Source organism: Caldibacillus sp. 210928-DFI.2.18 (genome assembly GCF_020554505.1).
Taxonomy (GTDB): Bacteria; Bacillota; Bacilli; order Bacillales; family Caldibacillaceae; genus Caldifermentibacillus; species Caldifermentibacillus hisashii.
Genome location: NZ_JAJCHL010000009.1, coordinates 1 through 57,671 on the forward strand (window position 1 = coordinate 1; position 57,671 = coordinate 57,671).

Genomic DNA, 57,671 nt, shown 5'->3' on the forward strand with positions numbered 1-57,671 from the left:
TCTTAAAATTTCCAACTACGTCGAATTCGCTTCTTTGCTGGAAATTTATACTTTCCTATTAGCTAAAAAAAGAACCTTGACGTTTGCCAAGATTCTTTCTTATACATATACAATTTTTCAAGTTTTAGGCTCTGGAAACATAAGACCCGTCTGTCGTATTGATAATTAATCGATCACCAACATTAATAAAGAACGGGACTTGAACGACAAGGCCGGTTTCAAGTGTTGCCGGTTTTGAACCTCCCGAAGCCGTATCCCCTTTAATTCCGGGTTCGGTTTCCGTCACGACCAATTCTACTGTATTTGGTAATTCGACTCCAAGTGTTTCCCCTTGAAACATAATAATTTGAACTTCCATATTTTCCTTCAAAAAGTTCAATTCATATTCAATTTGTTTTGCCGGAAGCTCCACTTGTTCATAGTTTTCGGTATCCATAAATACATGGGAATCGCCACTTGCATATAAATATTGCATTCTCCGGTTATCAATCTGTGCTTTTTCCACTTTTTCCCCGGCGCGGAATGTTTTCTCCTGAATAGCACCTGTGCGCAAGTTACGTAATTTGGAACGGACAAAAGCAGCACCTTTTCCCGGTTTTACATGTTGGAAATCAAGAACGCGCCAAATTTCTCCGTCAACCTCAATGGTGAGTCCTGTTCTAAAATCGTTTACTGAAATCATTCACTTTCCTCCTGCTCATTACAAAATAATTAGTTCTTTTGTTGAATGGGTTAGGGCTTCATTCCCGTGTTCGGTAATAACTAAGTCATCCTCAATTCTTACACCGCCCAATCCCGGTACATATATCCCCGGTTCACATGTAACGACCATGCCCGGTTTAAGTAAGACTTCCGAATTTTTTGAAAGGGTTGGTCCCTCGTGGATTTCCAAGCCGATACCATGTCCGGTAGAATGACCAAAATCATCTCCGTGACCGTGTTCTGTTATGTAGTCTCTCGTGATTGCATCTGCCTCTTTTCCGGTCATTCCAGGTCGAATTTCTTCCATTCCTTTTAATTGTGCTTGGAGGACAATATCGTATATTTTTTTCAATTGTTCGCCAGGATCTCCAACGGCAACCGTCCTGGTTATATCTGATACATAACCATCATAATAGGCACCATAGTCAAGTGTTACCATATCGCCCTTTTCAATTACTTTATTGGATGCAACCCCGTGTGGAAGAGCAGAATTCAGACCGGAGGCGACGATCGTATCGAATGAAGATGAAGTTGCCCCACATTTTCTCATGAAAAATTCTAGTTCATTGGATACGTCCAATTCTGTGATCCCGGGGCGGATAAACTCAAGAATATGCTTAAAAGCGGCGTCAGCAATATCACAAGCCACCTTAATTATCTTAATCTCTTCTTCCGTCTTAATCAACCGTAATTTTTCAATGACACCACTTACCGGTACCAATGTTCCTTTAAACTCTGACACATACGCTTGGTATAATGCATAAGTGACATCATCTTCTTCAAAGCCAAGTTTGTTTATACCTTTTTCATTACATATCCGAACCACTTCTTTCGGTATTGACCCGCTATGTTGTATGATATCATATCCGACCGCTTGCCTTTTTGCTTGTTCAATATAGCGGAAATCTGTGATAAAATAAGCATCCTCTTCCGTAATCAAGACAACACCTGTCGTTCCGGTAAAATTCGCAATATAACGGCGATTATACGGACTCGTTATCAGCAAAGCTTGAATACCGAGCTGACCAAATTCGTTACGAATACGTTCCAATTTCTTCATCCATTTTCTCTCCCTATTTAGCATTAACATACTATATTTTACCATAATATACTTCTTTACTGGGAAAAGAATCGCTCAGATTCTCCCCATTTTTTACTAAGATCATTTATGTAGAATGATTTTTCCTTTTTTCCTCGACTTTTTCATTATATTCATAAGAAATCGAATATCCGACAAAAACACCGAATAATACATATAAACACAGCATTGTAATGATCGTATTTCTATCTAATTCAGTAATCGGATCTAAGTTTGGAAACAGCGGATTTAATAGGAAAAAGACAATAGCAAACAATACAATTCCATATCCGAAACTAACCCAGATGTTTTGAAATTTTTTCAATGTGAAATAATAAAGTAATGCCGCAACAATCCCTAAAACCCCGATTAACAATAAAGAGATAACCGTACCAATCCAACTTGTTTTCCAATCTCCAACTGCCCACGGTTCCAATATGGTATTCGGACGAATCTTCGTAAAGTGGAAATAATAGGCTAATAATCCGACTGCACTCCAAAATACACCGCCAAAAAAACCGGTAATGACTGAAGTTGTTTTGAGTGAGATCGGTTTTGCGTGTTGGTTTTGTTCCAATTTTGCTTTCTCCATTGTAGCACCTCCATTCATAGTATGTCCTAAGCAATTCTGTTTTTTCATAAATTAATGCCAATAATATAGAGGTTTTACCTAATTTCTTGTAGAATATAAGTAGAATAAGATAATTTCATTTTATTGCGGTGAAATGATTGGAATCCACCGTATCATGTTTGAGAAAATATAAGAAAAATATTGTATTTGGAGCATGGGTTTTTCGTTAAGGAATTTTTTAGGTGTTAACCATATAATAAATTTTGGTCATTATGTTTAAATCATATGAATTTTGCTTAAAATGCTCTTAGGAGGTGGCCCTAATGAAAGCAAATTTGGCGAAGGTTTTAACAAGTTTCATTCTTGTTCTCGGTATTTTCGGTCTGGTGGTTACGCTAATTACCCAACCGTTCCGACTGGTTCGTTTCTTATTAATCAGTGCAATTATAATCGGGATTTTCTTTCTCGTCATGAGAAATTTCGGCCTACCAAATCAATCCATGAGAAAAGAACAAAGGGCATTTATTAAAGCAGCACGACAATCGAAAAAAAGGATAAAGCGGGGGCAGAAAAAAGTCGATTCAAAAAAGAAACAGGCAGTTCGGAAAAGATATACATCAAGTACCCATTTAACGGTTATTGAAGGAAAAAAAGGGAAGAAGAAAAATCGGGCTATTCATTAAATATCCTTGATTAGATATTTAATATGCCCAATTTTTCAAAAATTTTAGTGTCTTTTCTTTGCCAATTTTTATTAAATCTTCTTTTCCTTCATTCGTTATCCCAAACTCGGTCGTTAACATCCCTTCTGTCGGAATAAAAATGATGTTTTTCTCGTGTTTCCGCGATATATATCGTGTATCATGAGCATCCTTCATTGTCGAAAATAATGCTTCAAACATTTGCAATGCATTTTTTATTTCCCTCGGTGGTTGCTCGTTTATGTTTGGACTTAATTTAATACCGAGAACGGGGCGCTCTTTCATAACATTTTCACGATCAAATAACCACATAGGAAAGTTGCTGAGAACACCGCCATCAACAATAACAATTTTACGATGATTGATTTTTAATCGTACCGGTTCAAAAAAATAAGGTAAACTGCAACTCATCCTGACGGCTTTTGCAATCGGGAAATTTTCAAACGGAATATTGTATTTGTGCAGTTCGTTGGGGAGAATAAAGATCCTGCCATTTGACAAATCCGATGCAATGATTTGCAATACGCCAGGTGGCAGGTCACCAAATGTACGAACGCCTTTTTTTTGTAAAGTTTGATCAAGCCAATTTTCCAACGCTTGTCCTTTGTACATTCCTAATCTCCAGTAAATTGGTAACCATTTAAATAGCTTATAAGGTAAAATACTTTTCGGCTCATCCAGTATTGTGCGTAATTCGAGATTGCCTAATTCATTATTCAACTCCTCACTGGTAAATCCCGCTGCAATAAATGCAGCAATAATTGCTCCGGCACTTGTACCGGCTACTCTTTTAAATTGGAAACCGTGCTCTTCTAAAGCCTGGTAAGCGCCAATATAGGCTAACCCCTTTATACCTCCTCCTGAAAACACCCCGTCAATATACAAAGGAAACCGCCTCCGTTGATTTTTTTCTAATTTTAAGAGATGATCCGTCCGCACGAGGCCACTGAAAAATGCAAAAAAATCCGTACGATTACTTACTTATCATTTTTGTGAAAAATCCTGCTATATATTGTAAAAGTGAGCTAAATTGAATTGTTTTTTTAACGTCCCATTCTGTACGGTAAGACGAAAAGGATCGTTTTCTTATGATTTTTATATATTTTAAGAGAACAAACGGCTCGGACACCCCGCGCTTTTCTTAATTACTTTATGTTTAATCAAAGGACAACGAAATTAGTACAGCAGGCAAGCTGTTTTTTTTCGGGATCATTCACATTTTTCTCACCTTTCTAGGGAATCTTTTGCTCGTAATAAAAAATAGCACGGTGAATTCTATTGAATCACCATGCTATTTTTTATGTTATTTACACTTATTTATTTACTTTTAAAAGGGTATTACAGACCGCATTTTAATTGGGCACCGCAGTTATCACAAGTATTGCAGCCGCCGATTTCTTTCACTTTCCCTTTACGGCAAACCGGGCATGTGTCGCCGATTTCCGAGCCGATTGTGACATCCGTTGAACGGAGATCTTGAATGGTTTCAACAAGAACAACTTTTGTCGGATGATGATGGTGTGCATCTTCTTTATGGCTATTTTCTTCTGCCTTTAAAGTTAATACTTGTGTATCACGGCTTCCGTCAACATACACTGTACCACCTTTGGCACCGCCTTTATATAGACGCTCATATACTTTTTGAACTTGTTCAACGCTATAGCCTTGTGGTGCATTTACCGTTTTACTGATAGACGAGTCTACCCAACGTTGGATCACACATTGAACATCTGCATGGGCTTCCGGTGCTAAATCCATTGCCGTTACAAACCAATGTGGCAAGTTGTCTGGAGAAACTTCCGGATGTTTATCCAAATATTCTTGAACAATCTCTGCCTTCACTTCCATGAATTTACCGAGTCGTCCGCTGCGGTAATAAGTAAAGGAGAAGTAAGGCTCAAGGCCTGTGGAAACTCCAACCATTGTCCCAGTAGATCCAGTTGGAGCAACAGTTAGCAAGTGGGAGTTACGAATTCCGCTTTCTAAAATGGATTCTCTAATATCTTCAGGCATTTTTTTCATAAAACCTGTTTCAATAAAGGCTTTCCGCAGACGGTTTGTTTCTTCTTCCGTTTCACCGACAAGGAACGGGAAGCTCCCTTTTTCTTTCGCTAACTCAATGGAAGCCCTGTAAGCTGTTGTCGCAATTGTTTCAAAAACTTTATCGACAAGTTCATTTCCTTCTTGGGATCCATATTCTTTTTCACAGTAAATTAGTAAGTCGGCTAGACCCATTACACCAAGTCCTACTCGGCGTTCACCAAGTGCTTGTTTTTTGTTTTCTTCCAAAAAGTAAGGAGTCGCATTGATAACATTATCTTGCATTCTTACACCGGTTCTGACCGTTTGTTTTAATTTTTCAAAGTCAACTTGTTTTGTTTCTTTATTGACCATGTTTGCTAAATTTACTGCAGCTAAATTACAAACAGAATATGGTGCGAGAGGCTGTTCGCCGCACGGATTGGTCGCTACAACCTTTTGCCCGTAAGCTTTGGCGTTTGTCATGTCATTGGCGTTATCAATGAAGAAAATGCCCGGTTCTGCCGAATAGGTTGCACAAATATTAATTAAGTTCCATAGTTCTTTTGCTTTGATCTTCCGATACGTACGGACACGATAGCCCATCTTTTCCCATTCGCGAACATCGCCGACTTCATGCCATTTTTCGTTGTATTCTTTCATTTCTTCCGGATTGTATTTTTCAACATCCGGGAAGCGTAATTCATATTCACCGTCATTTTCAACAGCTTTCATAAACTCTTTTGTTAAACAAACGGAAATATTCGCCCCGGTTAAAAATTCCGGATTATTCACATCATAGGTTCCGCCGTCACGTAATTTTTCTTCGGCTTCCTTAATCACTTCTTCTGTAAAACCACCAAAACCCGGAATATTTTTATAACGGACAATTCCTTCATACATGATCCGTTCATTTTCTTTTAACGGAATAAATTTCAATTTTTCTTTAGCAAGCTTTTTAATTTGCTCGTCTTCGGTATTTTCAATTAAGAATCGTAAAATTCTTGGGTTTTGCATTTTGGAAATAATAAATTCAATAATATCCGGATGCCAATCACTAAGCATAATCATTTGTGCTAATTATGTTACGTTGATTCGCTACATCAACTCTCTATGTCACCATAGAGTTCAGACCATATCTTGTATCTAATAGATACCCTCGCGCTTCGGAATCGCTTGATCCCTACTCTACTCGATTCAGCAAAAATTGCTGTCTTTCGATGGTCGTTGAACCTTCTCCATGTTACGGAGCTTGGCTGCTGATTGTCTTTTTTCACTTCTGATTTTTAAACCTTCACGTTTACTGTTTCCAGTTACGTTGTGGTTCAGAAGCTACATGAGATGATATAATTTGATGAACATAACCAAGGTTATTGTTAATTTCATCTTCCCAAAAGCGAAGAATTGTATAACCGTTATTTTTTGCTATGCGGTTTTTTTCTTTATCAATTTCTATTCTTTTAATTTGCCAACCCTTTGGTTTAGGATAAAATTTAGGATTCACATGCCAATAATCTCCATCGCACTCAATTAAAATATTGTAATCAATTAGCAAAAAATCAAATTGGTGTTTTTGGAGTATAAAGGAATACTTATATTTCAGGTTCATTTCTTGTAATAATTCTTCCACTTTGCTTTCAATAGATGTTTTTCTAAAAACACCATTTTCAAATTGAATCAAAGCAGCCTTCCTAATTTTTTCAATCGTTTCTTCTGTATAAATCCCTGTCTTACCACTATTCCATGAAGGAGTTTTGTTTTTTCTTCTAGTAGCGGCTGTTTTAGATATTATCTTTTCAAATCGTTCTCTCTTTTCCTTTTCGGACATGTTTGCATGCCATTCTGTAACCTTTTTAGATTTTAGATTAAGACTGCATTCTTTGCTGCATGTTTTAACTCTTAAATCTTCATTTGAAAACAAATTATTACATACGAGACATTTCCTATTACGATTTTTTTTAGTATACCTACATGAATAATTACTGCAATATTTCATTGGCTTCCATCTATTTTTATTATGATTTGTATCTATTTCTACTAAATTTCCGCAACCTTCTCTTTGGCAAATTAAATTTTCTTTTTTGTAAAAAAAATTTTTTAGATATGTTGGCAAATCTATTTGGTGTAAGGTCACTAGATGTTTGGTAAATTGACCAGCTTTATTGTTGTTCATTTCTATGCCGCATATTATACATTTTTGCTTTTCCCTTGGACTATAAGTTCTCATACTAATCACCTCAATAAAGAGTTCCCAGCAATTCACGAGGTTTTTTTATAGACGAGGCACACGTTATGCTATTTTACCACGTCTCGACCCACCTTGCTCTACTAAGTGAGTCAATTTCGCTATGTCATCTAACCATGAAACCGAACCGCTTGATTTACCGTTTACACCTCTTGCCAACGTGTTTCGTGGTCTTAAAGTTGAACCGTTTGTACCGACTCCACCACCGCGACTCATGATTTCCATTACTTTCTTACGGTGCTCAGAAATTCCTTCCCGTGAGTCCTGAACAAAAGGCATCACGTAACAATTAAAATAGGTTACTTCCTTACCTGAACCTGCCCCGTAAAGCACGCGACCTGCCGGGATAAAGTTCAATTGGACAAGTTCTTGATAGAATTTTTCTGTCCACTCCTGAATTTTTTCTTCAGACTCTTCTACTTCTGCAAGGCCAGTTGCATTCCGTTTGGCAATTTGCTCATAGAAAATTTCTAATGGTTTTTCAATGACATCAAGGGAGCGAACGATTATCCCTGACTCTCTTTCTTCTTGTTGCTCAAGGACACCGCGATATTCTTCTTCCACAAGGACGGATGCTTTCTTTAATTCCCAATCAATATTGACTATGTAACCTAATCCTCTCGCCGGGAATTTCGGATCCTCTTTTACCGTCAATACAACAAAATCGCCTTCAGATAAAGTCAGTTTTTCCGTGTCTTTAAATGAATAACGGTCAATCATAACGAGCCTGGATACACCTTTAAAAGTGATCTTCATATCCTCGGTTATCGGATGAACTTGTGGAAAAAGTCGAATCGCATCATTCAACTTTTTAATATTCAGTTTTGGTGTTTCTTTAAATGCAACAGCCATACATCCATCTCCTTTATATCTAAATCATATCTGCTGATAAATTTAGTTATTGTTTATATCTTTACATTAACATAGAACACCTACAAATTCAATATATAGTGGTATAAAAATTTTCTAACAACTATATATTGTGTTTGTAAGCATAAATATCTATTTTTGTCAATACCTCCTTTTAAAAAAAGTGACTAATTGCCTACTTTGTCGATATTTTTTATGTTTCAACAAAAGTACATTCTATCAAAGGAGAATGGAAAAATAAATACTCTTTTGTTGAATGAGGGGTCAATTATTAAAACCGGGGATGCTGCTTTAAAGATTTTTTTTGAAAACATACATGGTACGTAGATGATCACTCTTTTTGTTTAACCTTTCATTTTTACTTTGCGTTCACGGCAATTCATTTATATAATATAAATTAGTGCACAAAGTTTGAGTAAGTGAAAGGGGAACCATCATGAGTTATAGTAATATTATTTTGATCATTATTTTATTTGCACTACTCAGCTATTCGCTATTCAATTATTTTCAGCGGAAAAGAATTATAAAAGTCTTAACCCAAGAAGAGTTTATCAAAGGATATCGAAAAGCCCAATTAATTGATGTACGTGAAGCCAATGAATTTGAATCCGGTCACATTTTAGGTGCAAGAAATATCCCGTTAACACAATTGAAAATGCGGATGAAAGAAATCCGTCCAGATAAACCAGTCTATTTATATTGCCAAAGGTCGAGCCGCAGTGGCAGGGCTGCTCAAATGCTTTACAAAAAAGGTTATAAACAACTCTATCAATTAAAAGGCGGATTTAAGAAGTGGACAGGCAGGATTAAGGTTGGAAAATAGACACATGCAATCGGACAAGTTTTTTGTCTGGTTTTTTTCGTAATGATATTCCATAGTCAAGTTGGTAGATCAATATAGCCATTCATTCCATACTAGAAAGTTATACATGAACGAAAAATAGTCCTGATACATGTTTAAAACAGAAAGTGTATCAGGACGGTTATCATGTTATCAATTGAAGACTACGACAAAATCACCCTTAAACCTTTACATATCATAAAGCCACAGCATTGATGTCGCAGAATTCAATGATCTACAATTTTTTAATCTTTATTCTTTCACATATTTTAAAATCGGTTTTCTTGCCGCTTTTGTTTCGTCAAGCCTTCCTACAACCGTTGTATGCGGAGCCTCTTGGACAATTTCCGGATTTTCTTCCGCTTCCTTGGCGATTTGAATCATTGTCTCGATAAAGGCGTCCAACGTTTCCTTCGATTCCGTTTCAGTCGGTTCAATCATCATACTCTCTTCCACATTCAACGGGAAATAGATGGTCGGGGGGTGAAAACCGAAATCAAGTAACCTCTTCGCAATATCGAGTGTACGAACACCTAATTTTTTCTGCCGTCTGCCGCTAATGACAAATTCATGCTTGCAATGGCGATCATACGGTAAATCATAATACGGGGCTAACGACCGCATCATATAATTCGCATTGATCACTGCATTTTCCGTCACTTGCCTTAATCCATCCGGGCCCATCGTTCGAATATATGTGTAAGCCCGGACATTAATTCCGAAATTGCCGTAAAATGGTTTTATCCGGCCGATAGATTGCGGACGGTCATAATCAAAGCAAAATTCATTATTCTTCTTCACCAGTACCGGTTTCGGTAAAAACGGAATTAACTCTTTTTTCACACCGACAGGACCACTCCCCGGGCCACCGCCGCCATGAGGACCGGTAAATGTTTTATGAAGATTCAAATGCACGACATCGAAGCCCATATCTCCGGGACGTGCTTTCCCCATGATTGCATTTAAATTTGCCCCATCATAGTACAATTTCCCGCCGACTGCATGGACAATCTCTGCCATTTCCTCAATATTTTCTTCAAACAGACCCAGTGTATTCGGGTTTGTCAACATGAGCGCCGCCGTATCCGAACCAACAACACGCTTCAAATCGTCGATATCGACAAGACCAAACTCATTGGACTTAACTGTAATTGTTTCAAATCCGGCGACTGTGGCCGAAGCCGGATTCGTTCCGTGAGCAGAATCCGGGATAATTACTTTTGTTTTATGAAAATCACCGTTTGCCTCATGGTATGCACGAATGAGCATTAACCCTGTCCATTCGCCATGAGCTCCTGCAGCCGGTTGTAATGTCACTTCATCCATACCGGTTATTTCTTTCAAATGTCCCATTAAATCATACATAAGTTCAAGAGCGCCTTGGACTGAACTTTCATCTTGAAGCGGATGTATATGAGCAAATCCGGGAAGTCTTGCCACATCCTCATTGATTTTTGGATTATACTTCATCGTACATGAACCAAGCGGATAAAAACCGGAATCGACCCCGTGGTTTCTTTTTGAAAGAGCGGTATAATGACGGATAATGTCAAGTTCCGAAACCTCAGGAAGTTCAGGTTCTTCCGTTCGAATATAATCTTCCGGCAGCAAACGATCAATATCCGTTTCTGGAACATCTATTTCCGGTAATGAATAACCAATTCTTCCCGGCTTACTAATTTCAAAAATTAACGGAAAATTGTCCTTAACCATGATGATACGCCCTCACTTTCTCAACGAATGTGTCAATTTCCTCTTTCGTGCGAATTTCGGTAACACAAACAAGCATCTGACCGGCATATTTAGGATCCACTTTTCCTAAATCATACCCGCCAATTACTCCGCTTTGTAATAAATAAGACGTGAGCCCTTCTACCGGTTTATCAAGTTTAACAACAAATTCATTGAAGGACGGACCATCATAGACAATCTCAAAACCATTTTGTTTAAACACATTTTTAGCATAATTTGCTTTTTGTATATTACCTATTGCCATTTCCCGAATACCCTTTTTTCCCAGTGCCGTCATCGTCACACTTGCAGCCAATGCGTTTAACGCTTGGTTAGAACAAATATTGGAGGTCGCCTTTTCTCTACGGATATGTTGCTCCCGTGCCTGCAGTGTTAAAACAAAGCCGCGGTTGCCATTTTCATCGGTTGTTTGCCCGACTAATCGGCCGGGGATTTTCCGCATGAACTTTTTCGATACAGCAAAGAATCCACAATGAGGACCACCAAAAGTCTGGGGTATCCCAAAAGGTTGGGCATCACCGGTTACGATATCGGCTCCAAATTTTCCGGGCGGTGTCAAAATTCCGAGAGCAACCGGATTTGCGGAGACAATAAATAATGAATGATTTCCATGCACAACCGGTTCAATTTCACGTAAGCTCTCGATGCGGCCAAAAAAGTTTGGATATTGCACAAGAACACATGCGACATCATCGGTTAACTGATTTTTTAATGACTCTATATCGGTAACTCCATTGTTTAACGGTACTTCCTCTACTTGTAATTTTTGCCCTTTTGCATAGGTTTTTACTACCTCTTTATATTCCGGGTGGATCGCTTCCGATATGAGAATCGTTCTCCTTTTTGTTTGTCCGGTTGCAAGCATGGCCGCTTCCGCCAGAGCCGTACCGCCATCATACATGGAAGAATTGGCCACATCCATGCCGGTCAATTCACAAATCATTGTTTGAAACTCAAAAATTGCCTGAAGCTCACCTTGGGAAATTTCCGGTTGATACGGCGTATAAGCAGTGTAAAATTCTGAGCGTGAAATGACATGATCGACGATGGACGGAATATAATGATCATATACACCCGCTCCCAAAAAACTTGTGAAATTTTTTACATTTACATTTTTGGCAGCCAAATCAGATAATTCTTTATAAAGTGCTGGTTCGGATTTTGCTTCTTTTAAACGTAAGCGACCCTGATACCGTACGTTTTCCGGTATATCTGAAAAAAGCTCGTCTACCGTTTCTACCCCAATTTTTGCAAGCATGTCCGCTTTATCTTGTTCTGTCATCGGTAAATATCGAAAAGCCATGAAAAATCCCCCTCTCTTATGCTTCAATCATGATTGACCAATCTTTTTTTTTTTATAAAAAGGTGTCGGAATCACTTTCCCTAATATTTGTTTATTACGTATTTCCACAAATAGCTCCGTATCTATATCCGCTTTATTGCTTTTGACAAGGGCAAGACCGATATTTTTCTTTAGTGTGGGAGATTGTGTACCGGTTGTAATTACCCCAATTTCTTCTCCATCTTGAAAGACTTTATAGCCGGTTCTCGGAATCCCTCTGTCAATCATTTCTATCCCGATTAATTTCCTAGTGGCACCATTTTCTATTTGTTTTTTTAGTACTGCCTTCCCGATAAAATCTTCTTTCTTCTCCGTCTTTACGGCAAACGTTAATCCCGCTTCAACCGGTGAAATGGTGGAAGATAACTCTTGCCCGTACAATGGCAGGCAAGCTTCAAAACGCAATGTGTCCCTGGCTCCCAGGCCGCATGGTAAAACTCCTTCATTTTTTCCGGCTGCCAAAATCTCCTGCCATAACCGCCGGGCATCGGACGGGTGACAATAAATCTCAAAACCATCCTCTCCCGTATATCCGGTTCTGGATACGAGTGCTGTTGCCCCGTTTATTTTTATGTATTGTTTAAACCCAAAAACAGGAATAGTGGAAAGATCGTCATTGCTAAGTTTCTGCAGCACATTTTCAGCTAAAGGACCTTGTAAAGCCAACTGTGCATAATTGGCAGAAACATTTGTCACGTTTACTCGTCCCGTTCTGTGCGTCGATAACCATTGAAAATCTTTTTCCGTATTTGCTGCATTTACAACTAATAGATAAGAGTCATCATGAAACTGATAAACTAATAAATCATCTACTGTTCCCCCGGCTTCATTGCATAAGAACGTATACTGGGCTTTACCCGGTTTCAATTTAGCAAGATCATTCGTCAGCATCGTTTGTAAAAAGGAAAACGCATCCGGTCCTTTGACTTCAATCTCACCCATATGTGAAACATCGAACAGTCCTGCACGCATCCGGACCGCCTCATGTTCGGCTTTAATACTCGAAAACTGCACAGGTAAAGCCCAACCGCCAAAGTCAATCAACTTTGCCCCCATTTGTCGGTACATATCATACAGTGGTGTCCGCTTCAGCTCTTCCATCCAGCTCCCTCCTTTTGTTGTACATGGATTGACATCCCAAATTTTTCATAATTTTCGCCAACAGGGATATACTACACTTACAATCCGTTACTAAATTTCTTTAACAAAATTCCAACTTCATCGTATCATTGTTTTTTACATTTTTCCACCATTTCATCGTCGGAAAAGGAGTGTTTTTATGGATGTTGAAGTACATTTTGACTCTACATGGCAAGAAGGATTTTTCATGAAACTCAAAGACGATGGACCATGGGCGAATTGGCACTTATATAACTTGGCATTAGAAGCTGAGAAGCATTTACTGATTCCCGACTTTTACGGTTTGATGGCCCCTAAATTTTTACCGGAGTTAAAACCGTTACCTCACCAAATTGAGGCTGCCAGTCAAGTCATCGAGCAAATGAACGGAAAAGCAATCTTGGCAGACGAGGTTGGTCTCGGAAAAACAATTGAAGCCGGGTTAATTTTAAAAGAATATATGATTCGCGGTTTGGCTAAAAAAATCTTAATTCTTGTACCTGCTTCCCTTGTCTCGCAATGGGTATTCGAATTAAACAGCAAATTCCATATTCCCGCAATCGCTTATCGAAAAAATTACAGTTGGGAAACGGTGGACGTCATGGTCTCCTCCCTTGATACGGCCAAAAAAAGTCCTCATCGAGAAAAGATATTAGAACAAAACTATGATTTTGTCATTATCGACGAAGCCCATAAACTGAAAAACCATAAAACAAAAAACTATGAGTTTGTCCAAGGTTTAAAAAAGAAGTTTTGTTTACTTTTGACCGCCACCCCGATCCAAAATAAAATCGAGGAAATCTTTAATCTTGTTTCATTATTGAAGCCCGGACATTTAGGAACATATGATGACTTTTTAGAAACCTATAAAAATAACAAAGATAAATATAGCGACGAACAATTGAAAAAATTGATTAATAAAGTAATGATTCGAAACAGGAGACAAGATACAAAAATCGAGTGGACAAAACGGCATGTCAAAACGATATTAATCGATTTTACAGAAGAAGAACGGGAATTATATGATCATATCACAAGTCAACGAAATCAATTTGACAGTCTGTTGGCCAATGCCTTTTCCATTTTGACTCTCCAACGGGAAGCATGCAGCAGTAAAGAAGCTGTTTTTACCACGGTAAAAAATATGATAGAAAAAAACGAGGACCCCGTCGCTTCTTTCAAACAATTTATTCAGTCAATAATGGAAAAAATCCAGAAAATCCAAGTGAATTCAAAAGCAGAAAAAGCGTTGGAGTTAATTCATTCTATTAACGACAAAGTGATTATCTTCACTGAATATCGGGCAACACAACTATATCTTCAGTGGTTTTTAAAACAGCACGGGATCTCATCCGTTCCGTTTCGCGGCGGTTTTAAGCGGGGGAAAAAAGACTGGATGAAGGAATTGTTTCAAAACCATGCGCAAGTATTTATTGCAACGGAAGCCGGTGGAGAAGGAATCAATCTTCAGTTTTGCAACCATATCATTAATTTTGATTTACCTTGGAATCCGATGCGCCTTGAACAGAGAATTGGACGGGTACACAGACTCGGGCAGGAAAAGGATGTCATGGTTTATAATTTTGCTACAAAGGGAACCGTTGAAGAACATATTTTGAAATTGTTATATGAGAAGATTCATCTGTTTGAACGCGTCATTGGTGAATTGGATGAAATTTTGACCAAGCTTGATTTCGGTCGCCTAGAGGATCACCTGGTTGATATTTTTGGTCAGTCGGAATCAGAAGGAGAGATGAAAATTAAAATGGACAATTTAACCGCCATGATCGAGTTTGCCGAGAAGTTTAAGGAGGATGAATATCATGAAGCAGCAGGAAATTCATTCTTATCTTAAACAATTTTTCTCGACAACCAATTGTCAAATCGAATCGCTCGATCATACCCACTTAACCGTTCAATTGACGGTTGATATGGATAAATTACTGATGAATCGCCCTTTTTATTGGCATTATATTGAAAAAACAGGAGGAACACCGAATCCGCAAAAACTTACTTTTATAACCGACTTTCACAGAGCAAAAGATTTGAAAGGAGAACTCATTCATTTCGGTTCACCTCGTTTGCATCAAATCTTTCATGTTTCGAAACAAATGGGCAGTTATATTCGTTTATTTGAAAATAGACCGGGAACTGAAAAAAATCATACCGCATTGGTACCTTGGTTTTGTTTAAATTTGAAAATCAGTTATCTTTGTGATCGGAGGAAAGATATGTTGCGTTCGATCGGAATGAATTTAATAAATGGGACGCTGCTGGAAGGCTTTCATGATGAACTGGTTGAGAAGGAAATTTCCTTGGCTACAAAAATTCCGGACTTTGCTTTTACCTTCACCCCAATGTTTAAACCGGAAAGCGGAATAAGGCGAATCAGACAATATATTGAAAAGGACATAATGAAAGATGATCATTCTTGGGCAACCAGTGCGAGGAAACGCTGGCAAGCAGATGAATCGTTATTAGATTCCTTTTACGTTGACATAGAGGAAAAGCCGGAAAGGTATTATATTGAAAAAGAAGCATTAAAAAATCAGTATGAACCGAAAATTGAAATTTCGATCATCAATGGCGGATTATTTTATTTAACTAAGTCATGCTTGCTGGCTTAATAAGAAAAGTGCAGTAAACCCGTTTAACGAAGCTTGCTAGTTGCGAGCCCCTTGAAACTAGACAATAAACTTTCATTAGCAGGAAGTTTCTTCATCATGTATAAAAAGAGAAAGGCTTCATGAAATGGGGGCTAAAAAAGCAATCCCACATTCATGAAGCCTTTTCATAAATGTCTTTTAAGCCTCAGGAAACCCGTCAAATATGAGGGTCATCAATGTAAAAAAGCCAAAAACAAGAACAGTTGCCACAGAAAAAAACAATCCTAAATAATTTTTGCTTTTAAACGAGGAAAAAACAGCAAAAATAGCAAGTAATGTAACCAAACCTGTAATAATTACTGTACCCATATAAATCCTCCTGTTTGGAAATATTTAATTGATCAGCCGATTGATATGCATATAAAGATTACCTGAGCAGTTAATGGCCTGTACCTGGAACAAAATGGAAGGTGGTATAGTATGTAAAACCGACAAAAAATATGGTTAAATACGCACCAAATATATACATATACATCCTTTCAGATAATCGCAAATACCCCAATAACAGGAAAAAACCGGTTTGTGCTAAAAATAATAATGCCAAAACATTCATGCCCCCGACATAAAACATGACCGTGAAAATGCCGGTCCAAAATGATAATACCCGATACATACGATCCATCCAGATCCCTCCCCTTGTGTTTCAATTTATTTTATCATGGAATGACATGAAAAATAAAACTTCTATCGAGATATTGATAGAAGTTTCAATTTATTTCTATTATAATAATAGTAATTACGGTTGTAAACACTTTCAGCATTAATTTGGAATATTTATCCGATATGCACAAGCATCGCAACCTTCGAACATATTTTGTGTAGCCACAAGTTCGAAGTCATCAAATAAAGATTCAAGAAGTCCCTTGATAAACGCAATATGCATATTACATGTCGTTGATTTATGTTCTTTTGCTATTTCACGGAATGGGCAATTAAACACTTGTAAATGAAGTTTTTTCTGGCCCTCTTGAATATATAAATCCGGATAAAAACCTAACATCGTACATGTGGATTTAAATATTTCCACCTTTTGGTCAAACGTTAACTGATCACTGGTTAATCCATATTTCGTAATTTGGTTTTCCATTAACTCGTAACCAAAACGTCTGCCGGTTTCATAAAGGGCCGGTTCAGCAATTTCTCCAAGTTGGACCATTGATTCAATGGCAATTTTTGCAAGTAAGTGATAATCTCGGAAAGGGAAATTCAGTTCAATCACATCATCGGATAATTGATAAATCCGGCTTGGTCTGCCGCCTTTTCCTGTTTTTCTGTTTTCAGATTTCAGCATGTTTACATCTTCTAATTTGGACAAGTGTAATCTTGCTACGTTCGGATGGATACTAAATTTGTCAGCAATTTCTTGAACGGTTACATTTTTATGATTTTTCGTGATGTACTCATAAATTGAATACCTTGTGGGGTCCGATAAAACATTTGTAATTTTCAATGTTTGTTGCAAAGTTATCACCTCTTAGGGCTTTTTTATCATTATAATATAGAAAACGTAGCAATATTAGTCTATAGGGAGGATTGTCGGAAAATGTTCAAAAATTCACATATAAATATTAATAAATATGTAAAACAAAAAAATTTTTTATAAAAAAGAAGGAATTTTGTTTTTTATGTCGAATTACATTTACTGAAAAAGAAAGGAAGGTGATTTAAACTTTGCCGAACTCGATTGAAACACGGGCAAGGGAAATTTTGGAGCACGCCCTTTCTTTACATGCAACAGATATTCATATCATCCCCAAATCAAAACATGCATCCGTTCTATTTCGATTGTCTCATAAACTCATCCCCATAATGACAATCGAACTGGAGGAAACGGAAAGATTAATTTCATATATGAAGTTTCAGGCAGCAATGGATATCGGCGAAAAAAGAAAACCCCAGAACGGTTCTTTTCAAATAGATATCGGGGGGCTATCTGTCGGACTTCGATTATCCACTTTGCCTTCCATATTCGCTGAAAGTTTGGTCATCCGAATATTACCACAAGAATCATACATCCCATTTCAACAATTATCCTTATTCCCAAAATCACTGAGACTACTGTTAGCCATGTTAAAGTTTTCCCACGGTTTAATCATATTTACAGGACCAACCGGATCGGGCAAAACAACAACTTTATATTCTCTTCTCCAACATTCGACAAAATCTCTTGGCAGGAATGTCATCACCTTGGAAGATCCTGTTGAAAAAAATAGTGAAGATTTACTTCAAGTTCAAGTAAATGAAAAAGCCGGCATTACGTATAATACCGGTTTAAAAGCGATTTTAAGACATGATCCCGATATTATTATGGTCGGCGAAATTCGTGATAGTGAGACAGCACATATTGCCATTCGAGCAGCATTAACCGGTCATTTAGTATTGACAACGATGCATACGAAAGATTCAAAAGGTGCATTGTACCGGTTGATCGAATTTGGTGTTAATTGGCATGAAATTGAACAAACTTTGGTGGCAGTGACGGCCCAAAGATTAGTCGAATTAATTTGTCCTTACTGTTTAGAAGAAGAATGTCCCGTCTATTGCAACCAGAATAAAAATAAGCGTACTGCCGTTTATGAAATTTTGTACGGTCGTGCATTAAAGGAAGCACTGTTGGAAATGAAGGGTGAAGCATTTTCGGCGCGCTATCCGACTTTGGGCCAATTGATTGCAAAAGGTATTGCTCTCGGATTTATCAAGAAAAGTGAGTATGAAAGATGGGTGCATGATATTGAGACAAAGCCGCTGGAAAATTGAAGAACAAATTTTGCTGTTAAAAAGACTTGGCATGTTATTGGACGAAGGATATTCCATTAGCGATGCGATCGGCTTTATTCAAATACAGTTAAAAAAGGATAAACAAAATGAACTGTTGGAAAGCATAGAAAAACTGAAAAATGGTGAAAAGTTTTTTAAAGTTTTGGAGCAATTACAATTCCATTCCACTGCTGTTAGTTTCGTGTTTTATGGAGAACAAAACGGGAATCTGTCAAAGTCATTACAAACAGCGGGTTTGATCCTTTCAGAGCGGGAAAGGCGGAAAAAGAAAATTCAAACTTTATTGACTTACCCTATTTTCCTGCTCATTTTAACAGGAGGGATGTTTTTTGTAATCAGTTGGCAGCTGTTGCCGCAATTTATCCAATTATATCACTCTTTTCAAGCAGAGCCGAATGTTTTGTTAAAGTCTTTGTTTTGGATTCGTGAACATCCGTTAATGATAGGTACCGTTTTATTATTGTTGTTCTCTATCATGATAATTGCCCAATATAGTTATCGTATGCGGAAAACAAGCTTTGAAATTCAGACTGCATTTGGAAAGTTCCCGATCTTAGGGAATTTGGTTCAGCTGTGGAACACCTATTATATCGCTTATCATACAAGTCAATTATTGCAATCGGGTTTGTCCTTGTTTCAATCTTTACATTTTATCAAGGACGACCCGAAAAAGCCTTATTTAAAAGAAGCGATTGAAAAAATTAATGATGGATTACTCAACGGAGATAGTTTTTCAGCGGCGGTGCAAAAGATCCCGTTTTGGAAGAAAGAGTTGGTTACAGTAATCCAACATGGTCAATTAATCAGCAAGCTGGAAGTGGAGTTGGAAGCCTACAGTCAATATTGTTTAGAGGCCTTTTTTGAAAAGTTGGAGAAAATTATTAAAATCATTCAGCCGCTTATCTTTGGGTTTATCGCTATTTGGATTATCTTGATGTATTTTTCAATCATGTTACCGTCATTCCAACTAATCAATTATATTTAAAAATTTTGGATGAAGGAGAGATTTTCATGTTGAAAAAAGAATCTGCATTTACGTTAATCGAGATGATGATCGTTCTGTTCGTCATCACTATTTTACTGCTTATAACCATTCCAAACGTGACAAAACACCAGAAAAATATCAGCAATAAAGGCTGTGAAGGATTAGAAAATATGGTTCAGGCAGAAATCCAAGCCTATCAAATAGATCATAATAAATTACCTGCTTCTATTGATGACTTGAAAAACGGTTATTTAAAAGAAGAACCGGTATGTCCGGATGGAAGGAAGATTGTTATCTCTAATGGTGACGCAGTTATCAAAGAGTGAAGGGAAGATCAATCGGATAAAGACATCGTTGCTAAACAGGCAATCGAATCAGGCAGGCTTTACACTTATTGAAGTATTATTAATCCTTTTCATCATCGTCACTATGCTAATGAGTCTGCCCCCCTTATTTCACAGTGTTCAAAATACCATTAATGAAAAATATTTTTTGCAGCAGTACGAAGAGGATTTGTTTTACGCACAAAGTCTGGCATTGAGCAGAAGAAGGGCTGTCTACTATCAATATGATAGCAATAAAAAGATTTATAAAATTACTGACCACCGGGGAAATGTTTATCTCCAAAGACAAGTACCGGATGATGTTGTCATTTCCCACGGGCATCTGGCAAATTTTCGTTTTGTCGGGGACGGAAATATTAACCGGTTTGGTAATATTTGGGTTCAAGTGAACGGGAAGAAATATCAAATCTTTATCAGTATCGGGAGTGGCCGTTTTGAAATTTTTGAAGAAAGTTCTTGATAAACAAAATGAGGGATCAATCTATCTTGAGATCTTACTTGCCTTTTTCGTTTGGCTTGTAATCTTATCAACGGTTATTCCCTCCTTTTTACACTTAACTTTAGCGAGGAAGGAAATCCTTATTGAACATATGGGCAATCAAATTTTATCGAGACAGGTTCAAAAAGTGATTTATGACCAACCGATTGAACCATTAATCCAACAGGAGGGGTACCCGGCCTATTACACAGTTGTTCAAGAAAACATGGAGGGGATGAAAGAAATTTGTGTTTATTATAAAAGCATGGAAAACGAGGAGAAACATGTATGCCGAACAATCAATAATCAATGAAAAAGGTTATACTTTGGTAGAAATGTTGCTTAGTTTGGCCATATTTTCTTTAATTATTGTCTATTTGACGAATATGGTCCCGTTGTTACGTTATCATACTTATTCAAGTGAGATAGCGGATCAAATGCAATGGGAAATGTTTATGAATCAAGCCAAACGGGAAATTCGGCAAAGTGATGAAATCTTTTTGACCGCAAGCTACAATAGAATTTTATTTTGGAAAGATGGAACCAATACGCTATATGAACGGTATGGAAATCGAATTAGGAGGCGAGTCGACGGGATGGGGCACCAATTAATCTTATTTCGTATCAGGAGATTTGATTATGAGCAAATACCACATGGGATTAAATTCATCGTTACACACGAAAACGGTAAAATTTATGAAGAAGAAATTTATTTGCCGCGGGAAATTCCGATCACTAATAATAAATAAAAATGGTTTCATCCTCCCTTTTACCTTGTTTTTGTTTTTTCTTTTTTCTACGATATTGCTTCACTCGACGACAAAATATGTTGTTGAAAAACAAGTTTTTGATAATTTTCATATCACTTATGAGTTGGAAACATTATTGTTAATGGCCTATCAAGATGTCGAAAAGGCATATGAGAGCGAGAATTTTTCCAATTCCGGCAAATTGGAATACGATGTCGGCTATGTTTTGTATCGGGTAAAAGAAGAAAAGGAAAACGGGCTATTGGTTTCCTTCGAATGTTACATGGATGATGAAGGAGAATTATTTATGGATTTGATGTTAGATAAAAAAACGGAGGAAGTTGCCCCGGAACCAGAACCGGCTGAGCAAGACCAAGACACGGAATTACGTGAAGATGGGAACCTTAATGATCCAAAATGAATCAATCCACCGGACAATGGGTTTTTTGCATCCCTGTTTATAGACTTCATTATTTGGATAACCTAATAGTAAAAGAGAAATGGACAAGGATGAGGGTGGAATGAAATCAGATGACTATATTCGTTTTTTGACCAAAACGGTTGTCACCCATTTTGAAACACCGAAAGAGGAAAGAAATAAACGGAAACTAGAAAAAAAGATGCAAAAGGAACCGTTCGTCTATAAATGGTTCGGAATCTTCCCTTATATGGTGAAAATCGGATTCAAAAAGATTAAAAAACGGTAAAGAAAACTCGGACCTGGGTCCGAGTTTTCTTTATTCAAATTCAATAACGGAAGCCATTTTTTTCTCATTTATAAAAATAATATGTTCATATAAGTTTCCTGTTAAACAGCTTTTTCCTTTTGGTGAACATAGCAGTGGTGCACTTTCAACAGACTTAAGAATGACTTCTTCTTTGCCACTCTTAATATTCCGTTTGACCAGCCGGAATCCGTCATTATAAAGATCCGCCTCCCCGCTTTTCTTCGGTTCAATAATAAAAAAATTCTTACCGGCCAAATCATAGGTTGGGATAACCCACCCGGAAAAATCGGTTAAATGCGGGATTTCAAAAGAATACAGTGGTTGAAGCTCATGATCATAAAAAAGAAATATCGCTTTCGATGGATCTTTATCACTCGGGGCAATGGCCAATAGGAAATTTTTCCACCCATCAATATAGTAAAATTTTTCTTCGTTTTTTACATGTTTTTCATTGCCATTTTCATAAATGGTTAGGGGCGCGGTAATCATCGGTTCATCATTGCCCCAATCCAAATATAGAAATCTTGATTGCTTAAGCCAGACCGCAAACGGTTGGGAAAGGTTCATCTCTTGAAGGGAACGCTTTTCTATGTCGATTAAATAGGAACGAAATGACCAATCTTCATAAAAAGCACTGACAAGTATTTTCGTTTCATCATACCCATTCCACTCATAATGAACTTCTTTTGACTCAATTTCTTCTTGAAACACGATTTGTTGACTGGGAAGCCGGATGACAGTCAGAAGTGCTTTATAGGCCGTTGAGGCTGAATGAATCAGAAGATATTCTCTGGACGGGCTCAATTGTGCAGAAACAATCGGTTCATCACTAACATAGACTTCTTTTTTAACTCCGGATAGTAAGTCATATGCCGAAACAATTGACCGGCTATTTTTTCTCTCGACAAATAACAGTGTTTCGTCTGTCTCCCAATCAATGATAAATTGAAAATCCGCTTCCTTCACTTTTAATGGGACAATTGATTGTGAATTTAGTCCCTTGCCATTTACTGTTTGATTTGCGGCCGATTTTTCAGAATCAAGTTTGGACAGTGATGGTTTATTTAATTCTTCTGTTTCACAGCCGGAAAGTAACAGGACAAAAAAGATAAGAACAGACAGCCATTTCCCCATCAGATTTCACCTTCTCAATAAATAATGCGCACGTTTTTCAGGATATTGCCCCCACTATTGAAGTTTCCCTTTATAAGACGTATGAAAAAGCGAAATGTTTCATTTTTATTAAAATTTTTTTAAAAAAAGATGACAAAAAAAGGGGAATGCGGCAACAGTACTATTGTTCAACTGTTTAATGTCACTAAAAATACATTCAACATTTCTTCGTATATTTGCGGAAACTGTGAAACCGGCAGAGGATTAACACCTAACCCAAGTTCGAACGTAAAACCCGGCTTTTGATAAGCATGGACAAACCAATCTCGAAAACCTGCATGGCTGTCAATATAACGAACGGATTTATAACCGCTTACTTTTTCATATTCTCTTGCCAATCGCTCTGATTCGACAGGTTCTACACCTTCATATCCCCAGTAAAATTCCCTGCCCTGGGTATGGAAAGCTAAAACACGTGAAAATTGTTTTTTTTCAACAAGCCGAGCCATAGCCACCGCTTCCGGTTCGGAAAGTGGAATTTCACCCGGATAGTCCCTTGGCGCCGGACTTTTCGGTTCTTTACGTTCTTTTTCTATTTCCCAATTGGCCGGAAATTGATTATTCAAATCAACCCCCCGAATATTCGCCTTCCACCCGGAAAAATCAGGGGAACCGGAATTTAATGCAAGAATTTCTTCTTTTTTTTCAGCCGGCGGACCTTGAAGAACAAGATTCACGCCATCCGGATTTACCATCGGGACAATTGACAACGTATTTTTATGATAAAGCGGCAGTGCATGTATACCATTAAGCATGTTTTCATTTGTTAATGCAAGGAAAAATGTATTCACCAATTTCATTAACACAGGGGTCGTAATCCATTCATTGGCATGAAAAGAAGCGTTTACATGAATATTTCGTTTTCCTCTTCCTATTTCCAACTCATAAATGGGATTTCCAAGTACACTTTCACCGATGGTATTTACCTTGAGAAACGGATATAGACAAAGCAATGTTTCAATATCACGTTGTAAATGGGTAAAATCATAGGTTTGAATATCATTGATGACAGGTTCGGTCACTCTTTTTGGCAATTTTACCGATTGTCCTAAAGCAAGATGATCGGGATAAACACCGGGATTTAATAATAAGAGCGCCTCGACAGGCATTTTACTCATTTTTGCCAATTGAAAAAACGTGTCACCAGGTTGGATTATATATGTCTCTTCAATAAATCCCGGTATTTCTACTTCCATCCCAACATCTAAAAAATTGGATGCAATATGCCGGTTGGAATCTTCAATTAATTGAATTGGAATATGAAACAACCGGCTATATAACCAAAATGAATCACCATGCCGCACACGTACTCTCATTCATATCCCCCTTTGTTCCAACACTTTATTGTCATCTTCATTGTATGAAATGTTTATCCCTTTGTGTGTCAAACAAGAGAGGAATAGCATAAACAGTTAACTGTTTTGCTTGACCAAATAACCGGCTCCAATAATCCCGGCATCATTACCTAATTCAGCAAGCAAAATCTTTGTATCGGTACCGGTTGGTGGAAAAGCAAATTTCCGGTAATAAGTATTAACCGGTTCCAATAACTTGTTTCCGGCCTTTGAAACACCGCCACCGATAATAATTGCCTCGGGATTCAAAATCGCACTTAACGTACTCAAGGCATAACCTAAATAATAACCGACACGATCGACTATCTCCCCGGCAATCTCATCTTCATGAACAGCATCAAAAATATCTTTGGAAGTTAGTTTCCCTTTTTCTTTTAAGACAGTAGTTAAAATCGTTTCTTTTTCCAAGCTTTCAATTCTTTGCATGGCTAAATTGACAACACCGGTAGCTGAGGCAACGGTTTCTAAACAGCCGGTTTTTCCACAATTACATTGAAAACCATGTTCAAGTTGTACTGTCATATGGCCAATTTCTCCCCCGCCACCGGTCGTGCCGCCAACAATATGACCGTCAATAATGACACCGCCACCGACACCGGTACCAAGAGTAATAGCGACAATATCCTTTAATCCTTTACCTGCTCCCAGCCAGAGCTCGCCCAATGCAGCACAATTCGCATCATTTTCGACATATGCCGGTAACGAGAAGGTCTTTTCCAGTTCAGCCTTTAAAGGATAATTTTCCCAACCAATATTAACTGCCCGGGTTATTCGCCCGTCCTTCAATACCGGTCCGGGAGCACCCATTCCGATACCAAAAAATTGGTCCGGTTTGATGTTTAACTCATTGATTTTCTTATTAAAAGAATAATAGATTTCTTCAACAATGAACTTACCATTTTCCGCTTTGTTTGTCGGTATTTCCCATTTTTCCAATATTTTTCCATCTGTTTTCAAGATTGCAACCTTTGATGAAGTTCCGCCTAAATCAATGCTGAAAATAAATTCCTTTTCCAATACAATCACCTTTTCTTTTTCTTATCTATTTCTTTTTGTATTTCTTGTCGTAACAATAATAATGCCATTTGGTAATCTTTTATATCAATTAATTGCGAGCGAAACAATTCTGTCACTTCCGATTCCATCAATTGTAAATCAGCTAACCGATCGCCGACATATATAATTGTACCAAACTGTTTCAATAATTGTTGAATATCATAAATTGTTTTCAACTCTTCTACCACCTTTTAATCAAAACAAGTTCTCCCCTCTCATTATAAACAAAAAATGATCATAAAAAAACTGCTTCTTCAGCAGCTTTTTTAACAATTGGTTACGGAAATTACCGATCCGGGTCTTTCGGATCCAAAAACTTTGGGCGTGTCCTCTTCAACGGGATTGGCGCCCGAATGATGATGTCCATCATCCCCTTGAAGTCAAAAGGAATAAATGGCCATAAATAAGGGACATTATAGGATTTCATGGTAACCAACAAAAGCACCCATAAGAAGGTCCCAATAACAAAACCAATTTCATGGAGGATGGCAGTCAAGGTTAATAAAATAAGACGGAAAATTCGGTTGGCCAGACTCATTTCATAGCTAGGTGTTGCAAACATCCCAATCGCAGCAATAGATAAATAAAGAATCACTTCATTGGAAAACAGACCAACTTCAACGGCAACTTGGCCGATCATTAGTGCGGCGACTAAACCGAGTGCAGTTGCCAATGAACTCGGGGTATGGATCGCGGCCATCCTTAACATATCGATCCCAACTTCGATTAATAAAAATTGAAGAAATAACGGAATTTGACCGTCTTCATTTGGACCGATAAAAGAAAGTCGTTCCGGTAATAGTTCCGGTTGAACAGCCAATAAGTACCAAAGCGGTAATAAAAATATCGAGGCCCAGACAGCCAAAAACCTGACAAGTCGTAAGTAAGCACCGACCACCGGCTTATTTCGGTATTCCTCCGCATGTTGCAGATGGTGCCAAAAGGTTGTCGGTGCAATGATGACGCTGGGAGAACCGTCGACAATAATGCAGACATGCCCTTCATATAAATGAGCGGCAGCGGTATCCGGCCTTTCGGTATAACGGACGGTGGGATACGGATTCCAATGATTACCGGATATAAATTCTTCTACTGTTTTTTCGGCCATTGGAATCCCGTCTGTATCAATTTTTTCAAGAGACTTTTTAATATCTATTACAAGTTCTTCATCTGCTATATCTTCCAAATAGCAAACAACAACATCGGTTTTCGAGCGGCGACCGACTTGCATATATTCCATCCGCAGCGTCCGGTCACGAATCCGCCTTCTCGTTAAAGCTGTATTAAATACTAATGTTTCAACATAACCGTCTCTGGAACCGCGGACAACACGTTCAATATCCGGTTCTTCCGGGCTCCTTGCCGGATATGTTCTTGCATCGATTAAAATTGCCTTATCGATACCATCCACAATTAATGCAGTAGGTCCGGCCAACACCATGTCAGCAACTTTTTGCAAATCATCGGTTGTTTCAATTTCAACATAAGGTATATAGCTTCGAAGTAATTTTTCTAATGGATGGTCAGAAATTTCTTCCGCCTTTAGTCCGCTAAGCAGCTTCATTATTTGCACAAAAACATCATCTTTAATAAAACCATCAATGAAAAAGACTGCCATATCCCGCTCAGCATAAAGTAAGTCAAGTTGAATGACATCAAAGCTCTTTCCAATTCCTAAAATCTGCCTTAAATTGTTTATATTCTCATGGATGTTTTTCGAAACAGAAATTTTTTCATTATTCGTTTCCATGTTTTTTTACACCTGCCTAATTTTGGCTAACAGGATGGAGATCTCCTATCGGTACACATGTAAAAATATCTAAAGATTATTCAGAAATACCAGTTTTATGACACCCTATTTTTCACTTAAGTGTCCAAGAGGTGTTTTATCAAAAATATTTCGTTCTTTCGACATTATATCCTACCTTAATGTTTGGACAATCGTTTTTTTTCGCCTAATTACCATAATAGACAAAGATATATCCCTTCATACTTCTTTGTTCATCATTTTTACGGTAATAAACTTATTCAAACTCCCGCATCTTGAAATAAATACCAGATCATACATAGATGGACAAGAACATACACTGGTAAAGGAACGAATGATCAATTAATCCATTTAATGAATGGCGGGGAGTAATAGATGAAAACGACAAAAACTTTTCTAATCATATGTTCAGCTCTGATTACCATAACCGCATCTCTGTATTTTTTTCACTTTAAAAATAATCAATCGGTTGAGAGCATCACTTATTTTCCTCTGGATACAGAAGCACAATTCCTTGATGCAAAAACAAAAATAATGAATATCAAAACCGATCAAAATCGTTATCAGTTTTCTGTAAAGTCCTATTCTCGATTGGATCGTCCAACTTATTTACGGCAGGATGTAACTTTCATTTTTGCGGGCGGAATTCTTATCGGTAAACTGGGGAAATGGGAGGAGAGTACAGACAGTTTGGAATTAAGTGGAATTTTTACCGAAAAAGATAATCAAATTGTTAGAGCCATTAGTTTTCACCATGCCGAATTGCATGCAAAAGAAACCATTACAAGCAGTCAAAGCATGTCCGATGATTTTCTCTATATCATCCCAAATGCCCTCCCATCCCTTGTTTCTTTCCAAACGCCGAGTAATGAAGAAGAAACAGGATGGAAGGAAGTCCTGGATAAAGAAGAAAATCAAATCATTTCAACAAATTTAAAAGAAGCAGTAAGACAGCTTGATATTGATTTGGCTGAGTTTCATATAATTCCCTTACCTTTATTAGCCAATTATCAAAAACAGCCGCTCCCTTCCTTTTCCAGACAAAAATCAGATGAAATTATCGGTCAACTTTGGGAAGGGCTATATAAGAACTATTATTTGGGAATAAGAAAACAAAACGGTCAACTCATTTCACCAATCGGCAGTACCGTTCCTATTGTTTTACTATCAAAAGCAAAACAATACCTTTACGTCATTTTTCAAACAGCAGACAACGAATTTATCTCACTAAAACAACAAATCAATAACTAGATGTTTGGAAACTGATATCCATAGTAAAGGGCAATGGCTGTAATGACAACGGTTAGCAATAAATAATACATTCTATAGCGTTTTTTCGTATCCGGAAGTCCGAGAATGCCTGCTGCCAGAAACCCGCCAATCATTCCACCCATATGCCCGGAAATATCGATAGAAGGGACGGCAAAACCGATAACAACATTCACACCAATCAAGGCGAGAATATTGGGCCCGATCGTCCGGAAAAAAGTGTGTTTATGCTCGATTCCGAAATAAAGAAGAGCTCCAAATAAGCCGAAAATGGCCCCACTGGCACCGGCTGATAAATGTGAACTAAAAATAAAACTCGCCAGCGTTCCGAAAAAGCCGGAAAAAAGATAAATTATTAAAAATCGGAGCCGACCAAAAATGCTTTCAACAGCCGTTCCCAAATAATAAAGACTGAGTCCGTTCATAAACAAATGGAGAAATCCAATATGTAAAAACATCGGTGTAAAGAAACGCCACCATTCACCATCTAAAATGGCCGGATTATATTTTGCGCCGAAATAAAGTAACACGTACGGGTTGGTACTCCCTCCGTTCATTTCTAATAAAATAAACACGAAAGTAATAGCAACTAATAGAAAATAAGTAAAAAACGGTTTGGTCCGGTTAAACAACTGTTTTTCACGTTTTTCGGCAGCTATGGTTTCTTGAGCAATCAGACTTTTTAAAGCATCCACTTCATAATCAGAATAATCTTCTTTTATTTGACCGAACGGATTTTGCCCGATAATTTTTGTCACGAATTGAACGGAGTCTTGCAAATGACTTTCATCAAATAAAATGGAATACATTTTCGTTTTTACATTTTCGATTTGAACGGGACGATTGACGTACGGTTCATATGAATCCACCGGTGGGAGACTGGTGAAATAAATATTCAACACTTGAAATTTATTGCGAAAATACATTTTACGAATCTTATCCGCTTGCAAAATCGTTTGCTTCATATCGGAACGCAGCCAATTGCTCCAGTCAATATCTTTCCGTTTCACCCGAATCAACGGAAATTGTTTATGAACGATGTTTTCCAACCAAACTTCCTGTTGATCCTCAGCCAAATGCATAATTCGATATCCATCTACAATCATGGAATGAATAAATTTCCAGTATAAATAATCGGTATGGTAACTCAAACGATTCCCTGCTTTCCTATTCCAATTTCTTACTACCATTGTAATGGAGTAAACGAAAAAATTGCAACAAAGAAAAGCGCAGGTGACTATTCATCTTTGTTCAAACGGGACTTAATCCGTCGCGCTCAGAAATTGACAACAAAAATACGAAGGGCGCCCGCTTAATGATCGGAGAATGGCAATAAAAAAAGACAGACCAATCAAAGCCTGTCCAAAATTCTTTATTGAGCAGATGTTGTCCGAAAAGATGAACGGATAAATAAGTTTCGAATACTCGGGATCCGCATGGAAGTAGCCACCGCCCATTTTCTAATCCGTTCGTTGGCTAAAACCCAATTCATGATGTGGTAACGATATTGAAAAGCCTTGACAATCGCATAGCCTACAAACATTAACTTCAACAAACGTGATAACATTGATTTCAACCTCCTGAAAATAGTTTTTGGCAAATTTCGTTTTTTATCCAAAAATTATCTTGGAGGCCGCCGACTCATTCTTCAAACCCAAACATATCTTCATCAGTCAATATTTTTTTTACTTGATAATCATATTCCTCAACCGGTAACCAATCGACCAGTTGTTCCCGGAACGATAAAACGATGGATTCCCCGGTAAAATTCGGTAAAAAACGATCATAATACCCGCCGCCATAACCTAATCGAAAGCCGTTTTTTGTAAAAGCTAACCCCGGGATAAATAATAAATCTATTTCAGCAGGATCTGTTTTTTCTGCTTTTTTGGGCAATGGTTCATATAATCCGAAATAACCCTTCTCTACTTCAGAAAAGTTGTGAATTGTATAAAATTCCAAAGCCCTGCTCGAAGGAATACATTTTGGCACCGCCACTAATTTTTCTTCGGACCAGGCTCTCTCGATGATTGGGTGTGTATTGACTTCAGGAAACCTGGAAATTGTAATGCCTATCATTTTTGCCTTATTCCATTCTTCTGTTTTAAACAATTTTTCCGCGATCAAACTTGACTTTTCATGATAATCTTCTTTTGTAAGCAATAACAGTTTGGCCTTCATTTTTTCCCTGAATTCTTTTTTCGATATCATCAGACCCCTCCTATTGTGCGAAAGAAAACTAAAGCGATTGCCGTCGAGTTTGGCAACCTTGCTGGAATTTAAACTGTACCGTATAAAAACCCATGCGATTGACGCCGAATTTACCTTCCTTCTGGTATTTAAACTTTTGCGTATGAAGAAAAACAGCAGGAGAAATCCTGCTGTTTACTTTGTTTCACGATGTACTGTAGTTTTTTTATCACGAGGACAATATTTCTTTAATTCTAAACGATCGGGATTATTACGTTTATTTTTTGTGGTTATATAATTACGTTCACCGCACTCAGTACATGCCAATGTAATGTTTACGCGCATATTATTCCCTCCAGTCCATTCACAAATTACGACCTTACTATAATATCATTTAATTCATGAAAAAGCTAGTCTCGATTTTAGCTGTTCATCCCGACTTAACAATTCTTTTTCAGAAAAGGTTTTTGAGGCAAGCGTCCATGTATAGGCTATGGTCGTCTCATAAGGAACAAGCAGTTGTTCGAGGGTGTATAAGCCAACAACATTCCCGGTTCCAATCGGATTAAATGGAATCACTCCGTCGCAAATTTTTTCAATGTATTGATTCTTTTTTAAAACACCATATTGACTCATCGAGGTACCGTTAATCATACCCGAGGCCAAAAACAATCCATCTTCATTCGTTAAAAATAAAACATCCTTTTTCGGTGAGACAAAAACGTAATTGTTTTTCAGCTCATTTAAATTGCTTTCGACAAATACTTTTATCGGTACTCTTTGATCTGTTAAATTGCTAATAGAAAGCTTTGCCAAGAGAAAATCATCTTTCGTATGCAAATAGCGGCAATTAATATGAAAGCTGCCATCCATTAACCAATTTTCTCCTGCCGTTATTTTCTTCATTTTTCCATTCCAATAAAGATAATGATTAAATTTTAACTGATAATTCATTTTCATTAAATAATCTTCCGTATGCAAAATATTCATCGTTCCCACTCCCATTCTATATGTTATCTTCCTCTATTTTTACCAATTACTTTTTCAAAATTATTATTATATTCATCGTAACACCAAATCATTATTCGAACAATAAACGCAATTTGTCATATTTTGTTATTTCACCCATGTTTTTTCGCCATATTTTTTGTAAAATTGACAGGCTTTGATATGATATATGTAAAAATATGAAAAATTTCTCAGTTATTATTTATCTATGTTGTTCCTTGTCAAATTATGATAAACTTTACGGTGGGAGTGATGATATGGATATTTTAATATTCGTACTAATGGCTATCGCGATTATTTTGATCGTTGTTTCATTTTTTCTTCCCGATCGTACGAAAGAATTGAGCAATGAGGTTGAGCAATTGTCGATCCAGATGTACCAGGAAAATTTTCAAATCAAAAAACGATTGAAAGTTTTAGAAGAAGAATTATTAATTCCTGGTGACATGGACAAAAATCCGTCTCAAGCCAAAAATCCGAATCCAATCATTGTCGGACAAGTTCGTCTTTTACATGAGCAAGGATTGACTGTGGAACAAATTGCGAAACAGTCTGCACTAAGTGAGGATGAAGTGAAGCAAATTTTAGAAACGATTAAGGTGGTCAAGCAATGAATAGACTGAACGTTCGCTTTTTTAGTATTGGAATGTTGGTTGCTTCGATCATTATTTTCCTGTACGGGTTCTTTTTTGAAAATGATACGGCTAAATCGGAACCAACAGCCGAAAAAGAAGGATATACTCTAGTCGAAAAGGACAGATTGGATTTATTTAAAGAGAAAATTGCCGGTCTTGAAGCGGAAAATGCAGAGTTGAAAAAAACGATCGAGGAAAGCAAAAATGCACCAACGAATACAGCAGAACAAGAAAAAGAACAAGTATTTATGTTCGAAATTAGAGAGGGCATGAGTTTGGAAGATATTGCCAGAGGTCTTGCGGGAATTCATATTATTACCGATCAAAATGATTTTATTAACTTCATGGTCCAAAACGGATATGAAAAAAGAGTTCAACCGGGACAATATGAATTTAAGCAAGGAATATCAAACCAAGAAATTGCTGATATGATTACAAAATGATAAAAAGGAACTGTCCTTGGAGTGAATTCTCCTGACAGTTCCTTAATTTTTATGGATTTGTCTCAGTTGTTCCTTGCTCTGTCGTTTCACCTGTTGCTTGATTCTGAGCGGGTTGTTTCGCCCGGTCAGCCTTTATACTGAAATATTTTTCCAACACTTCTTGAGCAATTACTAGGTTCACACTACCAACAGGTGATTTATCTCCAGTATAAAGATTCGGTAAAACAACGGAAATTGCCACTTCCGGGTTATCATACGGCGCATAGCCGACAAAGGTTAGATTTTCAGTTTGGACGGTACTCCCCGTTTTTTCATCTTTAAACCAACTTTGTGCCGTACCGGTTTTTCCGGCTACAACTGTTGGAACATTTTTAAAATAATTCCTAGCTGTACCGCGAGAACCATTGACTACCCGCCAAAAGCCTTCTTGCACCCGTTTAATCCAAGCATCTTGCATATCTACCCGATTGAGGACAACTGGATTCACTTCTTCAATAATTGGGCCAAGTTCATTACTATCTTCATTCGGTTCCCGGATTTCTTTAACCAGTTGCGGTTTCATCCGATAACCGTCATTGGCAATCGTCGACACATATTGAGCCAATTGTAACGGTGTATACGTATCATACTGTCCAAAGCCAAAATATAATAATTGACCCGGATATTCAGGTGCACGTTGAATCCCGACAACTTCATTATCGAAACCGATTCCGGTCTTCGTACCGAGGCCGAACTGGGCAAAATAACTGCGCATCACATTAATTTTATCTAAATCGATATTTAATGTTCCCATATATTTATAGGTTCCGCCGGCTACTTTAAGTGCAACTTTCGCCATATAAATATTCGATGACCGTTCCAGAGCAGTTAAATCATCAATTAAACCCATTCGAGAAACAGAAGAAATCGATGTACCGTTTTTAAAGACCATTTTTTCATCGGTTTCCATATTGCCAGGTTTGATAACCCCTGCCTGATACCCCATCAGGACGGTTGCACCTTTGATAACCGAACCAGGTTCAAACGAATACGTAAATGTACCATTGGCATAATCCTCAAATTCTCTCGTCTTTCGATTGTATTGTTTTCCAGCTAGCGATAATATTTCCCCCGTTTTCGGATTCATGACAACAACAAATGCTTTATTAAAGTAATTCGTACGCGGATATTGGACAATTTTTGCCATATGCTCTTGAAGGATCCTTTCCACTTCCGCTTGTAATTCCATATCAACGGTCAAAACAACGTCTTTACCGCTTTTCCCGTCAGATACCGATTCGGTATTTATGATTTTTCCGGATTTATCCGTTTCGGTTTTAACAACCGCTTTTGATCCTTGCAAAATATCTTCCAAAGATTGTTCGATGTAACTGTAGCCGACACGATCATTTAAACTGTACCCTTTCGACTGATAAAAATCGACTTTGTCTTCAGGCAATCCTTGTTTTACACTGCCAAGCATTCCTCTAAATACATCGCCAAACTGATATGCCCGTTCCCAGTCCGTCGTTACATCCACGCCCGGCAGATTCGCTAAGTTTTCACTAACCGCTGCATATTCTTCATCGGTGACATTTATATTTTTTACAATCGTTGGGGTCAAAGCGGTAGCCGAATAAATTTTTCGATAAATCGCTGCTACATTCATATCGACCGATTGTAATTGTTCTTCGGTAATTCGCTCCAATTTTAATTGATACAGCTCTTTGTCCTTTAAGTTTTTCTCTTCAGAACGGGTTACAAGTTTCTTTCCATTTTTATTTTCAAGAAGCCAAATATCTTTTTTATCCCGTTCCGTTACTTTTTTCATATCATCCTCTGGCATCTGAATAAATTTGGCCAGCTTTTTCGCAATTTCATACAATTCATCCGGTTGCGGATTTTTAGGCGGCGTGTACGTAATTGCTTTTTGCGGAACATTGTAAACAACTTTTTTATAAGTTGAATCATATAATTCGCCGCGGGGAACTGAATGATTTACAGATATTTCTTCTGTTTTTCGAACTTCATTTTTATATTCCTCACCTTCAACAATTTGGACAACCCCTAATCTTAAAATTAAGATAGAAAACATGACGAAAACAGTAAAAAACAATATATTCATCCGTAAAGGTATATGACTTTTTTTCTTATTGTTTTTTTGATTATTTTTCACAAGTACACCAACCTCTTTCCCTTCATCCACATATAAGGAAGAAAATATCCATACTTTCTATTTTATTTGATTTTGCTTCATATTTCTAGGAAAAGGTTAAGGAAAAGAAAGGGAAAGATGATGAAAGGAAAAAGGGACCTCCTAAGAAAAGATCCCTTTTAATTGAATATGACGAACAAAGAAATAAATAAACAAATAGCCTGAACCAAGGACAATCAATAATAAAGGTAGGATGGTTTTAACCGGAAAATACAGAATCGAAAATAAAAAGATGATAATTGAGCACGCTCGGCCGGCATTGAGAAACAGCTCTTTTACAACAATATATTCAATTCTCATTTCTCTCGCTTGCCACCCCTGCCCGATTACATCATAGGAGGTGGATATAAACGGGACAAGAACGACGGGATAGGCAAAGGCGATTAATGCAGAATAGACAAGGAAAATGGGATAAGAGACATGGAAAATGATGAGGAACACTGAAGTAAATAACAATATCCCGCCAAGTAAAATCGCCCTTTTCCTGTATTGTTTTTTAATAAAGCGACTGGCTAAATAATAAGTAATAAAAGATACAATGGAATTAACGAAAGCATAGGTACCTAATGCCATTTCACTGCCGGTGGCTATGTAAACATATATATTGATAACAAACGCAAAGATCCCTTCTCTAATCCCTTGAAAAAATGTTGCATTTGTCACCATTTTCCAATTTGGATTCCTTCTTCGCTCTTTAATAATGGCAGAGAAAAAATAATTTCCTGTTGCAGGTCTTTTTTTCATAAAAAAACTTAAAATCGTTGCCAAAGCGAATAAGCCGAGGGATGCGGAAAAAATAATTGTATATCCGTAAAATTGTTTGAATTGGGAAATAATAAAGCCGGCAACTAATGGACCGATCATCCCGCCAAGCGAATTTAATACACCTAAAAATCCGTTAAAAAAATCCCTCGTATCCGGTTCGGTAATTTCAAATGTTAATACGTTATAAGCGAGCCAGTAAAATCCGTATCCGATACCAAGTAATGTCCCGAGTAATAGTAAATAACGACTTGCCTCCGAACCAGTCAATAATACTGAAATAAAAAAAATGGCCAAAAAGATCACACCGAGACGAAGAACAATAATGCGATCGACTTTTTTCGCCATTCGTCCGGCAAATATGAAAGTAACCGGTTGGATAATGGCAACGGTCAAATTGTATAATCCTATTTGAAAGAAATCACCCGTTTGTTTCCATAAATAGACATTAACAAACGTATTAGATAAAGCGATACTTAAGGAATAAAGACCGCCAATCAGTAAAAGCAACAGCAAATCTTTTGTGATATGTACATCACCCAGCCATTTTTTTTGACTTTTTTGCTTCATTACATACTCCCCTTTAATTGTATTCTTTGTAGAAGATGGGGAGATATACAAAAAACCAGTAGATACGACTCTACTGGTTTTTTCCATTTAACATTATTTTGCTGCTTGATAACGTTTTGCCACTTCATCCCAGTTAACTACGTTCCAGAAAGCTGCGATATAATCGGGACGACGGTTTTGATATTTTAAGTAATAAGCATGTTCCCAAACATCTAAACCAAGAATCGGTGTCTTTCCTTCGCTTAATGGCGTGTCTTGGTTCGGTGTGCTGGTGATTTCCAACTCACCATTGTTTACGACAAGCCAAGCCCAGCCTGAACCGAAACGACCTGTTGCAGCTTTAGTAAATTCATCTTTAAACGCAGAGAAACTTCCAAATTTAGCGTTGATGGCATCCAGAAGTGCACCTGAAGGCTCGCCGCCACCATTTGGTGAAAGAAGTTGCCAGAATAAAGAGTGGTTATAATGTCCGCCACCGTTATTACGGACAGCAGTGCGAATGTTTTCCGGAACAGCATCTAAGTTAGAAACTAATTCTTCAACCGTTTTATTTTCAAATTCTGTTCCTGCCACTGCATTATTTAAATTTGTAACATACGTATTATGATGTTTCGTATGGTGAATATTCATTGTTTCTTTGTCAATATGCGGTTCTAATGCATCATACGCATAAGGTAATTGTGGTAATTCAAATGCCATTGTTTATTCCTCCTTTGATATAGAAAAATTATGTAATTAAGCTATCATTTGGGAATGAGAGCTTGTATGTTTAGATTAGCAAAACTCGATTCCAGTTTCAAATAAAATGCCTAAAAATTTTTAGAAATGGCTATTGACAAGAAGAATTGCTAATTATTAGACAAGAATCAAGAAATATCCAACCATAGTAACCATAATTACCGATTTAACAATCGTACTTCCAACAAAACCGATAACGGAACCAAAACCAATTTTTAATGCTTCACGGAAAGATGCTCGATTGACTAGGATTTCAGCAAGGAAGGCACCTATGAACGGCCCGATAATAATGCCCAGAAACGGAATGAGAAAAGGACCGAGAATTAAACCAATGGTACTCCCCCACATTCCTACCTTTGTTCCACCATATTTTTTAACTCCGAAGATATTTGCCAAATGATCAGCGGCAAAAATCAACAGCATAAACAATAGCTGTACCGCCCAAAAAGTGAAGTTCAATGGTTCAAATGAGTAAAACAAACCATACAAAATATAGGCAAGTACCAGAAAAACTACACTTGGAATCACCGGATAAATCAAGCCGGCAAAAGCAATGATAATTGAAACAATAATAAGCAACCAAAATAAGATATCCATATATTTCCCCTCCTTAACAGTTTTGGAATCGATCACCATATTTATAATGGTATTATATCCCATGTTTTTATATCCTTCGTTTTTTCACGCCTTTTTTAAAAACAAGAACCCCTATACAAATTTAATCATGAAAAGGCATCTGAATAAAAGTGCAAAAGAAATTACTGCAGGATTTTTTATTGCACTAATATTTCATTTTGATTACAAAGAGATTACACAAAGGGTTGTTATGAACAAAATTATTCATCTCGACCCATTTATGGGATAATATAGTAATAATGAATACAGTGAACAGGAGGAAGAGAAAACAGATGGATATATTTAAGCAATTTATTAAGAGTATATATTCCCCAAAAGATATCTCGACTTTTCGCAATCAAGGGATGGGCAAAACCTTTCTTTATATATTTTTTCTTTCCGTTTTGTCTGTTCTACCTTTATTTATCAATTTTGTTCAAAACTTTAATAATATTTATGATGATGCTGTTAGGATAATAAATGAAGAGGTACCGGATTTTTCAATTCAAGACGGAAAATTGCATACCGACATAAATGAACCTGTTATTATCGAAGAATCCGGTAATTCCACTTTTATTATCGACAGCACAGGTCAAACAACGGTCGATGATGTGGAATCAAACTATGATGATACTTTAGCCTTTTTAGAATATGATGTTGTCATAAATTTAAATAATCAAACACAAACGATATCCTATCAGCAACTTGGTTTGGAGGAAATGGGTAGAACGGAAATGCAACAATTTCTCGATTTTGTTGGTTCAGTTAAATCCGTCATTTATGCTTTTTCATTCATTCTTTTTTATCTCATTCAAGTTGCCGGTCAAATAATTTCGATTACAATCCTTGCCTTAATCGGATTAATTCTCAAAAATGCCTTAAAACTCAATATCAACTACGGGCATTTATGGAAATTAAGTACTTATGCGATCACGTTGCCGACGGTCTTTTTCATGATTATGCATTTCTTCCATGCCATTGTCCCGTTTGCTTCTTTGATTAATTGGACGGTTATGATTATCATGCTTCACCTCACAATGAAGGAAATTCCAAAAACGGATATTGATTAAAGTGAAACCTCCATCTTTTTTCTTGGCCGAAAAAGGATGGAGTTTTTTATACCCAATTTCCGTATGTCACCATGTTCGGCAAAATATAATCTATGTCACGCACCCCCTTTCTATTAATTTTTTACTAGTTTTGCAAAAATATAGGAATAATGAAGAAATATAAGCATACAAATATACTAAAATCCGGTAAAGAATTGGTAGAAGGTGGGAACATGAAAAGAGTATTCGGTATTGTCGCCATCATCATTGTTGTCTATGCTATATATTTTGATATTACAACCGGTACATTACCCGGTGCAGAAAAAAAAGAATCCGTACAAGAAACTGCTTTGTCTCTCCAATATGTTGAATTAGAGGTAAAACCAGGGGACACCTTGCTGTCATTGATCGAGAGCCAGGGCGGTTACCCTGATGATGTTTCGATTGAAGAGATGATTAAGGATTTTTCAGCCTTAAATGAAGGGATTAAACCGGATGATATGCAATTTGGAGAAACATATAAAATACCTGTATATAATAAGAAAAGCGCAGAGCGCCCGCTTAGCGACGTACAAACTGGAGCACCCCGCAATGAGAACAGACTTGCTTCCTCGAATAGACACCGCACGAAGAAAATGCGAATGCATTTTCGAGGAAAAGGAAACACGGCGAGCGACGAGCCGATGTTGACTTATCGTAGTGAAGCTACTCCTAGAGTGAACTTCATGAGTAATCTTCCTTGATATACTTCATGAAGCTTTGCGACGAGCTGAACATCCGCTTCCTCGAATAGGCTATGGCGCAGGAGCACATTAAAGGGGAGCTAGTTTCTCAGTCGCTGGCGCTCGTAGCTAGACAATAAAACTAATCCCAAGTTAATTGCTTGTATTTTTATACTTTCTTATACTATCAAAAAAACTATTAATACATGGCTATTTGCATGCAGCAAGCCCCTCTCCCATCTTCTTTTTCATTAAGTTAAAACTTGGTGGGATTCCTTGACTCCGTATGAGTGGGATGAACTGTATGAGGATAATTTTTTGCAGGCAGAATGAGTAATTTTATCCCTTTTATTAGTAAGTGAACGGTAGGGAGAGAACGATTTTCCTTGCCACTTAAAATCAATTATTGTTAAAATGAAGAGGAGCAATTTCGTCCAGCATTTTGGAATTCATGATAAGGGAGAGAGTATCGTGGGTGAAATTACACATCGTACAAAAACACGTCCTGTCAAAGTCGGGAATTTAACGATTGGCGGGAATAATCTTGTATATATTCAAAGTATGACAACAACGAAAACGCATGATGTTGAAGCAACAGTTGCACAGATCCATAGATTAGAAGAAGCCGGCTGTCAAATTGTTCGTGTCGCTGTTCCCGATGAACGGGCTGCTAATGCGATTTCGGAAATAAAAAAACGAATCCATATTCCACTTGTAGCCGATATTCATTTCAACTACAAGCTTGCCCTAAAAGCAATTGAAGGCGGTGTTGATAAAGTTCGGATTAATCCGGGGAATATCGGAAAAAAAGAAAAAGTCGAAGCAGTTGTAAAAGCGGCAAAAGAACGAGGAATTCCAATCCGTATTGGTGTTAATGCCGGATCTCTTGAAAAACCAATTCTCGAAAAATACGGTTATCCGACGGCTGACGGAATGGTGGAAAGTGCACTTCATCACATAAAAATTTTAGAAGACTTGGATTTTCACGATATTATTGTATCCATGAAAGCATCTGATGTTAACTTGGCCATCGAAGCATATGAAAAAGCAGCAAGAGCATTTGATTACCCGCTTCATTTAGGTATTACTGAATCCGGAACATTATTTGCCGGAACTGTCAAAAGTGCTGCCGGGTTAGGTGCGATTTTAAGCAGAGGAATTGGCAATACGTTACGGATATCGTTAAGTGCAGATCCGGTTGAAGAAGTTAAAGTGGCAAGAGAGTTATTAAAAGCATTCGGACTCATTTCCAATGCGGCAACGCTCGTTTCCTGCCCGACATGCGGTCGAATTGAAATCGATTTGATCAGCATTGCCAATGAGGTAGAAGAATACATTCAAAAAATTAAAGCCCCGATTAAAGTATCTGTTCTCGGTTGTGCAGTTAACGGTCCCGGAGAGGCAAGAGAAGCTGATATCGGTATTGCCGGAGCTCGTGGAGAAGGTCTCTTATTCAGGAAAGGACAAATCGTTCGAAAAGTACCGGAAGAAACCATGGTGGAAGAATTGAAAAAAGAAATTGATAAACTGGCCGAAGAGTATTATCAAAAGGAAAAACAATTAGTAAAATAATGATTGCTACTGAAACCTAAGAGTGTTGAGATCATACATTCTTGGGTTTTTCTTTTATCAAGATAAGATAACGCTTCAAATGAGCACTCCCAAAAAACAAGTGGAGAGAACAAAAAATGTTCCTCCACTTGCATTGATTCATCTATTTTCATACTCCCGATATCATCAAAAAAACGGGGCTATAAATAAACCGATAACCGCTGAAATTGCTCCAATTCCAATTGACCAATTACCCAGTCCCTCAGCTCCTCGGCCTCGTGCCAGAAATCCCAAAATAATAGCCGCTCCACCGAAAAGAACAGGTGAAACGAAAAGGGACAAGATGGCAAGAGCCAAGGCAATATAGCCCAAACCTTTACCATTTTCTGTACTTTCTGTTTCATGATTGCGTTCCTGTACTCGAATCGGTTCTGCTATCTCTGCTGCGTTTTCCTCTTGATAATCATATCCGGTTAAATAATCCCGATAACCGTTGTTCACATCATGCCCGTTTTTTTCTTGGTTTCCTACACGATTTTGACCCATATCGCTAACCTCGCTTTCTTGGGAGCATTTTTATTATTTGATGTCACAACGATTTTTACCCAAACGAATAATTTACTTTCTCCCCTTATTTTTCCACTCATGATTTTGTCCTTTTGACGATTATTTCTCTGTGCAAAAATTTTTTACAAAATCGATTTCAAGTATAGAGCTAAGCTTAAGAACGAATCTATCGTTTTTTTACGTGTTTTATTTTAAAAAAAAGGACTTTTTCACCCGTTTTTTGAAACTTACTAACGCAAAAAAAAGCTAATCCTGAAATGTCATAAAAAACATGTCCAAGACTAGCTTTCCCGATTAATGGGTACACTCATTACAATAACCGTATACTTCAAATTTATGCCCGGAGATTACATAATCTTTCAATTCTTCTTTCACTTCGTCCATCGGGCAACCTTCAATTTCTTTTGTTTTACCACAACTTATACAAATAAAATGGTGATGATGCCCAATCTTGGCACAAGAAAACCGGAAATGTTTCTCACCCGATAAATCAGTTGTTTCAAGAATACCCAGTTCAGAAAATAATGATAAGTTTCGATAAATAGTATCAAAACTCAAATTTGGATAATGTACCTTCATCCCTTCCAACACATCTTTGGCGGTCATATATTTATCATGGTTCGCTAAAAATTCCAGCATATCCACCCGTTTTCCTGTATATTTATATCCTTTATCCTTTAAAATTTGAATAGCCTCAGTTACGTTCATTTCTTCCACTTCCTGTTTAAGATTTTTGGTAGCGAAATTTCTTGTAAAGAACGGTTCCCAAAAGCAAGGTAGCAGCAATGATCACGATTGTACCACCGGGAGCAATTTCAAGATAAAAACCGCTTACCAACCCACCAATCACCGATATTTCACCGAAAATAACGGAAAGAATAATGGCTTGTTTAAAACTTTTGGCAACACGGATACTTGCGGCAACCGGCAATGTCATCAATGAAGATACAAGTAAAACACCGACAATCCGCATCGAAACAGCAATAACCAAAGCCACTGTGATTACAAATAGTAAATGAATACCATTGCCAGGTATACCTATTGCTTTTGCATATTCCTCATCAAAGGATAGCAAAAACAACTCTTTGTAAAGTAAAAAAATCGTAATGAAAACCAAAACAGCTATTAAAATAATAACATATAAGTCAGTCCTTGAAACTGCACTTACACTTCCAAATAAATACCCGAATAAATCCGTATTAAAACCATCCGCCAGTGAAATAAAAATGACACCTAATCCAATACCAAATGACATCATGATGGGAATCGCCAATTCTTCGTAATGTTTATAAACCGTGCGCAGTTTTTCAATAAGTAAGGCACCGATAACCGAAAAAGCCATGCCGCCATACAATGGATTTAATAATGCGAACGGAGCGAAATATTTTCCCAACAAAAGGCTCGCTGCAATTCCCGATAATGAAACATGACTCAACGCATCGGTAATCAATGCCATCTTCCTAACGACAATAAAAACCCCGAGAAATGGAGCAATAACCCCGATTATGATGCCGGTAAGAAAGGCATTTTGTAAAAATTCATATTGAAATAAATTATCGATCATAAATTTTCCCCCAAAAAATCAAATATGCTCATGTTTTAGTACATCTACATCATGACCGTAAAAAAACTTAGTGCTTCCTTATCCAATGCTGCGAACTCATGTGAACGACCATGAAAATAAAGTGTTTTATTTAAGCAAGCAACATGGCTTACTTTGTCTGAGATGATTCCAACATCATGAGATACGATAATTAGCGTCATATTCCTTGTATGATTTAGCCTCTGTAATAATTGATAAAATTGTGCAACTCGTTTTGCATCCACACCGACTGTGGGCTCATCGAGAATAAGTAACTCAGGATTTGAAACAATCGCTCTGGCAATAAACACCCGTTGTTGTTGCCCGCCGGATAATTCTCCGATATTTCGGTCAATAAACGACTCCATCTCAACAGCCTTCAACGCTTCCATTACATGTTCCCTTGTATTTTTCGGGAAGAAATGAAACAGTCCGGTTTTTTTCGTTAATCCACTTCTTACCACTTCATAAACAGTTGCCGGAAAGCCACTGTTAAATGAATTGGCCTTTTGCGACACAAAGCCGATTTTTTCCCACTGATCAAAAGACTCCAACGGTTTTCCGTAAAGATAAATATCTCCTTGTTGTTTTTTTAACAGGCCCAAAATTAGTTTTAGCAGTGTCGATTTACCCGAACCGTTTGGACCGACGATCGCTAAAAAGTCGCCCCGCTCAACTTGCAGATTTATGTTTTCTAATACAGTGAAATGATCATAATGATAAGTTACGTTTTTTATTTCAATAATTGGTACTTCAGCCACCTTCAACCACCTTCTATAAATAAACTTTATTCTTATTAAGAATGATTACGATTTAGACTTATTAAGTATACATAAACGACCGGAAAATGTAAAGTTTTTCTTCATTTGTGTTGTTATTGAAAAAATCTATGGAACTTTTTCGATTAAGCTTCATACATTATGTTGGGAGGAGATGGAATGAAGTTTCTCGAGAATATTATTAATATGAAAATTAATGGGATTACCGGGAAAGAATTAGTGAAATACGGAAAACAATTTAATATTGATGTAAGTTTAGATCAAGCTGAACTGATCGCCAAATATTTACGAGGCAAAAACATCGATATTTTCAATGATAATGACCGTACAAAAGTCATTAAAGAAATTGCAAAAGTTTGCGGGCCACAAACAGCAAAAAAGGTAAATCAACTTTTCATTATGCTGACAAAGTAATGATCTTTTATCCCACATGAATGAGCGAGCAGTAAATTATCTGTATCGAAAGCGAATCGACAGATACTTGTTTTTATAAAACAGGTGTTCCGAGGGTTTACACTTAGTTAACCCTTAGAACACCCTTTTTTTTAAGCTTCATTAATAATCCGCTCAAGCAAATTTTCACTGAATGTTTGATTCCGGAACATTTCAATTTCATATTTGTAAGGTGGTTTTTTATTGTTTTTATCTGTTCCGACATAAGGTGTTTCTAATATTTTCGGAATATCTTCTAATTGTGGATGATGAACGATATAATTTAGTGCTTTAAATCCAATATAGCCAAATCCAATATTTTCATGTCGGTCTTTTCTTGCTCCCATCGGATTTTTACTGTCATTAATATGTAAAACTTTTATCCGATCAATACCGATAATTTTATCGAATTCATTCAATACACCGTCGAAATCCTCTTTTACATTATAGCCGGCATCACTTGTATGGCAAGTATCAAAGCAAACGGATAACCGGTCATTATTGGTTACTCCGTCAATAATTTTTGCCAATTCATCAAACGTTTTGCCAACTTCTGAACCTTTCCCTGCCATCGTTTCTAAAGCAATTTGAACAGGCGAATCATGAGTAAGGACTTCATTTAATCCTTCAATAATTTTGGCAATGCCTGCATCCTCTCCGGCTCCAACATGGGCTCCCGGATGAAGAACGATTTGTTTTGCACCAATCGCTTCTGTCCGCTCTATTTCTGATTGAAGAAAATCCACGCCTAACCGAAATGTTTGTGGTTTTGTGGTATTTCCGATATTAATAATATACGGGGCATGAACGACAATCTCATCAATGCCGTTTTCCTCCATATGCGCTCGACCTTGTTCAATATTCAATTCTTCAATTTTTTTCCGTCTTGTATTTTGCGGGGCGCCGGTATAGATCATGAAGGTTGTGGAACCATAGGATACCGCTTCCCGACTGGCAGCCAACAACATATCATTCCCGCTCATCGATACATGAGAACCGATTTTTAACATTTCTCCTCTTCCTTTCTTATTTCCCGGATAATTATATTTTTTATACGCTGATAAATTTAAGATTGATAATTCGCGTACTGTACTAAGGTAGCGATTCGAAAATAAAAAGGTTTTCATTAAACTGCCGTCACAAGTTGACTAATGACGCGGTCGCCCGAGTTTCTTTAATTGTCTTTTTTTCTCTTTTTCGAGTAACTCTTTCTGTTTCTTCTTGTAACCCGGTTTTACTTTTTTCGGTTTTTTTATCGCCCGTTTTACTTGGATATCTACTTCCTGCAGTTTTCTTTTCCGATTTTTTCGCTGATTCCGGTCGTCAATTTCTTTCAACTCTCCCGCCACTATATCCATATAAGTAAAGGTAATACCCATGTTTTCCAATTTACTAATTTTTTCGTTATCCTGCTCATCAAAAAGGATATATGAAACACCCGAGTACGCTCCCCGACCGGTCCGTCCCGAACGATGAATATAAAAATTCAAGTCCTTAGGTAACTCGTAATGAAAAACGTGGCTGACCCCTTCAATATCAATCCCCCGTGATGCCAAATCTGTCGCAACAATATACTGATACTCCAAATTACGGATTTGCGACATCATCTTTTTCCGTTCCCTTGGGGTGAGATTTCCATGAATTAAACCGACTTTCACACCGTTTTCGGCCAATAGATTAGCAAGTTCATCAGCTCTGGCTTTCGTATTTACAAAAATAATCGCTAAATACGGATGAATGATCTCCATCAAATTTTTTAGGAAATGGAATTTGTCACGGTGTCGCAAAGGAAGCAAAATATGTTCAATATTTTTCGCAGTTCTCTGTTTCGGTTCAACATGAACAAACTCAGGATTTTCCATATATTTTTTCAGAAAAGGTTTTAAGTTTTCCGGAATCGTTGCCGAGAAGACAAACATTTGTAACTGTTCAGGCATCGCTCCTGCAATCCGGTCCACATCTTCTAAAAAGCCGAGATCCAACATTAAATCAGCTTCATCGACAACCATCATAGTTGCGGTATGAACGAATAATGCCTGTTCTTTCACCAAGTCATAAATTCGCCCCGGTGTACCGATAACGATATGCGGTTGTACTTTCAATTTTTCAATTACCCGGGCTTTATCTGTCCCGCCAACAAATAATTTTGCTGTAATTTCTTCGTCTTTCGGGCAATATTTTGTTAATTTCAAGACCTCGTGATATATTTGGTGAGCCAATTCCCGGGTTGGTGCGGTAATCACGGCTTGGACCGATTGAATTGACGGATTCAGTTTTGTCAGTATCGGCAAGAGAAATGCATGTGTTTTCCCGGTTCCGGTTTGGGATTGACCAACCAAGGACAGACCTTTTAACGCTTTAGGAATCACCCGTTCTTGAATATCGGTTGGATCGTAAAAACCCATGTTTTCCAGTCCTTCATATAAAAACGGTTTTAATGAAAACCTTGTAAAATTCGTCTTTTCCATATAAAAACTCCTTAATCTGACATACTTAATTATTATCCATCTTAGTATTATACAAAAAAAAGGTAAATAACTCTACTTATGAATTTTTTTCTACACTAACGAAGCACTTTGCCTTTGCATAATGTAATAGGAGAGTAAATTGAGTGTATGAGGAGGATTCATCTATGCCACCGCGATTTCAGCAAGTACCGCCACCAAATCCTTATCGCTTTTTCACTCCTTCTCCGAGGCCAAGAGGGATGTACGGGGGTATGCCAAGAAATATTGGTAGGCCGCGACCCTTTCAGATGCAACAAGCTAGATTTGAGCAACCGAAACGAGTCGGTTTCCTTTCACGACTTTTCAAGGGAAAAAGTGGGATCGAGTCAATACCACAGCAACCTGTTAATCCATTTCTGTTTGGCAGTGGAGTAGGTTATCAAGAGCAGACCGGGATACGAAGCTTCCTAAACCCGGAATCGATATCTAATTTTTTAGGACAGACGCAACAGGTGTTACGTACAGGGCAACAAATCGGTTCAATGGTTCAACAATACGGACCATTAGTCAAAAATTTACCTGCTCTTTGGAAATTATATCGCAGCCTGCAAAACAGCAGTGACCAAGATAATGATAATGAGGAGAACACGGAAACTGACTTGGAAGATGAGATAGTTGAAAGGAATAAGGACGATTTTGAGCCTGAAGAAAACGAAAATAACGATAACGGTATTGAAGAAGAAAAAAAGATATTATTAAAAGAAGCATCGAAACAATCATTAGGAGAAAATGAAAAGATCGATAGTCAAAAAAAGATCGTCGAATCGGAACAAGCGGCAAAAAAGGCTAAGCGTAGCAAAAAGAAACAACCTTTACAATTCAAAAGTTCTGTACCTAAGCTATATATTTAATTTTTCAGGCAGATGATGGTGGATGAACAATTCATGTGTTGATAACTGATAATCACATTCACATCACTGCTTTTTTCCATATTTTTAAAGAAAACTCGGGCGTCCGGGCCTTTAGGCGAAAGTAGAGCCGTAGTCAGCGAAAATACATTTTCGCTTGCGAGGTAATGCTACCGAAGCTTCTCTAGTCACCGAAAAAATATAAAATTTTTTCGGCTGCGATGTATTCCAGTGAAGCTTTCCTTATGCACTTATACTTAATTCTTAAAATTTCCAACTACGTCGAATTCGCTTCTTTGCTGGAAATTTATACTTTCTTAACGTATAAAAAAGAACAATACTTTGAGTTATCAACACCAGTTCGTTATAATATACCTATAGTTTTTTAGTTTACGAGGAGGAACGATAAAATATGGAAGTCATTAAAGTATCCCCCCGCGGTTATTGTTACGGTGTTGTTGATGCCATGGTTATCGCTCGCAATGCCGCTTTAGATAAAAATTTACCAAGACCGATTTATATTCTTGGTATGCTTGTCCATAACGAAAATGTGACTGAAGCATTTAAAGAAGAAGGGATTATCACATTAGACGGGAAAAATCGGAAAGAAATATTGGAAAAAGTTGATCAAGGGACCGTGATTTTCACTGCTCATGGGGTTTCACCTGAAATTCGCCAACTTGCCAAAGAAAAAGGACTGGTCACCATCGATGCGACTTGCCCGGATGTTACAAAAACCCATGTTATCATTGAAGAAAAAACGAAACAGGGGTATGAGGTCATTTATATCGGTAAGAAGGGTCATCCTGAGCCGGAGGGGGCGATCGGGGTCGCACCGGGTCTGGTCCATTTAGTTTCAAACACCGGTGATATCGATCAATTGGATATAAAAAATGATAAAATCATCATTACAAATCAAACGACGATGAGCAGTTGGGATGTTAAGGATTTGATGGAATATTGTCTTAAAAAGTTTCCACAGGCGGAAATACATAATGAAATCTGCCAAGCTACCCAAGTTAGACAAGAAGCTGTCGCTAAACAAGCGGGTGATGCGGACGTATTAATTGTTGTCGGTGACCCGAAGAGCAATAATTCAAACCGGTTAGCCCAAGTTTCGGAAGAGATTGCCGGTACGAAATCTTATCGGGTAGCGGATGTTACGGAAATTGAAATTGATTGGATCAGGAACGCAAAAAGGGTTGCTGTTACTTCCGGTGCGTCTACTCCAACACCGATTACAAAAGAAGTTATTCAGTTTTTGGAACAATTTGATCCGGAAGATGAAACTACTTGGATTCGGGAAAGAAAAGTTCCGCTATCGAAAATTTTGCCAAAAGTAAAAGCTGTAAAATAGTAATGAAGGACTTCCTATCACAGGGAAGTCCTTTTTTATGCTTTTACCGATTATACTTTCTAAAGCATTCATTCCGCTCATGTATCCGTATAGTTTATTCCTGTGTTCTTGATCCTGATTATATTTTCTAAAGGGCAGGACCGACAATTCGTCTATTTAAACAACAAATGGTTCCTTTTTAATGTTTGCCCAGGTTACAAAAATAGAAATGGATCCGTATGGACAAGCGATGGAATGAAGTTTACTTGGAATTTTTTCTCCCGGCAAAGTTCCATCATTTTTTTTGCAACCCCTTGTTTCATAACCTTTTCCACATTATGACCGGGATCAATAATATGTAAACCGTCCAATTTTGCGTCGATCGCAGTATGATAATACATATCACCGGTAATAAACACATCCGCCCCTTTACGGATGGCCGTTTTATAATATTTGCCGCCATCTCCACCAAGTATAGCAACCCTTTTAATTGTGTCGGACAGATTTCCGACCACCCTGACGCCCGTTACATCCAGTGCCTCTTTTACAAAAGCAACGAATTCTTCTAAAGTTACTTCTTTTGACAAATAACCGATTCTTCCTAAGCCGTACACCTGCCCTTTCATATCAAGCGGATAGATATCGTAAGCCGGTTCTTCGTATGGATGAACTTGAAGCATAGCCTTTAGTACTTTTCTTTCAAGGTTTTGCGGAAAAATAGTTTCGATTCTCTCTTCAGCAACAGCTTCTAATTCTCCAATTGAACCAATATACGGATTGGTGTTTTCTCCCGGTAAAAAGCGACCGGTACCTTGACTTGAAAATGTACAGTGACTGTAGTTTCCGATAAATCCTGCCCCGGCATTGCCAAGTGCTTCCCGAATGTTGTCTGCCGCCTCTTGAGGGGCATAGACAACTAATTTTTTTAAAGGCATTTCATATGTAGGTACAAGTACTTCCGTTTCCAGCAAACCCAGTTTGTCTGCCAACAGGTCATTAACCCCGCCAAAGGTGACATCTAAATTGGTATGGGCAGCATAGACGGCAATATCGTGTTTCAATAATTTTGAAATAATTCTTCCATACGACTCTTCTGTCCGGATTGTTTTTAAAGGATGATAAATTAACGGGTGATGACTGATGATCAGCTGGGCGTCTTTATCAATCGCTTCATCAACAACATCTTCCACAACATCGAGCGCAACTAAAACATTTTTTACCGGCTGATTAAGCGAGCCTACCAATAAGCCTATTTTATCTCCTTCCATAGCGAGTTCTTTTGGAGCAAATTGTTCAAATAACTGGATGACTTCATGCCCGTTCGGTATTTTCATCCGGAAAAACCTCCTTATACCACTGGATATATTTTTTCAACTCTGATTTCTTCCTGATAATTGCTACATTTTCTTTTGCTTTATCAAGTTCTTCCAAGACTCGCAACCATTCATTATACTCCCGTTTCCATTTTTTATAAAAAACGTGATTTTTCTCTTTTATAAGAAACGGACCAAAAAAAACTTGCTTTTCTTTATCCTCATCATTGCAATAAGGAGCTTCACTGTCTCCTTGCTCAGCAACTAAAATTTCATAAATATGACCATCTTCTTCTAAAATTTTTTCCTTAACTAATTTCCAGTTATGATTGAGCAACCACAATCGAATCTGATCGGCTGCCAAATTCGGTTGCAAAATTAGCCGGCTAACTTTATGTAGTTTTTCCTTCCCGTTATCCAAAATGGAAGAAATCAATGCTCCGCCCATTCCGGCAATGGTTATGCAATCTACCGAATCTGTTTCCTTTAAAACCGCCAGACCATCACCTTTCCGGACATCAATGAATTGTTCAAATTGATATGCTTTTACACTTGATTTTGCCGCTAACAATGGACCATCCGCTACTTCTCCGGCAATCGCCTTTTTCACAATTTTGTTTTTCACACAATAAATTGGCAAGTAAGCATGATCAGAACCAATATCAGCCAGAATGCTGTCCTTTGGTATGTAAGTGGTTATTTCCTTAAGTCTTTCAGATAATTTTATCATAAAACAAAACTCACCAAACTTTCCATTCTTTCCACTATCTATTAAATTACAGGAAAACAAAAAGTTTTTCAATCAAAGAAAAGGACTCCCCACTGTCACTTTCCTAAATGAATCAAGTGAATGTTCCACTGTTCATCAGTTAAGTGACTTTATTTGGAAGCCCTTTTCTTATACTATTCAAGTGACATAAGCCAATCGGCCATGGCATCGAGACTTTCGGCTGGAACTAACCCTTTCGGCATTGCCCCCCGACCATTTTGCAAAACTTCTTTAATTTCATCTTTTGATAAACGCTCGTCAACACCCTTCAACTCAGGACCCATTGCACCTTCATAATTTTGGCCATGGCAAGTAAAACATGATTTTTGATAAATTTCTTCCGGTGTTGCGGCTTGGGCGACATTCCCCTTTTCAGAATCTTTTCCCTCTGCTTCTTTACTGTCATTCACCCCAATAATTGAAAGTGCTACCATAAGCCCGATACCTAAAACCATGATTAATAGATAAGGAAATATTGCATTGCGTTTCATCCTTTTCTCCCCTTTGCCCAAATACTCATGATAACATTTGCAAACTATTCTTATTTTACTTGAAAAAGCTGTAAAGGGGAAGTGGTTAATACGAAAGAGCTGTAGTTTTCACAATTTGGACAAAATTTAACTGTTTTCACTACTTGACAAAATGAAAGGAAACTCTATCACCTTTAAATCATCATGGACAAAAAAATTTACAATAGCCATTTGCAAATTCATTTCATTTTTTATAAAATAGATGTCAAATAGTGTGAAAGCGAATACGAAATGAAAATTCATTCGTTTGGCGAGATTTTCGGCGATTCGTGCTGTGTCGCTCATCTGTAGATCATGGCTTTTTCGGTGTATAACACTTATGTGCCAAAAAACTTTTAAGAACACTTAACTTATTATCTGGTCTTATATTTACTTTTAAAAATTTAAGAACGTTTTACCTTTTTATCTGGCCTATATTAACGTACAAAAACATTAAGGACACTTAAGCCCAACTATCTGGCCTGTATTTTCTTACAACAAATTTTTAAGGACGTTTTACCTTATTATCCGGTCTCCATTTACGTACAAAAAAATTGGTTTGCCTTTCTTAGACAAACCAATCAAAGGTAATTTTATTCCAGGAAATCTTTTAATCGTTTACTACGGCTTGGATGTCGCAATTTACGTAAAGCTTTCGCCTCAATTTGGCGAATCCGTTCACGGGTGACACCAAAGACTTTGCCGACTTCTTCTAAAGTACGTGTACGTCCATCGTCAAGACCAAAACGGAGACGTAATACATTTTCTTCACGATCTGTTAATGTATCTAAGACGTCTTCCAATTGTTCTTTTAACATTTCGTAGGCTGCATGGTCAGAAGGAGATGTCGCCTCCTGATCTTCAATAAAGTCGCCTAAATGGGAATCGTCTTCTTCACCGATTGGAGTTTCTAAAGATACAGGTTCTTGAGCAATCTTTAAGATTTCCCTTACTTTTTCAGGCGTTAAATCCATTTCTTCAGCTATTTCTTCCGGTGTTGGTTCCCGGCCTAAATCTTGCAATAATTGCCGTTGGACACGAATTAATTTATTTATTGTTTCAACCATATGAACCGGAATACGAATGGTTCGCGCTTGGTCTGCAATGGCTCTGGTAATCGCTTGACGTATCCACCACGTTGCATACGTGCTAAATTTAAATCCTTTTGTATAATCAAATTTTTCAACAGCCTTGATTAAGCCCATATTCCCTTCTTGGATTAAGTCAAGGAAAAGCATTCCACGGCCTACATAACGTTTGGCAATACTTACAACAAGTCGTAAATTTGCCTCAGCGAGCCTTCTTTTTGCCTCCTCATCTCCTTGGGCAATCCTTTCAGCTAGTTCGATTTCTTCTTCAGGGGTTAATAGATCAACACGACCGATTTCCTTCAAGTACATTCGAACAGGATCATTAATTTTGACACCGGGAGGAACACTCAAATCATTTAAATCAAATTCCTCTTCATTTTCCAGATCCTCTTCATCCGGTTGTTCGATATCTTCTTCATGATCTTCTATTAATTGAATGCCCTGTTCAGACAATTGATCGAAAAACTCATCCATATGTTCTGCATCTAACTCAAATTGAGCTAAATTTTGAGCGATTGTATCGTAAGAGAGACTACCTCTTTTTTTACCTAACTCAATTAATTGGTCTTTCACTTGATCGATTGTGAGTTCAGAATCTTCATTGGAACGTGCTGACTTCTCAGTCATATGTTCCCCTCCTTCCAACAATTAAAGCGATTTTCTTAATTGAATGATTTCATTAGCAATTTCTGCAGCTCTTTTTACATCATGTTGACGTTCTGCCTCGATGCTTTCTCTTTCTTTCTCTTTTATTTTTAACCATTTATGTTGATTAACTACATGCTTGATATAATCTTGAAATTCTCTATCGGTTACTTCTTCAGCTATAGAGATCATCCCAATCTCTGCAACAAGTTTCTTTAAATGTTGATCATTAAGGAAATTTAAAAATTGAGTTAAATCAGGCTCATTCCCTTCCTCATAAAATCCATATAAATATGTGACAATCGCTTGATGATCATCCAAATTAAACGGGATGTCTTGCAAGGCTTTTTGCACACGCTGTGTAAATGTGACACTTTTTAACATATGAGCAATTAATATTCGTTCCGCATTTTCGAAAGCTTTTCGCGCAGGCTTTTGAGACATGCTGGAAACGGGGACTCGATTTTGTTGTTCTTGTTTTTTCAACCCTTTTTTATGCATATAGTATAGCTGTCTTTCTTGCTGTTTCAATGCATCTAACGATAGAGAAAATTCATCTGCTAATTGACGTAAATAAACATCCCTTTCTATGGCATTATCCATCGTTGCTATATCTCCTAATACTTGTTCGATATAAGCAAGGCGATCTCCTTCATTTTTGAGATTTTTTCCTGTTTGGTAATACTTCATTTTAAATGCCATAAAGGTTAAACTTGTCCCAATTACTTTATTAATAAATGCGTCGGAACCATGTGTACGAATATACTCATCAGGATCTTTTGCCTCCGGTATCATTGCTACTTGAACGGTACAACCCGCCTTCTGGAGTAGTTCACCTGCTTTCAACGTTGCGCTTTGACCTGCCGAATCAGAATCAAAACATAAAATGACGCGTTCGGCATTTCGTTTAATCATATGAACATGTTCTTCCGTCAAAGCGGTTCCCATCGCCCCGATTCCATTATCAACTCCGGCTCCATATGCAGCAATACAATCAGCAAAGCCTTCAAAAATGACCAATGATTGTTTTTTTCGTATGGATGATCGGGCTTGATAGAAATTGTATAATGTCTTTCCCTTGTGAAAAATAGGCGTTTCCGGGCTGTTTAAATATTTCGGCTCACCTTTATGCATTACACGACCGGAAAATGCAACCGTATTTCCTTTCATATCAAAGATGGGGAAAATAATTCTTCCCCGAAATCGGTCAAAATATTGATGGTTGGACTCACTTTTAATAATAAGTCCGGCCTTTTCAAGAAGTTCTTCTGAAAATCCCCGTGATTTTAAAAATTTTAGGCTTGTATCCCATTCATTTAAACAATAGCCAATTTGAAAATGATCAATCATCTCGCGGGTAAAGTTCCGTCTAGTCAAATATTCCAATGCTTCCTGACCCTTGTTGGTATTTACCAATAAATGATGATAAAATTGTCTTAATAACTCATGGGCTTCGATCATTTTATCATAGGTATTGGTGCCCGGTGTTTTACTTTGGGATACATTTATATGTAAAGGAATATTTGCCATCCCGGCTAATTTGATTGCTGCTTCTTGAAAAGAGAGGCCTTCTATATCCATCAAGAAAGAAAAAACATTTCCTCCCGCACCGCAACCGAAACAATGATATATTTGCTTATCAGGTGATACGGAAAAAGAAGGAGATTTTTCATTGTGAAACGGACAAAGCCCGAAGTAATTGCGGCCCTGTTTTTTTAAATGAACAAAATTACTGATGACTTCCACTATATCAACAGATTGGCTAATTTGTTTCACTATTTCATTTGGAATACGTTCTGCCATGAGAACATCTCCACCCATTATAAGTATTCGATTCATTTTTTATTAATCCTGCAAAAATCGACAAAAATCTTATTTCGATTTTTACGTTTACAACATTAAAATTTAATATGAGCATTCAAATTCCCATTTTTTTATAAAAATTATGCTCAAAGTACAATATTTTGTTTTTCTATATTTAAGCATGTTTCGCGTAAAATTCCCTCTAAATCCTTGTCGGGAGCTAACCAGTATATAGCCTATATTTAGAAATTCTACATTCCTCCACAAATTCCTTCTTAAAAAGACAAATTTCATAGGAATGACATAATTTCCTTTTTATGATTGAAAAATTCGTGTCGAAAAATTTTTAAACGATTTTCTTGACTTTCATCACTACTAAGTTTATTCTTAAAACCCAAAGTCTAAACCTCTATTCGCAAATTTTCCGTACAATTTTTTATTATAGTATAAATAAATATTTTTTTCCATTCCATTATTTGTGATTTTGACCAAAGACTGGTTTTTATTCAAAGTTTAAGAAATCAGCTTAAGCAAAAAAAAAATAGAGGTGTCCCACTTTTGTCACTGATGGATTTATCAATGAGTGGGGACTACCCCGTTCCTTACTTATTACCTATATTTTTTTTATAATAATTGACAATCAAATTCGCCGTTTCTTCAACCGCTTTATTCGTTACATCAACCAGATAACAACCGATTCGATCGGCAATCTTTTCAAAATAAGCTAATTCCTCCTTAATCCTTTCCATTCTCGCATAATTCGCCCTTTCATCTAACCCTAAAGCAATAAGTCTTTCTTTTCGTATATAGTTTAATTGGTCGGGACTAATTTTTAAACCGATGCATTTTCTCTTGTCAATTTCGAAGAGCTCTTCCGGTGGTTCTACCTCGGGAACAATTGGAACATTAGCCACTTTGAATCGCTTTAAGGCAAGAAATTGGGACAATGGTGTTTTCGATGTTCTGGAAACGCCGATCAATACAATATCTGCTTTTAAGATTCCGTTTGGGTCTTTTCCATCATCGTACTTTACCGCAAATTCGATTGCTTCGATCTTTTTAAAGTAATCTTCATCTAATTTTCTGACAAGGCCAGGTTCGTATTTTGGCGTGACTCCTGACATTTTTTCAAATTTATCAATTAAAGGTCCTAAAACATCAAAGGCAAAAATATTTTCACTTTTCGCATGTTGTGATAAATATTTGCGCATTTCCGGTTTCACCAATGTAAAAACAATAATGCCTTGATTTAATTTAGCAAGCGATATCACCTCATCAATGGTGGTAAAGTCCTCAACATAAGGAATTCTTTGCAAATCTACGCCCGCCCCGTTGAATTGGCTGATCGCTGCTTTCGTTACGAGTTCAACCGTCTCTCCTACTGAATCCGATACTACATATATCGGAGGTCTCGTCATTTGAGTATCATCTCCTTAATTAATCCTCATTAAAAAGGGAAACAAATGCTTTTGTGATATTGGATTTTGTAATTCTTCCAACTACTTCATAACCATTGTCCCGCTCTCTTACAATTGGTATCGCATCAATTTGTTTTTCAATTAATTTTTCTGCAACATGGATAAGTAAATCATCACCCTTACACATCGTAATATTCGGCATGCGCGTCATAATTATATGTACAGGAACCGTGTTTAAATCTTGTTTGCCGATGCTTGCTCGTAAACAGTCTTTTCTTGATAAGGCACCAACTAACAAATTATCATTATCAACAACAAATAGCGTGCCTACGTCTTCTAGAAACATCGTTACGATTGCGTCATAGACGGTCACATTTTCATTAACTACAACCGGGATCGATTTGAAATCATTTACCTTTATTTTTTTTATGCTTTCTGACAGTAATTGTGTACTGCTTTTGCCGGTATAAAAATAGCCGACACGCGGCCTTGCATCCAAAAATCCGGCCATGGTCAGGATGGCTAAATCCGGACGCAAGGTTGCACGTGTTAAGTTCAATTTATCTGCAATATGTTCACCTGTTATCGGACCATTTTCTTTAACAATTTCAATAATTTTTTCTTGCCGTTTACTTAGTTCTATTTTACTCACCACCCGACTAAGCCAAAAATAACATATGATTCTCTAGTTAATTATATACTATTTTCCAAAACAGACAAATTAGACATATCTATTTTAAGAAAGTTTACCAATTATATATCGTAATTATTATTTTACAATAATCATTGAAAATTGGGCGAATCCACCAATTAGATTTGAAAGACTTTTTAACAAGGACAATCGATTGTTGCGAATTTGTTCTGCATCGACCATAACCATTGTTTGATCAAAAAACTGATTGATTGGATCTTTTAAACGAACTAGCAGTTGATAATATTGTTCCGGATCTGTTTCATACAATTGGCTTTTCGTTTGTTGATAGGCTTCATACAATTGACTTTCCGT

At 37.4% G+C, this 57,671-nt stretch carries 59 protein-coding genes and 3 pseudogenes (1 of these 62 running past the window's edge); 21 read left to right on the forward strand and 41 right to left on the reverse strand.

Features of this window, described 5'->3' with window-relative positions:
• Positions 1-124 precede the first annotated feature (124 nt).
• From efp to LIZ98_RS03635, 3 genes are all read right to left on the reverse strand, one after another.
• Complete coding sequence (efp, locus tag LIZ98_RS03625; protein WP_034770965.1) at positions 125-682, reverse strand: elongation factor P; 558 nt, start codon at positions 680-682, stop codon at positions 125-127.
• Positions 683-700: 18 nt separating this feature from the next.
• Positions 701-1,762, reverse strand: a complete 1,062-nt coding sequence (locus LIZ98_RS03630) for a M24 family metallopeptidase (RefSeq protein ID WP_227138782.1) — start codon at positions 1,760-1,762, stop codon at positions 701-703.
• A 106-nt stretch (positions 1,763-1,868) separates the two neighbouring features.
• Positions 1,869-2,372, reverse strand: coding sequence for a YqhR family membrane protein (locus LIZ98_RS03635; RefSeq protein ID WP_227138783.1), 504 nt, complete (start codon positions 2,370-2,372; stop codon positions 1,869-1,871).
• A gap of 302 nt (positions 2,373-2,674) precedes the next feature.
• Between LIZ98_RS03635 and LIZ98_RS03640 the strand changes: the two genes are divergently transcribed.
• Complete coding sequence (locus LIZ98_RS03640; protein WP_216408297.1) at positions 2,675-3,034, forward strand: SA1362 family protein; 360 nt, start codon at positions 2,675-2,677, stop codon at positions 3,032-3,034.
• A gap of 18 nt (positions 3,035-3,052) precedes the next feature.
• Here LIZ98_RS03640 and LIZ98_RS03645 read toward each other — a convergent pair whose 3' ends face one another.
• The 4 genes and pseudogenes from LIZ98_RS03645 to LIZ98_RS03660 form a co-directional block, all read right to left on the reverse strand.
• Positions 3,053-3,937, reverse strand: a complete 885-nt coding sequence (locus tag LIZ98_RS03645) for a patatin-like phospholipase family protein (protein WP_108899123.1) — start codon at positions 3,935-3,937, stop codon at positions 3,053-3,055.
• Between the two features lie 453 nt (positions 3,938-4,390).
• Positions 4,391-6,148 (reverse strand): annotated as a pseudogene (locus LIZ98_RS03650) (vitamin B12-dependent ribonucleotide reductase); the annotation flags it as partial.
• Positions 6,149-6,371: 223 nt separating this feature from the next.
• On the reverse strand, positions 6,372-7,298 hold the full coding sequence (locus LIZ98_RS03655) for a DUF559 domain-containing protein (RefSeq protein ID WP_227138784.1): 927 nt from the start codon (positions 7,296-7,298) through the stop codon (positions 6,372-6,374).
• Between the two features lie 75 nt (positions 7,299-7,373).
• Positions 7,374-8,168, reverse strand: a pseudogene (locus LIZ98_RS03660) (ribonucleotide reductase N-terminal alpha domain-containing protein); the annotation flags it as partial.
• A 454-nt stretch (positions 8,169-8,622) separates the two neighbouring features.
• Here LIZ98_RS03660 and LIZ98_RS03665 point away from each other — a divergent pair.
• The gene (locus LIZ98_RS03665) at positions 8,623-9,009 is read left to right on the forward strand and encodes a rhodanese-like domain-containing protein (protein WP_227138785.1); all 387 of its coding nucleotides are present in this window, start codon (positions 8,623-8,625) and stop codon (positions 9,007-9,009) included.
• A 270-nt stretch (positions 9,010-9,279) separates the two neighbouring features.
• Here the strand turns inward: LIZ98_RS03665 and gcvPB are convergent, their stop codons facing one another.
• Genes gcvPB through gcvT form a run of 3 tightly spaced genes read right to left on the reverse strand, consistent with a single transcriptional unit; the run spans position 9,280 to position 13,222 of the window.
• On the reverse strand, positions 9,280-10,740 hold the full coding sequence (gene gcvPB, locus LIZ98_RS03670; RefSeq protein WP_227138786.1) for an aminomethyl-transferring glycine dehydrogenase subunit GcvPB: 1,461 nt from the start codon (positions 10,738-10,740) through the stop codon (positions 9,280-9,282).
• Complete coding sequence (gene gcvPA / locus LIZ98_RS03675; RefSeq protein WP_227138787.1) at positions 10,733-12,082, reverse strand: aminomethyl-transferring glycine dehydrogenase subunit GcvPA; 1,350 nt, start codon at positions 12,080-12,082, stop codon at positions 10,733-10,735. Before gcvPA ends, gcvPB begins: the two co-directional genes overlap by 8 nt.
• 27 nt (positions 12,083-12,109) lie before the next feature.
• The gene (gcvT, locus tag LIZ98_RS03680) at positions 12,110-13,222 is read right to left on the reverse strand and encodes a glycine cleavage system aminomethyltransferase GcvT (protein ID WP_227138788.1); all 1,113 of its coding nucleotides are present in this window, start codon (positions 13,220-13,222) and stop codon (positions 12,110-12,112) included.
• A 178-nt stretch (positions 13,223-13,400) separates the two neighbouring features.
• On the opposite strand from gcvT, the gene LIZ98_RS03685 reads away from it, so the two are divergent.
• Both LIZ98_RS03685 and LIZ98_RS03690 read left to right on the forward strand, forming a co-directional pair.
• A complete protein-coding gene (locus LIZ98_RS03685; RefSeq protein WP_041846288.1) occupies positions 13,401-15,095 on the forward strand; it encodes a DEAD/DEAH box helicase in 1,695 nt (564 codons plus the stop codon).
• Positions 15,064-15,867 carry a YqhG family protein gene (locus LIZ98_RS03690; RefSeq protein ID WP_108898278.1) on the forward strand — a complete coding sequence of 268 codons (804 nt, stop codon included), beginning with the start codon at positions 15,064-15,066 and terminating at the stop codon, positions 15,865-15,867. Before LIZ98_RS03685 ends, LIZ98_RS03690 begins: the two co-directional genes overlap by 32 nt.
• Positions 15,868-16,044: 177 nt before the next feature.
• On the opposite strand, the gene LIZ98_RS03695 is transcribed toward LIZ98_RS03690, so the two are convergent.
• The 3 genes from LIZ98_RS03695 to LIZ98_RS03705 form a co-directional block, all read right to left on the reverse strand.
• On the reverse strand, positions 16,045-16,215 hold the full coding sequence (locus LIZ98_RS03695) for a DUF2759 domain-containing protein (protein WP_034770998.1): 171 nt from the start codon (positions 16,213-16,215) through the stop codon (positions 16,045-16,047).
• A gap of 70 nt (positions 16,216-16,285) precedes the next feature.
• On the reverse strand, positions 16,286-16,528 hold the full coding sequence (locus LIZ98_RS03700) for a DUF2626 domain-containing protein (RefSeq protein WP_034771001.1): 243 nt from the start codon (positions 16,526-16,528) through the stop codon (positions 16,286-16,288).
• A 138-nt stretch (positions 16,529-16,666) separates the two neighbouring features.
• The gene (locus LIZ98_RS03705; protein WP_034771004.1) at positions 16,667-17,368 is read right to left on the reverse strand and encodes a helix-turn-helix transcriptional regulator; all 702 of its coding nucleotides are present in this window, start codon (positions 17,366-17,368) and stop codon (positions 16,667-16,669) included.
• A gap of 209 nt (positions 17,369-17,577) precedes the next feature.
• Here LIZ98_RS03705 and comGA point away from each other — a divergent pair, with 209 nt between their 5' ends.
• The 8 genes from comGA to LIZ98_RS03745 all read left to right on the forward strand — a co-directional run bounded on the left by comGA (position 17,578) and on the right by LIZ98_RS03745 (position 21,947).
• Positions 17,578-18,663 carry a competence type IV pilus ATPase ComGA gene (gene comGA, locus LIZ98_RS03710; RefSeq protein WP_227090890.1) on the forward strand — a complete coding sequence of 362 codons (1,086 nt, stop codon included), beginning with the start codon at positions 17,578-17,580 and terminating at the stop codon, positions 18,661-18,663.
• Positions 18,632-19,669, forward strand: a complete 1,038-nt coding sequence (gene comGB / locus LIZ98_RS03715; RefSeq protein ID WP_227138789.1) for a competence type IV pilus assembly protein ComGB — start codon at positions 18,632-18,634, stop codon at positions 19,667-19,669. Before comGA ends, comGB begins: the two co-directional genes overlap by 32 nt.
• Positions 19,670-19,695: 26 nt before the next feature.
• A complete protein-coding gene (gene comGC, locus LIZ98_RS03720) occupies positions 19,696-19,995 on the forward strand; it encodes a competence type IV pilus major pilin ComGC (RefSeq protein ID WP_034771010.1) in 300 nt (99 codons plus the stop codon).
• Positions 19,970-20,473 carry a competence type IV pilus minor pilin ComGD gene (gene comGD, locus LIZ98_RS03725; RefSeq protein ID WP_034771013.1) on the forward strand — a complete coding sequence of 168 codons (504 nt, stop codon included), beginning with the start codon at positions 19,970-19,972 and terminating at the stop codon, positions 20,471-20,473. Before comGC ends, comGD begins: the two co-directional genes overlap by 26 nt.
• Complete coding sequence (locus LIZ98_RS03730) at positions 20,448-20,804, forward strand: hypothetical protein (RefSeq protein WP_108898282.1); 357 nt, start codon at positions 20,448-20,450, stop codon at positions 20,802-20,804. Before comGD ends, LIZ98_RS03730 begins: the two co-directional genes overlap by 26 nt.
• On the forward strand, positions 20,776-21,240 hold the full coding sequence (comGF, locus tag LIZ98_RS03735; protein ID WP_041846279.1) for a competence type IV pilus minor pilin ComGF: 465 nt from the start codon (positions 20,776-20,778) through the stop codon (positions 21,238-21,240). The genes LIZ98_RS03730 and comGF overlap by 29 nt, the downstream gene beginning before the upstream one ends.
• Complete coding sequence (gene comGG, locus LIZ98_RS03740) at positions 21,131-21,661, forward strand: competence type IV pilus minor pilin ComGG (protein ID WP_227202937.1); 531 nt, start codon at positions 21,131-21,133, stop codon at positions 21,659-21,661. The genes comGF and comGG overlap by 110 nt, the downstream gene beginning before the upstream one ends.
• A 100-nt stretch (positions 21,662-21,761) precedes the next feature.
• Positions 21,762-21,947: a YqzE family protein gene (locus tag LIZ98_RS03745; RefSeq protein WP_034771024.1), complete on the forward strand. Its 186-nt coding sequence runs from the start codon at positions 21,762-21,764 to the stop codon at positions 21,945-21,947.
• Positions 21,948-21,977: 30 nt separating this feature from the next.
• On the opposite strand, the gene LIZ98_RS03750 is transcribed toward LIZ98_RS03745, so the two are convergent.
• The 5 genes from LIZ98_RS03750 to LIZ98_RS03770 all read right to left on the reverse strand — a co-directional run bounded on the left by LIZ98_RS03750 (position 21,978) and on the right by LIZ98_RS03770 (position 27,302).
• Positions 21,978-23,102 carry a YqgU-like beta propeller domain-containing protein gene (locus tag LIZ98_RS03750; RefSeq protein WP_216408293.1) on the reverse strand — a complete coding sequence of 375 codons (1,125 nt, stop codon included), beginning with the start codon at positions 23,100-23,102 and terminating at the stop codon, positions 21,978-21,980.
• 167 nt (positions 23,103-23,269) lie between these two features.
• On the reverse strand, positions 23,270-24,457 hold the full coding sequence (locus LIZ98_RS03755) for a M14 family metallopeptidase (RefSeq protein WP_108898285.1): 1,188 nt from the start codon (positions 24,455-24,457) through the stop codon (positions 23,270-23,272).
• A 96-nt stretch (positions 24,458-24,553) separates the two neighbouring features.
• Positions 24,554-25,513: an ROK family glucokinase gene (locus tag LIZ98_RS03760; protein WP_041903942.1), complete on the reverse strand. Its 960-nt coding sequence runs from the start codon at positions 25,511-25,513 to the stop codon at positions 24,554-24,556.
• A 5-nt stretch (positions 25,514-25,518) separates the two neighbouring features.
• A complete protein-coding gene (locus LIZ98_RS03765; protein ID WP_034771045.1) occupies positions 25,519-25,728 on the reverse strand; it encodes a YqgQ family protein in 210 nt (69 codons plus the stop codon).
• Positions 25,729-25,838: 110 nt separating this feature from the next.
• Positions 25,839-27,302, reverse strand: coding sequence for a spore germination protein (locus tag LIZ98_RS03770; RefSeq protein WP_227138792.1), 1,464 nt, complete (start codon positions 27,300-27,302; stop codon positions 25,839-25,841).
• A 393-nt stretch (positions 27,303-27,695) separates the two neighbouring features.
• Here LIZ98_RS03770 and LIZ98_RS03775 point away from each other — a divergent pair, with 393 nt between their 5' ends.
• Positions 27,696-28,571, forward strand: coding sequence for a hypothetical protein (locus LIZ98_RS03775; RefSeq protein WP_227138793.1), 876 nt, complete (start codon positions 27,696-27,698; stop codon positions 28,569-28,571).
• Here the strand turns inward: LIZ98_RS03775 and LIZ98_RS03780 are convergent.
• From LIZ98_RS03780 to LIZ98_RS03800, 5 genes are all read right to left on the reverse strand, one after another.
• A complete protein-coding gene (locus LIZ98_RS03780) occupies positions 28,568-29,740 on the reverse strand; it encodes a rhomboid family intramembrane serine protease (protein WP_041847534.1) in 1,173 nt (390 codons plus the stop codon). The genes LIZ98_RS03775 and LIZ98_RS03780 overlap by 4 nt on opposite strands.
• 221 nt (positions 29,741-29,961) lie before the next feature.
• Positions 29,962-30,156, reverse strand: coding sequence for a hypothetical protein (locus LIZ98_RS03785; RefSeq protein ID WP_041847533.1), 195 nt, complete (start codon positions 30,154-30,156; stop codon positions 29,962-29,964).
• Between the two features lie 74 nt (positions 30,157-30,230).
• On the reverse strand, positions 30,231-30,800 hold the full coding sequence (locus tag LIZ98_RS03790) for a 5-formyltetrahydrofolate cyclo-ligase (protein ID WP_081912344.1): 570 nt from the start codon (positions 30,798-30,800) through the stop codon (positions 30,231-30,233).
• 174 nt (positions 30,801-30,974) lie between these two features.
• On the reverse strand, positions 30,975-31,124 hold the full coding sequence (gene rpmG / locus LIZ98_RS03795) for a 50S ribosomal protein L33 (protein WP_034771055.1): 150 nt from the start codon (positions 31,122-31,124) through the stop codon (positions 30,975-30,977).
• Positions 31,125-31,178: 54 nt separating this feature from the next.
• The gene (locus tag LIZ98_RS03800; RefSeq protein WP_227138794.1) at positions 31,179-31,769 is read right to left on the reverse strand and encodes a hypothetical protein; all 591 of its coding nucleotides are present in this window, start codon (positions 31,767-31,769) and stop codon (positions 31,179-31,181) included.
• Between the two features lie 275 nt (positions 31,770-32,044).
• Here LIZ98_RS03800 and LIZ98_RS03805 point away from each other — a divergent pair, with 275 nt between their 5' ends.
• Positions 32,045-32,401, forward strand: coding sequence for a hypothetical protein (locus LIZ98_RS03805; protein ID WP_041846273.1), 357 nt, complete (start codon positions 32,045-32,047; stop codon positions 32,399-32,401).
• Positions 32,398-32,865, forward strand: coding sequence for an MltG/YceG/YrrL family protein (locus LIZ98_RS03810; RefSeq protein WP_041847531.1), 468 nt, complete (start codon positions 32,398-32,400; stop codon positions 32,863-32,865). Before LIZ98_RS03805 ends, LIZ98_RS03810 begins: the two co-directional genes overlap by 4 nt.
• Positions 32,866-32,914: 49 nt before the next feature.
• On the opposite strand, the gene LIZ98_RS03815 is transcribed toward LIZ98_RS03810, so the two are convergent.
• From LIZ98_RS03815 to LIZ98_RS03830, 4 genes are all read right to left on the reverse strand, one after another.
• Positions 32,915-35,020, reverse strand: a complete 2,106-nt coding sequence (locus LIZ98_RS03815; RefSeq protein WP_227202939.1) for a peptidoglycan D,D-transpeptidase FtsI family protein — start codon at positions 35,018-35,020, stop codon at positions 32,915-32,917.
• Between the two features lie 141 nt (positions 35,021-35,161).
• Positions 35,162-36,391 (reverse strand): MFS transporter, encoded by a 1,230-nt coding sequence (locus tag LIZ98_RS03820; protein ID WP_216407519.1) that lies wholly within the window; start codon positions 36,389-36,391, stop codon positions 35,162-35,164.
• 93 nt (positions 36,392-36,484) lie between these two features.
• Complete coding sequence (gene sodA / locus LIZ98_RS03825; RefSeq protein WP_034771067.1) at positions 36,485-37,090, reverse strand: superoxide dismutase SodA; 606 nt, start codon at positions 37,088-37,090, stop codon at positions 36,485-36,487.
• Between the two features lie 156 nt (positions 37,091-37,246).
• Positions 37,247-37,726: a DUF456 domain-containing protein gene (locus LIZ98_RS03830; RefSeq protein WP_227138796.1), complete on the reverse strand. Its 480-nt coding sequence runs from the start codon at positions 37,724-37,726 to the stop codon at positions 37,247-37,249.
• Positions 37,727-38,037: 311 nt separating this feature from the next.
• On the opposite strand from LIZ98_RS03830, the gene LIZ98_RS03835 reads away from it, so the two are divergent.
• From LIZ98_RS03835 to ispG, 3 genes are all read left to right on the forward strand, one after another.
• On the forward strand, positions 38,038-38,814 hold the full coding sequence (locus LIZ98_RS03835; RefSeq protein WP_227138797.1) for a DUF1189 domain-containing protein: 777 nt from the start codon (positions 38,038-38,040) through the stop codon (positions 38,812-38,814).
• Between the two features lie 212 nt (positions 38,815-39,026).
• Positions 39,027-39,536 (forward strand): hypothetical protein, encoded by a 510-nt coding sequence (locus tag LIZ98_RS03840; protein ID WP_227138798.1) that lies wholly within the window; start codon positions 39,027-39,029, stop codon positions 39,534-39,536.
• A 459-nt stretch (positions 39,537-39,995) separates the two neighbouring features.
• The gene (gene ispG / locus LIZ98_RS03845) at positions 39,996-41,087 is read left to right on the forward strand and encodes a flavodoxin-dependent (E)-4-hydroxy-3-methylbut-2-enyl-diphosphate synthase (protein ID WP_176458883.1); all 1,092 of its coding nucleotides are present in this window, start codon (positions 39,996-39,998) and stop codon (positions 41,085-41,087) included.
• Between the two features lie 165 nt (positions 41,088-41,252).
• Here the strand turns inward: ispG and LIZ98_RS03850 are convergent, their stop codons facing one another.
• The 4 genes and pseudogenes from LIZ98_RS03850 to LIZ98_RS03865 form a co-directional block, all read right to left on the reverse strand.
• Complete coding sequence (locus LIZ98_RS03850; protein WP_041847528.1) at positions 41,253-41,612, reverse strand: hypothetical protein; 360 nt, start codon at positions 41,610-41,612, stop codon at positions 41,253-41,255.
• 315 nt (positions 41,613-41,927) lie between these two features.
• Positions 41,928-42,341 (reverse strand): Fur family transcriptional regulator, encoded by a 414-nt coding sequence (locus LIZ98_RS03855; RefSeq protein WP_034771079.1) that lies wholly within the window; start codon positions 42,339-42,341, stop codon positions 41,928-41,930.
• A gap of 16 nt (positions 42,342-42,357) precedes the next feature.
• Entirely contained in the window at positions 42,358-43,197 is an 840-nt protein-coding gene (locus LIZ98_RS03860) for a metal ABC transporter permease (RefSeq protein ID WP_227138799.1), read from the reverse strand.
• Between the two features lie 18 nt (positions 43,198-43,215).
• A pseudogene (locus tag LIZ98_RS03865) lies at positions 43,216-43,982 on the reverse strand (metal ABC transporter ATP-binding protein).
• 171 nt (positions 43,983-44,153) lie between these two features.
• On the opposite strand from LIZ98_RS03865, the gene LIZ98_RS03870 reads away from it, so the two are divergent.
• Positions 44,154-44,408 (forward strand): DUF2624 domain-containing protein, encoded by a 255-nt coding sequence (locus LIZ98_RS03870; RefSeq protein WP_034771084.1) that lies wholly within the window; start codon positions 44,154-44,156, stop codon positions 44,406-44,408.
• Between the two features lie 131 nt (positions 44,409-44,539).
• Here the strand turns inward: LIZ98_RS03870 and LIZ98_RS03875 are convergent, their stop codons facing one another.
• Positions 44,540-45,436 (reverse strand): deoxyribonuclease IV, encoded by an 897-nt coding sequence (locus LIZ98_RS03875; protein WP_034771086.1) that lies wholly within the window; start codon positions 45,434-45,436, stop codon positions 44,540-44,542.
• 138 nt (positions 45,437-45,574) lie between these two features.
• The gene (locus tag LIZ98_RS03880) at positions 45,575-46,894 is read right to left on the reverse strand and encodes a DEAD/DEAH box helicase (RefSeq protein WP_227090863.1); all 1,320 of its coding nucleotides are present in this window, start codon (positions 46,892-46,894) and stop codon (positions 45,575-45,577) included.
• A 164-nt stretch (positions 46,895-47,058) separates the two neighbouring features.
• Here LIZ98_RS03880 and vrrA point away from each other — a divergent pair, with 164 nt between their 5' ends.
• Both vrrA and LIZ98_RS03890 read left to right on the forward strand, forming a co-directional pair.
• A complete protein-coding gene (gene vrrA, locus LIZ98_RS03885; RefSeq protein ID WP_095141296.1) occupies positions 47,059-47,784 on the forward strand; it encodes a VrrA/YqfQ family protein in 726 nt (241 codons plus the stop codon).
• 409 nt (positions 47,785-48,193) lie between these two features.
• Positions 48,194-49,138, forward strand: a complete 945-nt coding sequence (locus LIZ98_RS03890; protein ID WP_227090860.1) for a 4-hydroxy-3-methylbut-2-enyl diphosphate reductase — start codon at positions 48,194-48,196, stop codon at positions 49,136-49,138.
• 194 nt (positions 49,139-49,332) lie between these two features.
• Here LIZ98_RS03890 and LIZ98_RS03895 read toward each other — a convergent pair whose 3' ends face one another.
• From LIZ98_RS03895 to glyS, 8 genes are all read right to left on the reverse strand, one after another.
• Complete coding sequence (locus LIZ98_RS03895; protein ID WP_227140088.1) at positions 49,333-50,451, reverse strand: Nif3-like dinuclear metal center hexameric protein; 1,119 nt, start codon at positions 50,449-50,451, stop codon at positions 49,333-49,335.
• A complete protein-coding gene (locus LIZ98_RS03900; RefSeq protein ID WP_227140087.1) occupies positions 50,429-51,160 on the reverse strand; it encodes a tRNA (adenine(22)-N(1))-methyltransferase in 732 nt (243 codons plus the stop codon). Before LIZ98_RS03900 ends, LIZ98_RS03895 begins: the two co-directional genes overlap by 23 nt.
• Before the next feature lie 173 nt (positions 51,161-51,333).
• Positions 51,334-51,690 (reverse strand): cytochrome c550, encoded by a 357-nt coding sequence (cccA, locus tag LIZ98_RS03905; protein ID WP_034771099.1) that lies wholly within the window; start codon positions 51,688-51,690, stop codon positions 51,334-51,336.
• A 611-nt stretch (positions 51,691-52,301) separates the two neighbouring features.
• Positions 52,302-53,426: an RNA polymerase sigma factor RpoD gene (gene rpoD / locus LIZ98_RS03910; RefSeq protein WP_227140086.1), complete on the reverse strand. Its 1,125-nt coding sequence runs from the start codon at positions 53,424-53,426 to the stop codon at positions 52,302-52,304.
• Positions 53,427-53,447: 21 nt separating this feature from the next.
• Positions 53,448-55,247, reverse strand: coding sequence for a DNA primase (gene dnaG, locus LIZ98_RS03915; protein WP_227140085.1), 1,800 nt, complete (start codon positions 55,245-55,247; stop codon positions 53,448-53,450).
• A gap of 602 nt (positions 55,248-55,849) precedes the next feature.
• Positions 55,850-56,665, reverse strand: a complete 816-nt coding sequence (locus tag LIZ98_RS03920; RefSeq protein WP_041846255.1) for a pyruvate, water dikinase regulatory protein — start codon at positions 56,663-56,665, stop codon at positions 55,850-55,852.
• A gap of 19 nt (positions 56,666-56,684) precedes the next feature.
• Positions 56,685-57,320, reverse strand: coding sequence for a transcriptional regulator CcpN (gene ccpN / locus LIZ98_RS03925; protein WP_034771115.1), 636 nt, complete (start codon positions 57,318-57,320; stop codon positions 56,685-56,687).
• A gap of 114 nt (positions 57,321-57,434) precedes the next feature.
• Positions 57,435-57,671, reverse strand: partial view of a glycine--tRNA ligase subunit beta gene (gene glyS / locus LIZ98_RS03930; RefSeq protein WP_227140084.1) — the end only. Its footprint extends 1,827 nt past the window's final position; 237 of the gene's 2,064 nt are visible here — the last part of the coding sequence; the start codon falls outside the window, past its right edge; its stop codon occupies positions 57,435-57,437.

Bases quoted from the DNA above. Each gene is read 5' to 3' on its own strand.
- efp (WP_034770965.1), bottom strand. From the start codon at position 682: ATGATTTCAGTAAACGATTTTAGAACAGGACTCACCATTGAGGTTGAC.
- LIZ98_RS03630 (WP_227138782.1), bottom strand. From the start codon at position 1,762: ATGAAGAAATTGGAACGTATTCGTAACGAATTTGGTCAGCTCGGTATT.
- LIZ98_RS03635 (WP_227138783.1), bottom strand. From the start codon at position 2,372: ATGGAGAAAGCAAAATTGGAACAAAACCAACACGCAAAACCGATCTCA.
- LIZ98_RS03640 (WP_216408297.1), top strand. From the start codon at position 2,675: ATGAAAGCAAATTTGGCGAAGGTTTTAACAAGTTTCATTCTTGTTCTC.
- LIZ98_RS03655 (WP_227138784.1), bottom strand. From the start codon at position 7,298: ATGAGAACTTATAGTCCAAGGGAAAAGCAAAAATGTATAATATGCGGC.
- LIZ98_RS03665 (WP_227138785.1), top strand. From the start codon at position 8,623: ATGAGTTATAGTAATATTATTTTGATCATTATTTTATTTGCACTACTC.
- gcvPB (WP_227138786.1), bottom strand. From the start codon at position 10,740: ATGGTTAAGGACAATTTTCCGTTAATTTTTGAAATTAGTAAGCCGGGA.
- gcvPA (WP_227138787.1), bottom strand. From the start codon at position 12,082: ATGGCTTTTCGATATTTACCGATGACAGAACAAGATAAAGCGGACATG.
- gcvT (WP_227138788.1), bottom strand. From the start codon at position 13,222: ATGGAAGAGCTGAAGCGGACACCACTGTATGATATGTACCGACAAATG.
- LIZ98_RS03685 (WP_041846288.1), top strand. From the start codon at position 13,401: ATGGATGTTGAAGTACATTTTGACTCTACATGGCAAGAAGGATTTTTC.
- LIZ98_RS03690 (WP_108898278.1), top strand. From the start codon at position 15,064: ATGAAGCAGCAGGAAATTCATTCTTATCTTAAACAATTTTTCTCGACA.
- LIZ98_RS03695 (WP_034770998.1), bottom strand. From the start codon at position 16,215: ATGGGTACAGTAATTATTACAGGTTTGGTTACATTACTTGCTATTTTT.
- LIZ98_RS03700 (WP_034771001.1), bottom strand. From the start codon at position 16,528: ATGGATCGTATGTATCGGGTATTATCATTTTGGACCGGCATTTTCACG.
- comGB (WP_227138789.1), top strand. From the start codon at position 18,632: ATGATATTGAGACAAAGCCGCTGGAAAATTGAAGAACAAATTTTGCTG.
- comGC (WP_034771010.1), top strand. From the start codon at position 19,696: ATGTTGAAAAAAGAATCTGCATTTACGTTAATCGAGATGATGATCGTT.
- comGD (WP_034771013.1), top strand. From the start codon at position 19,970: ATGGTGACGCAGTTATCAAAGAGTGAAGGGAAGATCAATCGGATAAAG.
- comGF (WP_041846279.1), top strand. From the start codon at position 20,776: ATGTATGCCGAACAATCAATAATCAATGAAAAAGGTTATACTTTGGTA.
- comGG (WP_227202937.1), top strand. From the start codon at position 21,131: ATGAGCAAATACCACATGGGATTAAATTCATCGTTACACACGAAAACG.
- LIZ98_RS03745 (WP_034771024.1), top strand. From the start codon at position 21,762: ATGAAATCAGATGACTATATTCGTTTTTTGACCAAAACGGTTGTCACC.
- LIZ98_RS03750 (WP_216408293.1), bottom strand. From the start codon at position 23,102: ATGGGGAAATGGCTGTCTGTTCTTATCTTTTTTGTCCTGTTACTTTCC.
- LIZ98_RS03755 (WP_108898285.1), bottom strand. From the start codon at position 24,457: ATGAGAGTACGTGTGCGGCATGGTGATTCATTTTGGTTATATAGCCGG.
- LIZ98_RS03770 (WP_227138792.1), bottom strand. From the start codon at position 27,302: ATGGAAACGAATAATGAAAAAATTTCTGTTTCGAAAAACATCCATGAG.
- LIZ98_RS03775 (WP_227138793.1), top strand. From the start codon at position 27,696: ATGAAAACGACAAAAACTTTTCTAATCATATGTTCAGCTCTGATTACC.
- LIZ98_RS03785 (WP_041847533.1), bottom strand. From the start codon at position 30,156: ATGTTATCACGTTTGTTGAAGTTAATGTTTGTAGGCTATGCGATTGTC.
- LIZ98_RS03790 (WP_081912344.1), bottom strand. From the start codon at position 30,800: ATGATATCGAAAAAAGAATTCAGGGAAAAAATGAAGGCCAAACTGTTA.
- rpmG (WP_034771055.1), bottom strand. From the start codon at position 31,124: ATGCGCGTAAACATTACATTGGCATGTACTGAGTGCGGTGAACGTAAT.
- LIZ98_RS03800 (WP_227138794.1), bottom strand. From the start codon at position 31,769: ATGAATATTTTGCATACGGAAGATTATTTAATGAAAATGAATTATCAG.
- LIZ98_RS03805 (WP_041846273.1), top strand. From the start codon at position 32,045: ATGGATATTTTAATATTCGTACTAATGGCTATCGCGATTATTTTGATC.
- LIZ98_RS03810 (WP_041847531.1), top strand. From the start codon at position 32,398: ATGAATAGACTGAACGTTCGCTTTTTTAGTATTGGAATGTTGGTTGCT.
- LIZ98_RS03820 (WP_216407519.1), bottom strand. From the start codon at position 36,391: ATGAAGCAAAAAAGTCAAAAAAAATGGCTGGGTGATGTACATATCACA.
- sodA (WP_034771067.1), bottom strand. From the start codon at position 37,090: ATGGCATTTGAATTACCACAATTACCTTATGCGTATGATGCATTAGAA.
- LIZ98_RS03830 (WP_227138796.1), bottom strand. From the start codon at position 37,726: ATGGATATCTTATTTTGGTTGCTTATTATTGTTTCAATTATCATTGCT.
- LIZ98_RS03835 (WP_227138797.1), top strand. From the start codon at position 38,038: ATGGATATATTTAAGCAATTTATTAAGAGTATATATTCCCCAAAAGAT.
- LIZ98_RS03840 (WP_227138798.1), top strand. From the start codon at position 39,027: ATGAAAAGAGTATTCGGTATTGTCGCCATCATCATTGTTGTCTATGCT.
- LIZ98_RS03850 (WP_041847528.1), bottom strand. From the start codon at position 41,612: ATGGGTCAAAATCGTGTAGGAAACCAAGAAAAAAACGGGCATGATGTG.
- LIZ98_RS03855 (WP_034771079.1), bottom strand. From the start codon at position 42,341: ATGAACGTAACTGAGGCTATTCAAATTTTAAAGGATAAAGGATATAAA.
- LIZ98_RS03860 (WP_227138799.1), bottom strand. From the start codon at position 43,197: ATGATCGATAATTTATTTCAATATGAATTTTTACAAAATGCCTTTCTT.
- LIZ98_RS03870 (WP_034771084.1), top strand. From the start codon at position 44,154: ATGAAGTTTCTCGAGAATATTATTAATATGAAAATTAATGGGATTACC.
- LIZ98_RS03875 (WP_034771086.1), bottom strand. From the start codon at position 45,436: ATGTTAAAAATCGGTTCTCATGTATCGATGAGCGGGAATGATATGTTG.
- LIZ98_RS03880 (WP_227090863.1), bottom strand. From the start codon at position 46,894: ATGGAAAAGACGAATTTTACAAGGTTTTCATTAAAACCGTTTTTATAT.
- vrrA (WP_095141296.1), top strand. From the start codon at position 47,059: ATGCCACCGCGATTTCAGCAAGTACCGCCACCAAATCCTTATCGCTTT.
- LIZ98_RS03890 (WP_227090860.1), top strand. From the start codon at position 48,194: ATGGAAGTCATTAAAGTATCCCCCCGCGGTTATTGTTACGGTGTTGTT.
- LIZ98_RS03895 (WP_227140088.1), bottom strand. From the start codon at position 50,451: ATGAAAATACCGAACGGGCATGAAGTCATCCAGTTATTTGAACAATTT.
- LIZ98_RS03900 (WP_227140087.1), bottom strand. From the start codon at position 51,160: ATGATAAAATTATCTGAAAGACTTAAGGAAATAACCACTTACATACCA.
- cccA (WP_034771099.1), bottom strand. From the start codon at position 51,690: ATGAAACGCAATGCAATATTTCCTTATCTATTAATCATGGTTTTAGGT.
- rpoD (WP_227140086.1), bottom strand. From the start codon at position 53,426: ATGACTGAGAAGTCAGCACGTTCCAATGAAGATTCTGAACTCACAATC.
- dnaG (WP_227140085.1), bottom strand. From the start codon at position 55,247: ATGGCAGAACGTATTCCAAATGAAATAGTGAAACAAATTAGCCAATCT.
- LIZ98_RS03920 (WP_041846255.1), bottom strand. From the start codon at position 56,665: ATGACGAGACCTCCGATATATGTAGTATCGGATTCAGTAGGAGAGACG.